We start from the raw sequence: 41,612 nt of genomic DNA, 5'->3' as shown, positions 1-41,612 counted from the left end.
CACCGCCAGCGCCCTGGCGGTCGGTCTGCTCGAATCACCTGACCAGCAACCAGCACCGCAGTGCCGCCGCCCCCGCGACGGCCGCGGCGCCGAGCAGCAGGCCGCTCGCCCGCAGGGCCGCCCCGGTGCCGGTCGCGGTGGCGGACAGGGCGCCGGCGAGCAGCAGTCCGCACAGACCGAGGGCGGTGCCGGACACGGCGGCCGTCAGGCGCGGCCCGGGCCGCCGCAGGCTCGGGATGGCCACCGTGTCGAGCGCGGCCGTCGCGAGCAGCGCGGTCGCCGTCGCGTACGCCGACCCGCTCGCCCACGCCCAGAGGCACAGGGGGAGTTGGGCCAGGACGAGTGCGAGGGGCAGGGGCAGTGCCAGGCGCGGCAGCAGCCGGGCGTAGCCGGTCCAGGCGGCGCTCACCACGGCCAGGGCGACGGCGGCGTAGCGCAGGCCGTCCGGTCCGGGGAAGGCCACCCGCCGCAGGGCGTAGGCGTCGAGGAGCAGCAGGACGAGGGCGAGGCAGGCCACGACCTCCGCCGTCGCCGTCAGCGAGCGGCGCAGCAGCAGGAAGGGGACGGCCGCGGCGGCCAGGGTGAGGGCGCCCAGGACCGCGGAGCGGCCGGCGATGCCGAGGTGGCCCCAGCTGAGGACGGTGAACGCGATCGCGGCGACCGCGAGCAGCAGTCCGCCGAGGGCGAGCAACAGGTGCTGCACCGTGCGCGGTGCGGCGTCGGGCGCGGCAACGGGCCTGCCCCATGCGGGAGTCGGAGCCGCCGGGACAGCGGGCCGCAGGTGCGCGAGCAACTGTGCGCGCCGCATGAGCAGCCGGCCGCGTTCGGCGTCCAGGCGCAGGATCGCGCGGTCGGTGTCGCGCAGTTCGTCGGCGGCCGGTCCCACCAGCGTCGTCCCGCACCGGGGGCAGGCGGGCGCCGGCGCCATGGGCGGTACGGGTGCGGGCAGGTACCAGCCGCAGCCGGGGCAGCGGTCGGTGTGCGGGCGCGTCGGGTCCATGTCCCGGAGTGTGGCGGCGGGCCGCGGCGCCCCGCCATGCGCGCGGCTACTCAGATGCGGTCTGAGTACGCACACTGGCTCCATGGACTGGAGCCGCTACCGCTTCCGCGCCCTGTGGGAGTTGCCCGCGCCGCCCGAGACCGTCTACGGCCTGCTGGAGCGGCCCGACCAGTACCCGTCCTGGTGGCCGCAGATCCGCGAGGTGCGGCAGACCGGCGAGACGGTGGGCGTGCTGCGCTTCCGCTCCGTCCTGCCGTACGACCTGCTGGTGACCGCGCGGCAGGCCCGGCGGGACCCGGCGGCCCGGGTGCTGGAGGCGGCGATGAGCGGCGACCTGGAGGGCTGGGTGCGCTGGACGGTCGGCGCGGACCGGACGGGCGGCGGGACGCGGCTGCTGTTCGAGGAGGACGTGGTCGTCAACAAGCCGCTGATGCGGCGGCTCGCCGTGCTGTGCCGCCCGTTGTTCCGGGCCAACCACGCGCTGATGATGCGGAGCGGCAGGCGCGGTCTGGCGGCCCGGCTGGCCGCCGACGCGGGGGTCGGCGGCCAAGTGGTTTGAACGCAGTGCCCCGGGCCCTGTATGGTTCAGGACGTTCCCGGGCGATTAGCTCAGCGGGAGAGCACTTCGTTCACACCGAAGGGGTCACTGGTTCGATCCCAGTATCGCCCACGCACCACGGAAGGCCGGTCCTGAGGGACCGGCCTTCCGCCGTTCTACGCCGCGGGTTCCTCCGGCGCCGGTGCTGGGACCGGGGCCGAGGGGCGCAGCGGCCAGGCCGGGTCGACCCGCTCGTCGGTGCCGCTGCGGTTGAACCACGCCTGGAGCCCGCGTGCCTGGCCGGCGTGCCACAGGGCCTGACGGGCGTGCAGCTCGGCCGCCGGCATGCCGCCTATGCGGTCGGCGAAGCGCCGGCCGAGTTCGCGGACGAGGGCCAGTGCGGCGAGCGCGTCCGCGGAGGCGTCGTGCGCGTCGGTCAGGGCCACCCCGTAGTGCGCGCACAGGTCGGTGAGCGTGCGGCGGCCCTTGCGGTAACGGTCGAGGTACTTGTCCAGCACCCGGGGATCGAGCACCCGCAGCGGCCCCCGCACCAGGTAGCCGTCCAGGGCCGTGCCGCGGTGCCGCCGCAACTCGCGGTCCAGCAGAGTGAGATCGAAGGGCGCGTTCATCACCACCAGGGGCACGCCCAGGGCGGCCTGGTCGGCGAGCGCCCGGGCCATCTCCTCCATGACGGGCCCCGGCCGGCGGCCGTTGGCCTGCAAGTAGGCGTCGTCCAGCCCGTGCACCGCGCGGGCGCCGTCCGGCACCGGGACGCCGGGATCGATCAGCCAGCCGGTCGTGCGCGGCGGCGCGTGCGGTGTGTCCTGCACCACCAGCGCGGCGGAGACCACACGGTCCCGCTCCACGTCCACGCCGGTGGTCTCGGTGTCGAAGGCGGCCAATGGGCCGTCGTACCAGTGCGGCATGGCGCACCCCCCGTACAAAGGTGACGAATTGACGGATCGCTCATTCATTGATTACCCGTGACCGGATGTCACCGAACCCGGCTCGTTTGCGACTTGACGCGCAGGGGGATGGAAAGGGTACGGGGAATCACCAGGAGTCCCGCGGCCCGGAGAGGCACGGAGAGCGATGGCGCTCGAGCAGCCCATACCGGGCGGGCTGCTGCCGGAGCGGGTCGCGCCGCTGCGGGGCGGGCTCGCCACCACCAGTTGCATGGAAACCCTGCAGGTGGGATACCTGCACGCGGTCGCCGCGGCCGCGGGATGTTCGCTCGCCCAGCCCTTTCCGGACAACGGGATCGACTGGCACATAAGTCACAGCTCACGTGGCCACGGCATCGACGACGAGGTCACGATCAAGGTGCAGCTCAAGTGCACCTACCAGGTGGCACCGCGCCCGCCCGGGCCCACCTTCGCCTTCACGCTCGAGAACGAGCACCTGGTGAAGCTGGCCCGGTCCCCGGTCTCGGTGCACAAGATCCTGGTGGTGATGCTCGTGCCGCGCACCCAGGAGGAATGGCTGCGGGCCAGCCACGACCGGCTGGAACTGCGACACTGCTGTTACTGGACGAACCTCGCCGGGCACGCCGTGACCGGCAAGCGCAAGACCACCGTGCGGATACCCACCGCGCGGATCTTCGACGACCGCGCCCTGTGCGAGATCATGACCCGGGTCGGGGCGGGAGGGAGGCCCTGATGAGCCGGCCGGCCGACGACGTACTCGTGCCGCCCGACCCCGAGCGGGTCGACCCCGGTGTGCTCACCGCGCTGCTGGCCCGCCACGGCTGGCAGTTGCGCGGGGGGACACCCGGCCGCTACACGCGCTGGACGCCGCCCGGCGACGCCGGGACCTCCGCCCGTATGAGCCTCCTGGTGCCCGACCGGAGGGGCGAGGCACGCTACGCGGACCACGAGGAACTGCTCGGGGAGGCGCTGGACGCCCTCGCCCGCTGCGGTGTGCCCTCGGCGCGCGAGGTGCTGACCGCGCTCGCCGTGCCGGGCGACGAGGTCCGCTGGCAGCGTGCGGTGCCGCTGATCGACGGTGCCGCCGTGACATGGACGACCGCCGAACAGCTGCGCTCCGCGGCACGGATCATGCTGATGGCCGCGGCCCGCGCCGAGCGGGACCGCTTCGGCTACTTCGGCCAGCGGCACACCGGCCACGCCACCGCCTTCCTGGAGCAGGTGCTGGTCGGCCCCGCCCCGGCGGGGCACCAGCTGACCGCCTACTGCCCGGTCCCGGAGGGGCGGTCGGTCACCGCCACGCTGCTGCGCGCGCTGCAGGCCGCCCGGGACGCGGTGGACTACCAGCGCACGACCGGCGGCATGGAGGCCTTCGACGCCGCCGTCGGCCTGGGCGTCTGCCATGAGCTCGCCGACTCCCTGATCCGCCTGATACGCGGGACCGAGGGCGTGGCCGTCACGCTCTCCTGGGCCCCGGGGGCCGGGCCACCCGCCGGATTCGCGGCCGTGCCCGAACCGGTCGAGTTCTCCCCTGGCGACCTCCCGGCCCTGGAGGCCGCCAGCGAGCGTTATGTGCGCGAGGAACCCTCGGTGGACGTGCGCGTCACCGGGACGGTCACCCGGCTGCGCCGCCCGCGCCCTTCCGGCAGCGGCACCGTGCGGCTGCGGGTCCTGGCGGGGGCGGACGTCCGGCACATCCGCGTGCGCCTGGCGGAGGACGCCTACCGGATCGCCGCCCAGGCGCATCTGGTGGGGCTGCCCGTCCGGCTGTCGGGCCGGCTGGAGACCCGTACCGGCTTCCGGCACCTGACGCATCCGACCGCCCTCACCCCGGTCCACGTCGACGAGGCCGACCGCGACCGGCTGCTGAAGGCGCTGCACGGCGGGGTCGACACCTTCGAGGACTCCTTCGGCGGGTGACGCGCGTCCCGGCAGCGATCACTTCGCGGCGGACCCGCGGGGCTCGGTAGGATTCAGCGGTGCAGCTTCCGCTGCCGGGCCCCAGTGGGACATACGTCAGGAGAGACCGGTGTCAGACGTCCGTGTGACCATCAAACGCGATTCCGATGAGCGGGAAGAGCGCGTGGTGACCACGGGCACGACGGCCGCCGGCCTCTTCGAGGGCGATCGCACCGTTGTCGCCGCGCGCGTCGCGGGGCAGCTGAAGGACCTCGCGTACGAGATCGCCGACGGCGACGAGGTCGAGCCCGTGGGGATCGGCAGCGAGGACGGCCTCAACATCCTGCGCCACTCCACCGCGCACGTGATGGCGCAGGCCGTGCAGGAGCTCTTCCCGGAGGCGAAGCTCGGGATCGGCCCGCCCATCAAGGACGGCTTCTACTACGACTTCGACGTCGAGACGCCCTTCCACCCCGACGACCTCAAGCGCATCGAGAAGAAGATGCAGGAGATCGTCAAGCGCGGTCAGCGCTTCTCCCGCCGTGCCGTCAGCGACGACGCCGCCCGCGAGGAGCTGGCGGCCGAGCCGTACAAGCTGGAGCTGATCGGCCTCAAGGGCTCCGCCGCCGACGCGGCCGAGGGCGCCTCCGCCGAGGTCGGCGCCGGCGAGCTGACCATCTACGACAACCTGGACCCCAAGACCGGCGAGCTGTGCTGGAAGGACCTCTGCCGCGGTCCCCACCTGCCCACCACGCGGATCATCCCGGCGTTCAAGCTGATGCGCTCCGCCGCCGCCTACTGGCGCGGCAGCGAGAAGAACAAGCAGCTCCAGCGCATCTACGGCACCGCCTGGCCGTCCAGGGACGAGCTGAAGGAGTACCTGGACTTCCTCGTCGAGGCCGAGAAGCGCGACCACCGCAAGCTCGGCGCGGAGCTCGACCTGTTCTCCGTCCCGGAGCAGATCGGTTCGGGCCTCGCGGTCTTCCACCCCCGGGGCGGCATCATCCGCCGGGTCATGGAGGACTACTCGCGCCGGCGGCACGAGGAGGAGGGGTACGAGTTCGTCTACACCCCGCACGCCACCAAGGGGAAGCTGTTCGAGACCTCGGGCCACCTGGACTGGTACGCCGACGGCATGTACCCGCCCATGCAGCTGGACGAGGGCGTCGACTACTACCTCAAGCCGATGAACTGCCCGATGCACAACCTGATTTTCGACGCCCGCGGCCGGTCCTACCGTGAACTGCCGCTGCGGCTCTTCGAGTTCGGCACCGTGTACCGGTACGAGAAGTCGGGCGTCGTGCACGGCCTCACCCGCGCCCGCGGCTTCACGCAGGACGACGCGCACATCTACTGCACCCGCGAGCAGATGGCCGACGAGCTCGACAAGACGCTCACCTTCGTCCTCAACCTGCTGCGCGACTACGGCCTGACCGACTTCTACCTGGAGCTGTCCACCAAGGACCCGGTGAAGTACGTCGGTTCGGACGAGACCTGGGAGGAGGCCACCGAGGTCCTGCGCCAGGTGGCCGAGAAGCAGGGCCTCCCGCTCGTCCCGGACCCGGGCGGCGCCGCCTTCTACGGCCCGAAGATCTCCGTCCAGGCCAAGGACGCCATCGGCCGCACCTGGCAGATGTCGACTGTGCAGCTGGACTTCAACCTGCCCGAGCGCTTCGACCTCCAGTACACGGCCGCCGACGGCACCAAGCAGCGGCCGGTCATGATCCACCGCGCGCTCTTCGGTTCCATCGAGCGCTTCTTCGCGGTGCTGCTGGAGCACTACGCGGGCGCCTTCCCGGCCTGGCTGGCCCCCGTGCAGGCGGTTGGCATCCCGATCGGCGACGCCCACGTGTCGTACCTGGAGGACTTCGCCGCCGCGGCGAAGAAGAAGGGCCTGCGGGTCGAGGTGGACGGCTCCGCGGACCGCATGCAGAAGAAGATCCGCAACGCGCAGAAGAACAAGGTGCCCTTCATGGTCATCGTGGGCGACGAGGACATGGCGGCCGGCACGGTCTCCTTCCGCTACCGCGACGGCTCGCAGAAGAACGGCATCCCGCGCGACGAGGCCCTCGCCGAGATCGCCCAGGCCGTCGAGGACCGCGTCCAGGTCTGACGGCCGCCCGCCCGCAGGGTGTGACCGGGCCCCCGGAGGACTATCCGTCCCCCGGGGGCCTTCGTCCGTCCCGGCGCTCCTCGGGACGGCGGAAGCTCTGGGTCAGCCAGGACGCGAAGGAGGCGACGACCGCCCCGATCAGGACGACGCCCAGGAACATCACACCCGCGCCGATCAGCCGCCCCTTGGCGGTGACGGGCACGACGTCGCCGTAGCCGGTCGTGGTCACCGCCGAGCAGGCCCACCACACCGCGTCGCCGTAGGTGCGGATGGAGGCACCGGGCGCCTGCCGCTCGATCGCGTACACCTGGAGGCTGGCCGCGAAGCCCAGCAGCAGGGTGGTGAGCCCGGCGTAGGACATCACGCGGGCCTCCAGGGTGAGCCGGGGGCGCTCCCGGCGGCTCTGCACCGTCGAGTAGTTCTGCAGGATGCGCAAGGGGCGCAGCAGGGGCATGATCACGACCACCAGGTCCAGCCAGCGGCGCCGCACATAGGACCAGCGGTGGGGGGCCACCGCCACTCGCAGCAGATAGTCGGCGACGAAGAAGGCCCAGGTCACACAGGTGAGCAGCAGCAGGGCGCGCATGTCGCGTGGCAGCTCGTGGGCCAGCACGCGCACGGCGTACGTGACGAGGAACACCAGGGACGCGAGGGAGAGCGGCACGCTCCCACGGCGCTCCCACTCCCGCAGCCGCCGCTCGTCTTGCAAGGGCATGGGGCCAGCATCCAGCGCCGCCCGGGGGAGCGCCCCCGGCGACACGCTGAGCGGGGCGGACGCCATATGCTGCAAGGCATGACGAGTGAGCCGGAACTGCAGAACGGAGTGGGGACGCAGGACGCGTTCCAGCGCCTGTGGACGCCGCACCGCATGGCGTACATCCAGGGCGAGAACAAGCCGACCGGCCCCGGGGCCGCGGACGGCTGCCCCTTCTGCGCGATTCCGGAGATGAGCGACGAGGACGGGCTGGTCATCGCCCGTGGCGGCGCCGTGTACGCGGTCCTCAACCTCTACCCGTACAACGGCGGCCACCTGATGGTGGTCCCGTACCGCCACGTCGCCGACTACACCGACCTCGACCTGGCGGAGACCGCGGAGCTGGCGGACTTCACCAAGCGGGCCATGGTCGCCCTGCGGTCGGCCTCGGGCGCCCACGGCTTCAACATCGGCATGAACCAGGGCGCCGTGGCCGGTGCCGGGATCGCCGCGCACCTGCACCAGCACGTGGTGCCGCGCTGGGGCGGCGACACCAACTTCATGCCGGTGGTCGGGCACACCAAGGTGCTGCCGCAGCTCCTCGCGGACACCCGCAAGATGCTCGCGGACGCCTGGCCCCCCGGCTGAACCGGCGACTGGCTGAGCGCTGAACGCTGAACCGCCCGCCGGCGCCCGCCGGGGGCGGCGTCAGTAGACGTCCGCCTCGGACGGGCTGGCGTTCTGCACCGAGGTGCTCAGGAACAGCGAGCGGGCGGTGAACTTCTCCGTGTCCACGCCGTTCTCCCGCATGACCTCGATCGCCGCCGAGTGGACCGCGCGCAGCACCGGGGTCGCCGCACGCAGGGCGTCGTCCGCCATGAAGCGGTGCGTCCAGGGCGCCGAGGCCCAGGTGTGCCGCAGCCCGAAGGGCTCGGGAAGGACGATCTTGCCGCCCAGGTACTCCAGCACCTGGGGGAAACGGGACAGCGGCGCGCGGGCGGCGAGCCGCACCACCTCGTCGCTCTCGACCAGCGGCATGGAGACGGTCCTGGTCTCCCAGAACTTCACCGGGTGGCTGACCTTCTTCTCCTTGGCGTCGGGTGCCGAGGTGAAGAGCGAGTGCACGGGACCGAGGGCGTGACCGGTGACCTCGACGCGCAGGGTGCTGGCCAGGACGGTCACGGTGACGAGCAGGGTTATCACCAACTGCCCGTCCCACAGGACGAACTGGACCCCGAGGTAGTGGCGGTTGCCCTTGCCGAACTGCTGCTCGTTGCAGATCCGCTGTATCTCGAAGTCCCGGACGGTGTAGCCCTCGACGTCCGATCCGGTGGGCCGGCTGACCTTCTTGGCTCCCTCACCGACCGGCGCGACGACCCAGTGGCGTATGACGGGCTTGGGGAAGCCGCCCGTGTGCAGCGGGCCGCGCTCCAGCTCGCGCAGCCGGCCGTGCACCGCCTTGATGACGTCCCAGCTGCGGAACGGGTGGATCTCGGCGAGGCCTTCCCGCGGGGTCAGCTCCTCGGCCATCTGCCAGTCGCCCCAGCGGGTGCCCATCCCGAGTATGCCCTTGGGGCCGGCGTAGAAGACCACGTTGCTCTGCTGCTCGGCGGAGAGCTTCGCCAGGCTCTGGCGGAGCTTCTCGGCCCGGGTCTCGTTGGGGTTGCGGGGCACCGCCTCGGGGATCTTGGCCCCCACACCGCTGCCGGAGACCAGCCCCGCCCAGCGGTCCCGCAGGTCCTTGGCGGTGCGCTCGCAGATCCGCTTGGCCCAGAACCAGCCGAGGACCGGCGCGATCATCATCACGCGCAGGTACTGCGACCAGAAACCGGTCAACGGCGGGTTGACGACGAAGAGGACGGCGAAGAGGCCGACCACCAGCAGCACGACCGAGCCGAGCAGCCCGGCGCGCGAACCCTCGGCCTTCTTGACCGTGCTGCGCAGCTGGAACGCGCCCAGCCAGAGCAGCACGCCGGGCAGGAAGAGCAGCCCGAAGACGACCATGATGCCCGTGAGCCGGTTGTCCCGCTCCTGCCGGATGCGATTGGCGGCCAGGCAGTGCTCGACGACGGTCTGCGGTTCGGCGCCGAAGGACTGCACCAGTTCGTTGCGCGCCGCGCCGAGCATCCGGTTCTGCACCGCGCGGGCGAAGGCCTCGCCCAAGTTGGCCTGGAGCAGGGAGAGTTTGGGCGGGGTGACGACGGTCATGCCGGAGTCCGCGTCGGACAGGGTCTTCAGCGGGCTGTCCCGGTAGGCGGCCGAGGCCAGCGCCTGGGTGGCCGCGGTCTGCCCGTCGGCACCGCTCAACGGGATCTGCGCGCCCGGGCTCAGGAAGTCGTAACTGTTGCTCACTTGCGCCCCCTCCTCGTGCCCGTCCGCGCAGGCGAAAGCCCGTCCGGCCCACTCCCCGGACCGTTCCCCGCTCGCAGCCGCGGCATTCCTCCCGCGCTGCCCACACAGCGTATACGGGGGGTGTGACATGCGTCATGGGCCCGACGGAACTTGATCGTTCCGCCGGGCCCACGACCGGGTGCCGCCCGAGCGCTACTTGGCGCCCACCTCTTGGGCGTGCTGCTCTCTCAGCTTGCCGGCCAGCTGCGGAGGCATCGGTTCGTGCCGGGCGTGAGTGCGCGCGTAGCGACCCATTCCGTGCGAGAGCGAACGCAGATCGACCGCGTAGCGACCGATCTCGATCTCCGGCACTTCGGCCCGCACCAGGGTGCGGCCCTGCCCGACCGGTTCGGTGCCCAGCACCCGGCCCCGGCGGCCGGACAGGTCGCTCATGACCGGGCCGACGTACTCGTCGGGCACCATCACCCGTACCTCGCTGACCGGTTCCAGCAGATGGATCCGGCACTGCGCCGCCGCCTCGCGCAACGCGAGCGCGCCCGCGGTCTGGAAGGCGGCGTCGGAGGAGTCCACCGAGTGCGCCTTGCCGTCGACGAGCGTGATCCGGATGTCCTCCACCGGGAAGCCGAGCGCGACGCCCCGCGCGGCCTGCGCCCGCACCCCCTTCTCCACCGACGGGATGAACTGCCGCGGCACCGCGCCCCCGACGACCTTGTCGACGAACTCGATGCCCGAACCCACCGGCAGCGGCTCGACCTCGATGTCGCAGATCGCGAACTGGCCGTGCCCGCCGGACTGCTTGACGTGCCGTCCGCGCGCCGTGGCCTTCTCGCCGAAGGTCTCGCGGAGCGCCACCTTGTGCGGGACCGAGTCCACCTGGACCCCGTAACGGGTGCGCAGCCGCTCCAGCGCGACGTCGACATGGGCCTCGCCCAGGCACCACAGCACCACCTGGTTGGTGTCCGGGTTCTGCTCCAGCCGCATCGTCGGGTCCTCGGCGACCAGCCGGGACAGGCCCATGGACAGCTTGTCCTCGTCCGCCTTGCTGTGCGCCTGGATGGCCACCGGCAGCAGCGGGTCGGGCATCAGCCACGGCTCCATCAGCAGCGGGTCGTCCTTGGCGGAGAGCGTGTCGCCGGTCTCCGCCCGGGTCAGCTTCGCCACGCACGCCAGGTCGCCCGCGACGCAGTGCGGCACCGGCCGCTGCTGCTTGCCGAAGGGCGAGGACAGCGCGCCGATCCGCTCGTCCACGTCGTGGTCCTCGTGGCCCCGGTCCTCCAGCCCGTGCCCGGAGACATGGACCGTCTCGTCGGGGCGCAGGGTGCCGGAGAAGACCCGCACCAGACTGATCCGCCCCACGTACGGGTCGGAGTACGTCTTGACCACCTCGGCGGCCAGCGGCCCGTCCGGGTCGCAGGTCAGCTGCTCGTGCGGGGTGCCCTGCGGGGTGCTGACCCGCGGGACCTCGCGCTCCAGCGGGGTCGGGAAGCCGCCGGTGATCAGTTCCAGCAGCTCCACGGTGCCGATGCCCCGTTTGCAGCCCTCCGCCGCGGGGGCGGCGGCGAGCACGGGGTGGAACGAGCCGCGGGCGACGGCCCGTTCGAGATCCTGGACCAGGGTCTTCATGTCCAGTTCCTCGCCGCCGAGGTAGCGGTCCATGAGGGTCTCGTCCTCGCTCTCGGCGATGATCCCCTCGATGAGCCGGCCGCGTGCCTCGTCGATCACCGGGACGTCGTCGGGCGCGGGGGTGCCCTCCTCGCGCTCGCCCGAGCAGTAGTCGTAGATCCGCTGCGACAGCAGCCCGATCAGCCCCGTCACGGGCCGGTGCCCGTCGCTGCCGGGACTCTCCTCGCCGTGCAGCGGCAGGTACAGCGGCAGCACCGACTCGGGGGAGTCGCCGCCGAAGACCGCGCGGCAGGTCTCGGTCATCTCCTCGAAGGAGGCGCGAGCCGCCTCCAGGTGCGTGATGACCACCGCGCGCGGCATGCCGACCGCCGCGCACTCGTCCCAGACCATGCGGGTCGCGCCGTCCACGCCGTCGGCGGCCGAGACGACGAACAGGGCCGCGTCCGCAGCGCGCAGACCGGCCCTGAGCTCACCCACGAAGTCGGCATAGCCGGGGGTGTCGAGCAGATTGATCTTGATTCCGTCCCATTCGACCGGGACGAGCGACAACTGCACCGAGCGCTGCTGGCGGTGCTCGATCTCGTCGTGGTCGGAGACCGTGCCGCCGTCGGCGACGTGCCCGGCGCGGTTCACCGCCCCTGTGGCCAGGGCCAGCGCCTCGACCAGTGTCGTCTTCCCGGAGCCACTGTGGCCGACCAGCACCACGTTGCGTACATCGGCGGGCCGGTCGGCCGTCGATGCCCTTCCGGCGGCTCCTGGGCCTGCGTCTCTCCTGTCACCCATGTGCCTCGCCTCCCGGTCCGTCACGGCATGGGGACTGCGGGCCACGGGAGACCACCCGACCAGGGCGGCCTCTGTGGCGCCCGCGGTAATTCGACCTTCCCACGCGCTTCACGGTGCGTCCATACGTCGTACGTGTGCCCGTGGGGCGGGAGCCCGGCGCATCCGGAACATCCCACCTGGCTACGATGGGCCAGCCGGGGCGGCCGCCGGAGCCGCGCCGGGCACCACCGACCTCCGGGAAGGCCATGCTGAACAAGTACGCGCGTGCATTCTTCACGCGTGTCCTCACACCGTTCGCCGCGTTTCTGCTGCGCCTGGGCGTCAGCCCGGACACGGTCACGCTGATCGGCACCGGAGGCGTGGTCGCGGGCGCGCTGGTCTTCTACCCCAGGGGCGAGTTCTTCTGGGGCACGGTCGTGATCACGCTCTTCGTCTTCTCCGACCTGGTGGACGGCAACATGGCCCGCCAGGCCGGCGTCTCCAGCCGGTGGGGCGCGTTCCTCGACTCCACGCTCGACCGGGTCGCCGACGCGGCCATCTTCGGCGGACTCGCCCTGTGGTACGCCGGGGGCGGGAACGACCTCGTGCTGTGCGCCGTGACGATCTTCTGCCTCGCCAGCGGCCAGGTGGTGTCGTACACCAAGGCGCGCGGCGAGAGCATCGGCCTCCCGGTCGCCGTCAACGGGCTCGTGGAGCGCGCCGAGCGCCTGGTGATCTCGCTGGTGGCCTGCGGCTTCGCCGGACTGCACAAGTTCGGGGTGCCGGGCATCCAGTGGCTGCTGCCGATCGCGCTGTGGATCGTGGCCGTCGGCAGTCTGGTCACGCTGGTGCAGCGGGTGATCACCGTGCGCCGGGAGGCCTTCGAGGCCGACGCCGCGGCACGCGAGGGAAGCGGGGCGGCGTGAAGGACCGGCTTACCGACGCGCTGTACGGACTGGGCTGGGGCGCCGTCAAGCGGCTCCCCGAGCCGGTGGCGGACCGCCTGGGGCGCGCGGTGGCCGACTTCGCGTGGAGCCGGCGCGGCAAGGGCGTGACCCGGCTGGAGGGCAACCTGGCACGCGTCGTGCCGGAGGCCGACGCGGCCCGCCTGCGTGAGCTGTCCAAGGCGGGCATGCGCTCCTACCTGCGCTACTGGATGGAGTCCTTCCGGCTGCCCGCGTGGAGCACCGAACGCGTCCGCGAGGGCTTCGCCCCCGAGGGCCTGCACCACCTGGTGGACGGCCTGGCCTCCGGCCGCGGCGTCGTCCTCGCCCTGCCCCACATGGCCAACTGGGACCTGGCCGGCGCGTGGGTCACCACCCGGCTCGGGGTGCCCTTCACCACCGTCGCCGAGCGCCTCAAGCCGGAGACCCTGTACGACCGCTTCGTCGCCTACCGCGAGGGACTGGGCATGGAGGTGCTGCCGCACACCGGCGGCGCCGCCTTCGGCACCCTGGCGCGGCGGCTGCGCGACGGCGGCCTGGTCTGCCTGGTCGCCGACCGCGACCTGTCCGCCTCCGGCGTCCCAGTGGACTTCTTCGGCGCGAGCGCCCGGATGCCGGCCGGGCCCGCGCTGCTCTCCGTGCAGACCGGCGCGCTCCTGCTGCCCGTCACCCTCTGGTACGACGCGTCCCGGATCCTCCAGGGCCGCGTCCACCCGCCCTTGGAGGTCCCGGAGAGCGGCACGCGCGCGGAGAAGGCCTCCGCCATGACGCAGCGGCTCGCCGACGTCTTCGCCGCCGGCATCGCCGAGCACCCCGAGGACTGGCACATGCTGCAGCGGCTGTGGCTGGAAGACCTCGAAACCCGTCCGGAGCCGGCCGGAACCGCCGTCCCGGGGCAACCCGGGGGCTCCGACACGGCGTCCCCTCCGGTGTCCGGCACCGCCTCCGACCGCTTCGGAACGGAGAAATCTTGAGGATCGGGATCGTCAGCCCGTACTCCTGGGACGTCCCCGGCGGCGTCCAGTTCCACATCCGCGACCTGGCCGAGCACCTGATCGCGCTGGGCCACCAGGTCTCCGTCCTGGCGCCCGCGGACGACGAGACCCCGCTGCCGCCGTACGTCGTCTCCTCCGGCCGGGCCGTCCCCGTCCCGTACAACGGCTCCGTGGCCCGGCTCAACTTCGGCTTCCTGTCGGCCGCCCGGGTGCGGCGCTGGCTGCACGAGGGCGCCTTCGACGTCATCCACGTCCACGAGCCCTCCTCGCCCTCGCTGGGCCTGCTCACCTGCTGGGCGGCGCAGGGGCCGATCGTCGCCACCTTCCACACCTCCAACCCGCGCTCGCGGGCGATGATCGCCGCGTACCCGATCCTCCAGGCCGCCCTGGAGAAGATCAGCGCGCGCATCGCGGTGAGCGAGTACGCCCGGCGCACGCTGGTCGAGCACCTGGGCGGGGACGCCGTGGTCATCCCCAACGGCGTCGACGTCGGCTTCTTCGCCGGCGCCGAGCCCAAGGCCGAGTGGCAGGGCGCGTCCGGATCCGGCGAAGGCCGCACCATCGGCTTCATCGGCCGCATCGACGAGCCCCGCAAGGGGCTGCCCGTGCTCATGAAGGCGCTGCCCCGGATCCTCGCGGAGCGTCCGGACACCCGGCTGCTGGTGGCCGGGCGCGGCGACGAGAAGGAGGCGGTGGAGGACCTGCCCGCGGACCTGCGTTCGCACGTGGAGTTCCTCGGCATGGTCAGCGACGAGGACAAGGCGCGCCTGCTGCGCAGCGTCGACCTGTACATCGCGCCCAACACCGGCGGCGAGAGCTTCGGGATCATCCTGGTCGAGGCGATGTCGGCGGGCGCCCCGGTGCTCGCCAGCGACCTGGACGCCTTCCGGCAGGTGCTCGACGGGGGAGCGGCTGGCGAGGTCTTCCCCAACGAGGACCCGCAGGCCCTCGCGGCGGCGGCGGTACGGCTGCTGGGCGACCCCGAGCGCCGGGCGCAACTGCGCGACCTGGGTTCGCGGCACGTGCGGCGCTTCGACTGGTCCCGGGTGGCCGCGGACATCCTGGCGGTCTACGAGACGGTCACCGCGGGCGCCGCGGCGGTGGCCGCCGACGAGCGCGTCGGGCTGCGCGCCCGGTTCGGCTTCGCCCGCGACTGAGCGCCCGCACCGGTGAGGGTCCGCCGCCCGGCGGGCCGCCCCCGGCACACCGGTAGCCTTGCCGCCCGTGACCACCATCATCTGGGTGGCCGTGGCGGTCGTCGCCATCGGCCTCTATCTGAGCTGGACCGCGGGCCGGCTGGACCGGCTGCACGCGCGCATCGACGCCGCCCGCGCCGCGCTGGACGCGCAGCTGCTGCGCAGGGCCTCGGTCGCCCAGGAGCTCGCGACGGCGGGCGTGCTGGACCCGGCGGCAAGCATCGTGCTCTACGAGGCCGCGCATTCGGCCCGGCAGGCGGAGGACGACCAGCGCGAGGTGGCCGAGAGCGAGCTGAGCCAGGCACTGCGCGCGGTGTTCTCCGAGGCCGACGCGGTCGACGCCGTACGGCAGGCCCCCGGCGGCGAGGACGCCGCCCGTGAGCTGACCCAGGCCGTGCGCCGGGTGCCGATGGCCCGGCGCTTCCACAACGACGCCGTGCGCGCCGCCCGGGCACTGCGGGCGCACCGCAAGGTGCGCTGGTTCCGGCTGGCCGGGCACGCCCCGCGGCCTGCGACGTTCGAAATGGACGACGAGCCTCCGGCCGTGCTCACCGCGGACGGCGCGGCAGGCCACTGAGGCGCGATTGGCCCTTTTCCGGTCCACTTCGTGCGGTCCACCATGGGAGACAGGGCAAATGCCGCTCCCCCCAGAAGTTCCGTCGCCGAGTGAGGTCACCGTGTCCAGCACGCTTCCCAGCACCCCCCAGTCCCCTGAGACCGGCACCGCGCGCGTCAAGCGCGGCATGGCCGAGCAGCTCAAGGGCGGCGTGATCATGGATGTCGTCACCCCGGAGCAGGCGAAGATCGCGGAGGACGCCGGGGCGGTGGCCGTCATGGCCCTGGAGCGGGTCCCGGCCGACATCCGCAAGGACGGCGGCGTGGCGCGCATGTCCGACCCGGACATGATCGAGGGCATCATCGGGGCCGTGTCGATCCCGGTCATGGCCAAGTCCCGTATCGGGCACTTCGTCGAGGCCCAGGTCCTGCAGGCGCTCGGTGTCGACTACATCGACGAGTCCGAGGTCCTGACCCCGGCCGACGAGGTCAACCACTCCGACAAGTGGGAGTTCACCACCCCCTTCGTCTGCGGCGCCACCAACCTGGGCGAGGCCCTGCGCCGTATCGCCGAGGGCGCGGCCATGATCCGCTCCAAGGGCGAGGCCGGCACCGGCAACGTCGTGGAGGCCGTCCGCCACCTGCGCCAGATCAAGAACGAGATCGCCCGCCTGCGCGGCTACGACAACCACGAGCTGTACGCCGCCGCCAAGGAGCTGCGCGCCCCGTACGAGCTCGTCAAGGAGGTCGCCGAGCTCGGCAAGCTGCCGGTCGTGCTGTTCTCCGCCGGCGGTGTCGCCACCCCGGCCGACGCCGCGCTGATGCGGCAGCTCGGCGCGGAGGGCGTCTTCGTCGGCTCCGGCATCTTCAAGTCCGGCGACCCGGCCAAGCGCGCCGCCGCCATCGTGAAGGCCACCACGTTCTACGACGACCCGAAGATCATCGCGGACGCCTCCCGCAACCTGGGCGAGGCCATGGTCGGCATCAACTGCGACACCCTCCCCGAGACCGAGCGTTACGCCAACCGCGGCTGGTAAACGCCGTGTGACGGGCGGGCCGGCGACGGCCTGCCCGTCCGCCGTGCCCGACCCAGCCGCCCGGAAGGTTCCCCCTGTGTCACCCGTGTCCCCCGCGTCCCCCATGTCACCGCGGGCCAGCAGTACGCCCACCGTCGGCGTCCTCGCCCTCCAGGGCGACGTCCGCGAGCACCTTGTCGCGCTCGCGGAGGCCGACGCCCTCGCCCGCCCGGTGCGGCGGCCCGAGGAAATCGCCGGGATCGACGGCCTGGTGATCCCCGGCGGCGAGTCGACCACCATGTCCAAGCTGGCCGTGCTCTTCGACGTCATGCAGCCGCTGCGCGAGCGCATCCGCGAGGGCCTGCCCGTCTACGGCACCTGCGCCGGAATGATCATGCTCGCCGACAAGATCCTGGACGGCAGGGACGACCAGGAGACCTTCGGCGGTATCGACATGACCGTGCGGCGCAACGCCTTCGGGCGGCAGAACGAGTCCTTCGAGACCGCGGTCGCGGTCGAGGGGATCGACGGCGGCCCGGTCGAGGGCGTCTTCATCCGCGCGCCCTGGGTCGAGTCGACCGGCAGCGCGGTCGCCACGCTGGCCCGGCTCGACGACGGCACCACGGTCGCCGTGCGCCAGGGAAACCTGCTGGCCACCGCGTTCCACCCCGAACTGACCGGGGACCACCGCATGCACCGCTACTTCGTCGACATGGTGCGCGCCGCCGCGTGACACGATCCCGGTAGGATCGCAGTGTTCGTGAAGCAATCGGTGACGTGAAGGAGACAGGCTGATGTCCGGCCACTCTAAATGGGCTACGACGAAGCACAAGAAGGCCGTGGTTGACGCCAAGCGCGGCAAGCTCTTCGCGAAGCTGATCAAGAACATCGAAGTCGCGGCACGCGCCGGCGGTGCCGACATCTCCGGCAACCCGACCCTCTTCGACGCCATCCAGAAGGCGAAGAAGAGCTCGGTGCCCAACAAGAACATCGACAGCGCGGTCAAGCGCGGTGCCGGTCTCGAGGCGGGCGGTGCCGACTACGAGACGATCATGTACGAGGGCTACGGCCCGAACGGTGTCGCGGTGCTCATCGAGTGCCTCACCGACAACCGCAACCGTGCCGCCTCCGACGTCCGCGTCGCGATGACCCGCAACGGCGGCTCCATGGCCGACCCGGGCTCGGTGTCCTACCTGTTCAACCGCAAGGGCGTCGTGATCGTCCCCAAGGCCGGGCTCTCCGAGGACGACGTGCTCGCGGCGGTCCTGGAGGCCGGCGCCGAGGAGGTCAACGACCTCGGCGAGTCCTTCGAGGTGCTGAGCGAGGCCACCGACTTCGTCGCGGTCCGCACCGCGCTCCAGGAGGCGGGCATCGACTACGACTCCGCGGAGGCCAACTTCGTCCCCACCATGCAGGTGGAACTGGACGAGGAGGGCGCCCGGAAGATCTTCAAGCTCATCGACGCGCTCGAGGACAGCGACGACGTGCAGAACGTCTTCGCCAACTTCGACGTCTCCGACGAGGTCATGGAGAAGGTCGACGTCTGAGCCCGCGCAGCGCACACGGCTCGGGCGGCGGCCCGGTGGGGACACACCCCCACCGGGCCGCCGTCGTTGTCGGTGCCACCCGATAACCTCCAGGAACGGCTGAACGGCTGACCCAAGGAGGGAGGGGCGCGGTGCGTGTGCTCGGCGTGGACCCGGGACTGACCCGGTGCGGTATCGGCGTGGTGGACGGCGCCCCCGGAACACCCCTGCGGATGGCCGGAGTCGGGGTCGTCCGCACCCCCGCCGACGCGGACATCGGCGAACGCCTCGTCCTCGTCGAACGCGGCATCGAGGCCTGGCTGGACGAGCACCGGCCCCAAGCGGTCGCCGTGGAGCGGGTGTTCAGCCAGCACAATGTCCGCACCGTGATGGGCACGGCGCAGGCGAGCGCGGTCGCCATCCTGTGCGCCGCGCGCCGCGGCCTGCCGGTGCACCTGCACACCCCGAGCGAGGTCAAGGCCGCCGTCACCGGCAGCGGCCGGGCCGACAAGGCCCAGGTCGGGGCCATGGTCACCAGGCTGCTGCGGCTGGACGCCCCGCCGAAGCCGGCGGACGCCGCCGACGCGCTGGCCCTGGCCATCTGTCACATCTGGCGCGGTACCGCGACCAACCGCCTCCAGCAGGCGCACGCGGCCGCCCGAGCACGAATCCAGGAGCGCACGTCATGATCGCCTTCGTCAGCGGGCCCGTCGCGGCCCTCGCCCCCGACACCGCGGTGATCGAGGTCGGCGGGATCGGCATGTCCGTGCAGTGCGCCCCGGGCACCCTGGCCGCGCTCCGGCTGGGCGAGCCGGCCCGGCTGGCCACCTCGCTCGTCGTCCGCGAGGACTCCCTCACCCTCTACGGCTTCGCCGACGACGACGAGCGCCAGGTCTTCGAACTGCTGCAGACCGCCAGCGGCGTCGGCCCCCGGCTGGCCCAGGCCATGCTGGCCGTGCACACCCCCGACGCGCTGCGCGCCGCCGTCGCCACGGGCGACGAGAAGGCCCTGACCGCGGTGCCCGGCATCGGGAAGAAGGGCGCGCAGCGCCTGCTGCTCGAACTCAAGGACCGCCTCGGCGCCCCCGTGGGGAGCCCGGCCGGCCGCCCCGCCGTCGCGGCCGGGCCCGCCTCCTGGCGCGAGCAGCTGCACACCGCGCTCATCGGCCTGGGCTACCAGCCCCGGGAGGCCGAGGAGGCCGTCGCCGCCGTCGCCCCGCAGGCCGAGGCGAGCGCCGAGCCGCACGTCGGCGCGCTGCTGCGGGCCGCCCTGCAGACCCTGAACCGGACCCGCTGACCTCCCCGCCCGCCGACCGCGGGCCGCTGACCTTAAGGCGCACCGAAGTGAACTGGGACGACGAGTCCGTACCGACCACCGCCGACCGTCTGGTCGGCGCCGACGCCGACGGCGAGGACCAGGCTGTCGAGGCGGCGTTGCGGCCCAAGGCGCTGGAGGAGTTCGTCGGGCAGGAACGGGTCCGCGAGCAGCTCGACCTGGTCCTCAAGGCCGCCCGCCAGCGCGGCGGCACCGCCGACCACGTGCTGCTCTCCGGCGCCCCCGGGCTCGGCAAGACCACACTATCGATGATCATCGCGGCCGAGATGGGCGCCCCCATCCGCATCACCTCGGGCCCCGCGATCCAGCACGCGGGCGACCTGGCCGCGATCCTGTCCTCCCTCGCGGAGGGCGAGGTGCTCTTCCTCGACGAGATCCACCGGATGTCGCGGCCCGCCGAGGAGATGCTCTACATGGCGATGGAGGACTTCCGTGTCGACGTGATCGTCGGCAAGGGCCCCGGCGCCACCGCGATTCCCCTGGAACTGCCCCCGTTCACGCTCGTCGGCGCCACCACCCGGGCCGGACTGCTGCCCCCGCCGCTGCGCGACCGCTTCGGCTTCACCGGCCACATGGAGTTCTACGCCCCGGCCGAACTGGAGCGCGTCATCCACCGTTCCGCCCGGCTCCTCGACGTCGGCATCGATGCCGAGGGCGCCGCCGAGATCGCCGGCCGCTCCCGCGGCACCCCGCGCATCGCCAACCGACTCCTGCGCCGCGTCCGTGACTTCGCCCAGGTCAAGGCGGACGGCCGGATCACCCGGGAGATCGCCGCCCGCGCCCTGGACGTCTACGAGGTCGACGGCCGCGGCCTGGACCGCCTGGACCGGGCCGTGCTGCAGGCCCTGCTGAAGCTCTTCGGCGGGGGCCCCGTGGGGCTGTCGACACTGGCGGTGGCCGTGGGGGAGGAGCGCGAGACGGTGGAGGAGGTGGCCGAGCCGTTCCTGGTGCGCGAGGGGTTGTTGGCACGTACGCCGCGCGGCCGCGTGGCCACCCGTGCCGCGTGGGCACACCTTGGACTCGTGCCCCCGCAGGGCGCCGGACCCGGGCAAGACGGGCTGTTCGGCCCTTGACGGCGGGGAGACTCGCCGCCGCAGGAACCACGGTGTAATGCTTGGCGTTGTTCCAGCGGCGAACGAACGCTTAGACTCCGCCGACGTCGTCCCTCGGAACGACGACTCAACCCCGTAGATCCTGTAGATCCCGTAGATCCCGTAGACGAGGCCACCGCGGCCGTGCGAAGGACCGTCCTGACACCATGAACCTCATTCAGCTTCTGCCTTTCGTTCTGATCATCGGTGTCATGCTGCTGATGACCCGCTCCGCCAAGAACAAGCAGCGCCAGGCCGTGAACATGCGCGACCAGATGGCGCCGGGTGCGGGCATCCGCACCATCGGCGGTATGTACGCGGTCGTCAAGGAGGTCAACGACGACACGGTGCTGCTCGAGCTGGCCGACGGCGTGCACGCGCACTTCGCGAAGAACGCCATCGCCGCCGTGCTGGACCAGGCCGAGTACGACCGCATCGTCCACGGCATCGAGCCGGAGCCCGAGCCGGAGTTCGAGGCCACCGACGCCGAGCACGGCGACGACTCCGCCGAGGACGAGGACCGCGTCGACCTCGCCAAGTCCACGGACGAGGCCAAGGCACAGGACGCCCCCAAGACGGACGGCACCGACTCCAAGTAACGCCACCGCCCCGGGACGACACCCGGGGCAGGTACGTTTCACGCGTCGGCACGTCCGTACAACACATCGTGCCGCCCTGCTGCGAGCGCAGGTCCGCAGGGCGGTTGGACAGGGAGAATCGAGAAGGTGGCAGCACCGAAGAGGGGCCGCAAGCCCTCGGGGAGCCAGGGATACCCCGGGCGGGCGCTGGCAGTGATCCTGCTGGCCATCGTGGCGCTCACGGGAGGGATGTTCCTCTCCGGCCACACGACGCCGCGGCTGGGCATCGACCTCGCCGGCGGCACGAGCATTACGTTGACGGCCAAGAGCGATCAGACCAACGCGATCAACAAGACCAACATGGACACCGCTGTCGGCATCATCGAGCGGCGTGTCAACGGTCTCGGTGTGTCCGAGGCCGAGGTCCAGACGCAGGGCGATCGCAACATCATCGTCAACATCCCCAAGGGCACGAACGCGGACCAGGCCGAGAAGCAGGTGGGCACCACCGCCCAGCTGTTCTTCCGCCCCGTGCTCGCCGAGGTGGCCGGCACCCCGGCTGCCACGCCCTCCCCCTCGTCCAGCCCCACGGGCAAGGCGTCGTCGCCGGCCTCGCCTTCGTCGACGGCCAAGGCCGGGACGACGAGCTCCCCGAGCTCGAGCGCCACGACGCAGGGCCGTGCCGTCACCGACGCGCTGAAGTCCGGCTCGTCCTCCACGCCGTCCGCCCCGGCCTCGCAGGCCCCGACGGCGCCGGCGAGTGAGCCGGCCGCCCCGCCCGCCCCGGGCAGCACGCTGGACACCTCGATCCCGGCCGACCTCCAGGCGAAGCTCGCGGCGCTGGACTGCTCCGACAAGGAAGCCCGCGCCAACCTCAACCTGAAGGCCAAGCCGACCGACAAGATCGTCGCGTGCAGCCAGGACGGCACCGCCAAGTACGCGCTGGGCCCGTCCGCGGTCGACGGCAAGAACGTCAAGAAGGCCGCCGCCCAGTACGACACCCAGACCGGCAACGGCTGGGTCGTCACCCTGTCCTTCGACGGCGCCGGCTCCAAGGACTTCTCGAAGATCACCTCGGTTCTGTCCCAGCAGCAGCGGCCGAACAACCAGTTCGCGATCGTGCTGGACAACGAGGTCGTCTCCGCCCCCTCGGTGAACCAGACCCTCAGCGGCAGCGCCGAGATCTACGGCAGCTTCACCCAGGAGAGCGCGCAGGACCTGGCCAACGTCCTGTCCTACGGCTCCCTGCCGCTGACCTTCGACAAGTCCGACGTCACCAAGGTCTCCGCGGCGGTCGGCGGCGAGCAGCTGCACGGCGGCATCATCGCCGGCGCGGTCGGCCTCGCACTGGTCATGCTCTACCTGATCGCGTACTACCGGGGCCTGAGCTTCGTCGCGATCCTCAGCCTCGTGGTCTCGGCGATCCTGACCTACGAGATCATGACGCTGCTCGGCCCGGCCATCGGCTTCGCGCTGAACCTGCCGGCGGTCTGCGGTGCGATCGTCGCCATCGGTATCACCGCCGACTCGTTCATCGTGTTCTTCGAACGCATCCGTGACGAGCTGCGCGAGGGCCGCTCCCTGCAGCCCGCCGTGGCCCGCGGATGGCCGCGCGCCCGGCGCACGATCCTCGTCTCGGACTTCGTGTCGTTCCTGTCCGCCGCCGTCCTGTTCATCGTCTCGGTCGGCAAGGTGCAGGGCTTCGCCTTCACCCTCGGCCTGACGACGCTGCTCGACGTCGCGGTGGTCTTCCTGTTCACCAAGCCCCTCATGACGATCCTCGCGCGCAAGAAGTTCTACGCAGGCGGACACCCCTGGTCCGGACTCGACCCGCGCGCCCTGGGCGTCACACCCCCGCTGCGCCGCACCCGCCGCCCCGCGGGCCGTACCGACGTCAAGGAGGCCTGATGTCCCGGCTCGGAAACCTCGGGCACCGCCTGCACCGGGGCGAGATCGCCTACGACTTCGTGGGCAAGCGCAAGCTCTGGTACGGCGTCTCGATCCTGATCACGGTCGCCGCGATCCTGGGTCTGGCCGTCAACGGCCTGAAGCTCGGCATCGAGTTCTCCGGCGGCGCGGTCTTCACCACGCCCAAGACCTCGATGTCGGTGTCCCAGGTCCAGGACCGGATCGGCGGCGACACCGGCGACCACCAGGCCCTGGTGCAGAAGCTCGGTACGGGCAGCGTCCGTATCCAGATCAGCGACATCACGCTCGACGAGGCCAAGCAGTACCAGGGCGAGATCGCCAAGGACCTGGACATCAAGCCGGCCGACATCGACCCGCAGATCATCGGTCCGAGCTGGGGCGAGGAGATCTCCAAGAAGGCCTTCGAAGGCCTGGTGATCTTCATGGTCCTTGTGACGATCTACATGGCGATCGCCTTCGAGTGGCGCAAGGCCGTGGCCGCCCTGATCGCGCTGCTGCACGACCTCACGATCACCATCGGCGTGTACGCGATCGTCGGCTTCGAGGTCACGCCCGGCACGGTGATCGGTCTGCTCACCGTCCTCGGTTACTCCCTCTACGACACCGTCGTCGTCTTCGACGGTCTGAAGGAGACGACCAAGGACATCACCAAGCAGAACCGCTACACCTACAGCGAGCTCGCCAACCGCAGCCTCAACCAGACCCTGGTGCGGTCGATCAACACCACGGTCGTGGCGCTGCTGCCGGTCGCCGGCCTGCTGTTCGTCGGTGGCGGTCTGCTCGGCGCGGGCACGCTCAACGACATCGCGCTGTCGCTCTTCGTCGGCCTCACCGCCGGTGCGTACTCCTCGATCTTCATCGCGACCCCGCTGGTCGCGGACCTCAAGGAGCGCGACCCGGAGATCAAGGCCCTGCGCAAGCGGGTGCTCGCCAAGCGCGCCGCCGACGCCCGCCGTGGCGAGCAGGGCGGGGACGACCCGCAGGACTCGCACGGCCCGGCCGACGGTGACCACGGCGACGGCGATCACGGTGATCACGGCGACGACGACCCGCACGCCGCCACCGCCGGGGCCTCCGGCAGCCGGCGCGAGTCGCCGTCCCGCAACCGGGGCCGCAACCGCCCGTCCGGCAAGCGCCGCTGAAGCAGAAGCACCGAGGAACACCACTGATGACGACGACGGACGCCGCCCGGGGCGAGCTGCGCAGCCTGCTGCTCAGCCGCATCCGGGACGTGCCCGACTACCCCAGGGCGGGCGTGATGTTCAAGGACATCACCCCGCTGCTCGCCGACCCCGTCGCCTTCGGCGCCCTGGTCGACGCCCTCGCCGAGCTCTGCATCCGGCACGGCGCCGACAAGGTCGTCGGACTGGAGGCGCGCGGGTTCATCCTTGCCGCCCCCGCCGCGGCCCGCGCCGGACTGGGCTTCGTCCCCGTCCGCAAGGCGGGGAAGCTGCCCGCGGCCACCCACGGGCAGAGGTACGAGCTGGAGTACGGCACGGCCGAGATCGAGGTCCACCAGGACGCGTTCGGAGCCGGCGACCGGGTCCTCGTCATCGATGACGTCCTCGCCACCGGCGGGACGGCCGAGGCCTCCCTCGACCTCGTCCGCCGTACCGGCGCCGAGGTCGCCGGAGTCGCCGTCCTGCTGGAGCTCGGCTTCCTGGGCGGCCGTGAGCGTCTTGCGCCGTCCCTGGCCGGGGCCCCGCTGGAGGTCCTGATCGCCGTCTGAGCGCGGCTCTCGCTCCGTCCCTGTGGTGCCCGGCCGGCCGTCCGGCCGGGCACCACAGGCGTTTCCGGCCGGGTGCCGCCCGGAGGGGCCCCGGGCCTCCTCCTCGCCCCCGCGGGGGCCCGTTTTGCCGTGCTGAGGGACGGGAGGGACAGGACAGGACGCGGTTCCCCCGGTCACATCGCTACCATGGTGTACCGGACTCTCCCTCCTTGCCCGTTCTCGGACAGGAGGGGCCCAGAAGGAGTGCCCTTGCAAGACGAGGCCAGGTCGACCCAGCCGATGACCGCCGCGGAGGGACGCGAGGCGTCCTCCGTCTCCGCGGCTCCTTCCGGCGCGCCCGGCGCCCCCGCGGAGAGCCCCGCTCCCAAGGCCCCGCCGGCGACACCGGGGGCCCGCCCCGTGCGGACGCCCGGCAGCGTGGCGCCGAACCGGCCCGCGACCTCCTCGAACCGCGTCCGCGCCCGTCTCGCCCGGCTGGGCGTGCAGCGTTCCAGCCCGTACAACCCGGTGCTGGAACCCCTGCTGCGCATAGTGCGCAGCAACGACCCCAAGGGCGACACGTCGCAGCTGCGCCAGATCGAGCGCGCCTACCAGGTCGCCGAGCGCTGGCACCGCGGCCAGAAGCGCAAGAGCGGCGACCCGTACATCACGCACCCGCTCGCGGTGACGACCATCCTCGCCGAGCTCGGCATGGACCCGGCCACGCTGATGGCCGGGCTGCTGCACGACACGGTGGAGGACACCGAGTACGGCCTGGACGCGCTGCGCCGCGACTTCGGCGACTCCGTCGCCCTGCTGGTGGACGGCGTCACCAAGCTCGACAAGGTGAAGTTCGGCGAGGCCGCGCAGGCCGAGACCGTGCGCAAGATGGTCGTGGCGATGGCCAAGGACCCGCGCGTCCTGGTGATCAAACTCGCCGACCGCCTGCACAACATGCGCACCATGCGGTACCTCAAGCGGGAGAAGCAGGAGAAGAAGGCCCGCGAGACGCTGGAGATCTACGCCCCGCTGGCGCACCGGCTGGGCATGAACACCATCAAGTGGGAGCTGGAGGACCTCGCGTTCGCGATCCTCTACCCCAAGATGTACGACGAGATCGTGCGCCTGGTCGCGGAGCGCGCCCCCAAGCGGGACGAGTACCTGGCGGTCGTCACCGACCAGGTGCAGCAGGACCTGCGCGCGGCCCGCATCAAGGCGACCGTCACCGGCCGCCCGAAGCACTACTACAGCGTGTACCAGAAGATGATCGTGCGGGGCCGCGACTTCGCCGAGATCTACGACCTGGTGGGCATCCGGGTCCTGGTCGACACCGTCCGCGACTGCTACGCGGCGCTGGGCACCATCCACGCGCGGTGGAACCCGGTGCCGGGGCGGTTCAAGGACTACATCGCGATGCCCAAGTTCAACATGTACCAGTCGCTGCACACGACGGTCATCGGGCCCAGCGGCAAGCCGGTCGAGATCCAGATCCGCACCTTCGACATGCACCGCCGCGCCGAGTACGGCATCGCGGCGCACTGGAAGTACAAGCAGGAGGCCGTCGCCGGCGCCTCCAAGGTGCGTACCGACAGCCCGAAGTCCGCGAAGAAGGACGACGCGGTCAACGACATGGCGTGGCTGCGGCAGTTGCTGGACTGGCAGAAGGAGACGGAGGACCCGGGCGAGTTCCTGGAGTCGCTGCGCTTCGACCTGTCCCGCAACGAGGTCTTCGTCTTCACGCCCAAGGGCGACGTCATCGCGCTGCCCGCGGGCGCCACCCCGGTCGACTTCGCGTACGCGGTGCACACCGAGGTCGGTCACCGGACCATCGGCGCGCGCGTCAACGGCCGCCTGGTGCCGCTGGAGTCGACCCTCGACAACGGCGACACCGTGGAGGTCTTCACCTCCAAGGCCGCCGGGGCGGGCCCGTCCCGCGACTGGCTCGGCTTCGTCAAGTCCCCGCGGGCGCGCAACAAGATCCGCGCCTGGTTCTCCAAGGAGCGCCGCGAGGAGGCCGTCGAGCAGGGCAAGGACGCCATCGCCCGGGCCATGCGCAAGCAGGGCCTGCCCATTCAGCGTGTGCTCACCGGCGACTCGCTCGTCACCCTGGCCCACGAGATGCGCTACCCCGACATCTCCGCGCTGTACGCGGCGATCGGCGAGGGGCACATCACCGCGCAGTCGGTGGTGCAGAAGCTCGTCGAGGCGCTGGGCGGCGAAGAGGGCGCGACCGAGGACATCGCCGAGATCACGATGCCCTCGCGCAGCCGCACCAAGCGGCGGTCGGCCGCCGACCCGGGTGTGATCGTCAAGGGCGAGCGGGACGTGTGGGTCAAGCTGTCGCGCTGCTGCACCCCGGTGCCCGGCGACCCGATCATCGGCTTCGTCACCCGCGGCAACGGCGTCTCGGTGCACCGCGCGGACTGCGTCAACGTCGAGGCGCTGTCGCAGCAGCCCGAGCGGATCATCGATGTCGAGTGGGCGCCGACGCAGTCGTCGGTCTTCCTGGTCGCCATCCAGGTCGAGGCACTGGACCGGGCGCGCCTGCTGTCGGACGTCACGCGCGTGCTGTCCGACCAGCACGTCAACATCCTGTCCGCGGCCGTCCAGACCTCCCGCGACCGGGTCGCCACCTCCCGCTTCACCTTCGAGATGGGCGATCCCAAGCACCTCGGCCACGTCCTGAAGGCGGTCCGCGGCGTGGAGGGCGTCTACGACGTCTACCGCGTCACCTCGGCACGGCAGCGCTGACGGCCTCCCCGGGGCTCCGGAAGTCCAGGGGGCCCGGGAGGGCCCGCAACAGCCCGCAGGGCCCGTACGCGACCGCGTACGGGCCCTGCGGGCCTGCCGGCCGGGACGGCCGGTCCGGCTCTCAGCCGCTGAACTCGTCGAGGGACTTCAGCGCCTGGTCGAGCAGCGCCTGCCGGCCGTCCAGCTCGCGCTGGAGCTTCTCGGCCTTGGCGGTGTTCCCCGCGGCGGCCGCCTTCTCGATCTGATCACGCAGCTTGTCGACGGCGGCCTGGAGCTGGCCGGTGAGACCGGCCGCCCGGGCCCGTGCCTCGGGGTTGGTGCGCCGCCACTCCGACTCCTCGGTGTCGTGGATGGCGCGCTCGACCGCGTGCATGCGGGCCTCGATCCGGGGCCGGGCGTCGCGCGGCACGTGACCGATCGCCTCCCAGCGCTCGTTGAGGGCGCGGAACGCCGCTCGGGCCGACTTGAGGTCGGTCACCGGGAGCAGCTTCTCGGCCTCGATGGCCAGCTCCTCCTTGAGCGTGAGGTTCTCGCGCTGCTCGGTGTCCCGCTCCGCGAAGACCTCGGAGCGGGCCGCGAAGAAGACGTCCTGGGCACCGCGGAAACGGTTCCACAGGTCGTCCTCGGCCTCGCGCTGCGCGCGGCCGGCGGCCTTCCACTCGGTCATCAGCTCGCGGTAGCGCGCCGCGGTCGGACCCCAGTCGGTGGAGCCGGACAGCGCCTGCGCCTCCCCCACCAGCTTCTCCTTGTGCTGCCGGGCCTCTTCGCGCTGCGCGTCGAGCTGCGCGAAGTGCCCCTTGCGGCGCTTGGAGAAGACCGAACGGGCGTGGCTGAAGCGATGCCACAGCTCGTCGTCGGTCTTGCGGTCCAGCCGGGGCAGGCCCTTCCAGGTGTCGACCAGCGCGCGCAGGCGCTCGCCGGCGGAACGCCACTGCTCGCTCTCGGCGAGCTGCTCCGCCTCGACGACCAGGGACTCCTTGGCCGTCTTCGCCTCCTCGGAGGCCTTGGCCTTGGCCACCTTGCGCTCTTCACGGCGCGAGTCGACCACCGCGGTCAGTGCGTCCAGCCGCTCGCCCAGCGCCGCCAGGTCGCCGACGGCATGGGCCTCGGTCACCGCGGTGCGCAGGTGCTCGATGGCCGTCAGCGCGTCCTTGGCGGACAGGTCGGTGGTCTTCACCCGGCGTTCGAGGAGGCCGATCTCGACGACGAGACCCTCGTACTTCCGCTCGAAGTAGGCCAGCGCCTCCTCGGGGGAGCCCGCCTGCCACGAGCCGACTTCACGCTCGCCCTCGGCCGTACGCACGTACACGGTCCCCGTCTCGTCGACGCGGCCCCACGGGTCGCTGCTCACAGCGCCTCCTCCACGTGATGCCCGGCCTCTTCACGGCACACGGCATCGTCCACAGTTCCATCCGGCCGGGCCGTGCCCTGGCCGGTCCCGACGGGCCCGCTCGCGCGGTGCGGCCGTCGGCGCAGGCACCCTACACAACGCCAACATAGGCGACCGGTGGGCCGGCTGTCCGCATCCCGCACCCGCGAATTCACCGAGCGGGTGCGGGGACGCGGTTCAGGACGCGCTGACCGTCGCCTTGTTGATCACCACGGTCGCGTTCGGGGGGCCGTCACCGGCGCCCGTGGAGTCCCCGGCGGCGGCGATCTTCTTGAGCACCGCCATGCCGTCGGCCGTGATCGTTCCGAACGGCGCGTAGTTCGGCGGCAGCGGGCTGTCCTGGTAGACCAGGAAGAACTGGCTGCCACCGGTGTGCGGCTGGCCGGTGTTCGCCATCGCGACGGTGCCCGCCGGATAGGTGCCCTTGGCGATCGACTTCGCCTTCAGGTTCTCGTCCGGGATCGTGTAGCCCGGACCGCCGGAGCCGGAGCCCGTCGGGTCGCCGCACTGGAGCACGTAGATGCCGGAGGTGGTGAGCCGGTGGCACTTGGTGTGGTCGAAGTAGCCCTTGCCGGCCAGGAAGGCGAAGGAGTTCACCGTGTGCGGCGCGTTCTTCGCGTCGAGGTCCAGAGCGATGTCGCCGCAGGTGGTCTGCAGGTCGAAGGTGTACTTCTTGGCCGCGTCGACGGTGACCGCGGGCTCCTTCTTCCACTGCTCGGTGCCGGGGGCGCCCTCGGCGGGCTTGGCGCACGGGTCGGGCGCCTTGCTGGGCGCGCTGCTGGCCGCCGCGCTGGGGGACGCCTTGGCGGCCGCCTCGTCCTGCTTGCTGTCGCCGCTGAACGCGCCGGCGGCCCAGGCCGTGGCCCCGGCCGCCAGGACGACCGCCACGACGACGGCGATCACCGTGTTGCGCTGCCGTGCGCGGTTGCGCGCGCCGACCCGGCGCTCCTGCTGCCGCTCGAACTTCTCCCGGGCGAGCTGGCGCCGCCGCTGATCCTTGGTGACCACTGAGCCGTCTCCCGATGCCGTCTGCTCGAACTGTCGAGTGTGCGTGTACGTCTGTCTCTGCTTGGTATGCCGTGGCCGATCTTCGCTTCCGCCACGCCCACAGTCCAGCGACGTTACTGGTTCGCGATGGCCGCGTTCACGCCGGTAGGCTCAGGACGTCGCCCTCGGGCGGCACGACCTGCCGCGAACGACAGCCGACAGAAGGACGAACGTGCTCATTGCCGGGTTCCCCGCCGGGGCCTGGGGCACCAATTGCTACGTGGTGGCCCCCGCCGCCGGTGAGGAGTGCGTGATCATCGACCCGGGTCACGAAGCGACCCAGGGCGTCGAGGACACGCTCGCCAAACACCGTCTCAAGCCCGTCGCCGTCATCCTCACCCACGGCCACATCGACCACGTGGCCTCGGTCGTTCCGGTCTGCGGGGCGCACGACGTCCCGGCCTGGATCCACCCCCGCGACCGCTACATGCTGGACGACCCGGAGAAGGCCCTCGGACGTTCCATCGGGGCCCAACTGCTCGGTGAACTCACCATCGGGGAGCCCGACGACGTCAGGGAGCTCTCCGACGGCAGCACCCTGGAGCTGGCCGGTCTGGAGCTGACCGTGGCGCATGCGCCCGGCCATACCAAGGGGTCGGTGGCCTTCAGGCTCCCCGAGACCGCCGAGATCCCCTCGGTGTTCTTCTCGGGCGACCTGCTGTTCGCCGGCTCCGTCGGACGCACCGACCTGCCCGGCGGTGACATGGACGAGCTGTTCGCGTCGCTGGCACGTGTGTGCCTGCCGCTCGACGACTCGACCGTGGTGCTGTCCGGTCACGGTCCCCAGACGACCATCGGCCGTGAGCGAGCCTCCAATCCGTATCTCGCGGAGTTGGCCCGCGGCCTCGGGGACGCCGGACGGACGGCGACCCCGCGACGAGGAATGTGACGAGAGACTTCCTGTGAGCACTTTCAAGGCCCCCAAGGGCACGTACGACCTCCTGCCGCCCGATTCCGCCGTGTTCCTGGCGGTACGCGAGGCGATCGCCGCGCCGCTGCGGCGGGCCGGCTACGGCTATGTGGAGACCCCCGGCTTCGAGACGGTGGAGCTGTTCTCGCGCGGTGTCGGCGAGTCCACCGACATCGTGACCAAGGAGATGTACACCCTCACCACCAAGGGCGGCACGCACCTCGCGCTGCGCCCCGAGGGCACCGCCTCGGTGCTGCGCGCCGCGCTGGAGGCCAATCTGCACAAGACCGGCAACCTGCCGGTCAAGCTCTGGTACTCCGGCTCCTACTACCGCTACGAGCGTCCGCAGGCCGGGCGTTACCGCCACTTCTCCCAGGTGGGCGCGGAGGCGATCGGCGCCGAGGACCCGGTGCTGGACGCCGAGCTGATCATCCTGGCCGTGGACGCGTACCGGTCGCTCGGACTGCGCAGCTTCCGCCTGCTGCTCAACTCGCTGGGCGACAAGGAGTGCCGTCCGGTCTACCGGGCCGCGCTCCAGGAGTTCCTGCGCGCCCTCGACCTCGACGAGGACACCCGCCGCCGCATCGAGATCAACCCGCTGCGCGTGCTGGACGACAAGCGCGAGAGCGTGCAGAAGCAGCTCGTCGGCGCCCCGATGATGCGCGACCACCTGTGCGAGGCCTGCAAGGCCTACCACGAGCAGGTGCGCGACCTGCTGACGGCGGCGGGCGTGGAGTACGAGGACGACCCCAAGCTGGTGCGCGGCCTGGACTACTACACCCGCACCACCTTCGAGTTCGTCCACGACGGTCTGGGCTCGCAGTCCGCGGTCGGCGGCGGCGGCCGCTACGACGGCCTGTCCGAGATGATCGGCGGCCCCGCGCTGCCGTCGGTCGGCTGGGCGCTCGGCGTGGACCGTACGGTTCTGGCGCTGAAGGCCGAGGGCGTGGAGCTCGAACTGCCCGCGCCCACGCAGGTGTTCGCGGTGCCGATGGGCGAGGAGGCGCGCCGGGTGCTGTTCGGCGCGGTCACCGGGCTGCGCCGGGCCGGTGTCGCCACGGACTTCGCCTTCGGCGGCAAGGGCCTGAAGAACGCCATGAAGTCCGCCAACCGTTCGGGCGCCCGGTTCGCGATCGTCGCCGGTGAGCGCGATCTCGCCGAAGGTGTCGTGCAGCTGAAGGACCTGGAGAGCGGCGAGCAGACCGCCGTGCCGGTCGACGGGATCGTCGGCGCCCTGCGCGAGCGGCTGGCCTGACCCGCTTGCCACGCGGTCCGGCCGGTACGCCCGGGGCCGGACCGCGGGCCGTCAGCGCACGCGAGCCGCACATGGGGGTTCTTCGCGACGGGCGGCGTCGGCCGGCGCGCGGTACGGTCCGGCGGGACCGCCGGGCGTACCGTGGGAAGTGGCCGTCCCGAGCGGGTGTCCATGCAGTCGCTCCCACGCCAACACGCGTCTGTCCGTGTCGGCGGCACCGAACAGACCCGTACCACCCGGCGAGTGGGGTTCGCCGGTGACGGTCGGATCCGGTTCGACGACGCGGGCAGAGGTGTAGAGCGAGTCGCGGGCGACGGGGCAGGGGCAGGCCGCGCGGGCGCGCCGGTCGGCGCCGCTCATCGCTTCCCCGCCGCGGGCAGTGCCCAGGAGGTGCCTGGGTGTCCGCCCGGGTAGGGAAGTACCTGGTTCGGTATCCCGGTGGGGGCCGGGAACCGTCGTTCACGAGGCCCGGGCCGGCCGGCGGAGGATGCCGTGAGGCGGGCGGTCCGCACGGTGGTGCCGGTGACGAGTTCTGCTGCCATGAGGGCGGTCCATGACGGTGTGGGACGGCGTGGGACGGTGTGCTCGATCCAGGACGCCGAGGCGTCGACCATGAGGCGGGAACCGTCACCGGCCGCGTAATGCCGCGGAACCGGATGATCCGGACCAATCGCCTCCGGACCTTCATCTAACTCGCGGCCCTCACGCAGAGTCAAGATTTCGGCCTTTACTTTGCCTCGCTTTTGCCCATGGGGTACGCAGAGTGACCTTCGGTGATCCTCCGGGCGATCTCCTGCGGCGCCACGGGCCGGCCGAAGTGCCACCCCTGCCCCCAGTCGCAGCCCAGCGAGCGCAGCCACCGTGCGTGCTGCGGGGTCTCCACGCCCTCCGCGGTGACGGTCAGGTCCAGCGCGTGCGCCAGCGACACCAGCCCGCCGACGATCCGCCAGCCCACCGGCTCCTCCGACCCGTGCTGGTGGGTGTCCGACACGAAGGCGCCCGCGATCTTCAGCCCCGACACCGGGAGGTTTCGCAGATAGGCGAGGTTCGACCAGCCGGTGCCGAAGTCGTCCACCGCCAGCGAGACACCGGCGTCGGCGAGTGCCTGGAGGGCGCGCAGCGACTCGTCCTCGGGGCCGATGACCGCGCTCTCGGTGATCTCCAGCTGGAGCCGGCGGGGGTCGAGGCCGCTGTTGTCCAGGATGCGCGTGATGTCGTTCACCAGCCCCGGGTTGCGCGCCTGACGCACCGCCAGGTTCACATTGATCTGCGGTGCCGCGTCCCCGAACCGGCGTACCCACTCCGCGGCCTGCCCGATCGCCCGCTCCAGGATCCACCGCCCGAGCGGCATGATCAGCCCGGTCTCCTCCGCCGTCGCCACGAACTCGTCCGGGCCCAGCACCCCGAACTGCGGATGGCGCCAGCGCACCAGTGCCTCGACCGCGGCCAGGCTGCCGTCGGACAGCGCGCACAACGGCTGGTAGTCCACGAAGAACTCGCCGCGGTCCAGCGCCACCGGCAGCCGGACGGAGATGGCGTACCGGCTCACCGCGCGCGCGTTCTGCGTCGGGTCGAACAGCGTCCACCGGCCGCGTCCGGACTCCTTCGACCGGTACAGCGTCAGATCGGCCGCCCGCACCGCGGCGCCCGGCGTGGTCGCCGCCACGGTGCGCGCCAGGACGCCCACGCTGGCGCCGATGGCCAGTTTGTGACCGGCGATCAGGAAGGGCCGGGCGAGGGTCGTCAGGACGAGTTTGGCGACGGCCACCGCCTCCTCCTCGCCCCGGCAGTCCTCCAGCAGCACCACGAACTCGTCGCCGCCGAGCCGGGCCACCAGGTGCCCGAGCGGGGTGAGCGCGGTGTCCAGGCGCTCGGCCACCGCCGCCAGCAGCAGGTCGCCGGTCTCGTGGCCCAGGCTGTCGTTGACGACCTTGAAGCCGTCCAGGTCGACGTAGCACAGGCCGAAGCGGGCGTCCGGCTGCGGCTCCTCGAACAGGGCCTCCAGCCGCTCGAAGAAGGCCGCCCGGTTCGGCAGCCCGGTGAGCGGGTCGTGCGTCGCCTGGTGGCGCAGCCGCTCCTGGAGGCGGTACCGGTCGGTGATGTCCTCGACCATCGCCACCTGGTAGCGGGGCTCGCCGTTCTCGCCGCGGATCAGCGAGACCGTCAGATGCGTCCAGACCACCTCCCCGTCGTGCCGGTAGTACGGCTTGTCGCAGGTGAAGCGGTCCCGCCGCCCCTGCACCAGGTCCTCGTACGCCTCCCACACCCCCGGCGCGTCCTCCGGGTGCACCAGGTCGGTGACCCGCCGGCCCCGCAGGTCCTCCGACCGGGTCCCGAACAACTCCCGCAGCGCCCGGTTGACCTGGAGGATCGTGCCGTTCACATCGGCCATGCCGATGCCGATGGCAGCGTGCTCGAACAGGGCGCGGAACCGCGCCTCGGAGGCGCGCCAGGCCCGCTCGGCCTCCTCGCGGGCGTCGAAGGCGGCGCGCTGGATCGCCTCCTGCTCGCGCAGCGTCCGCTCGCGCAGGGCCGCCGCCCAGCCGGCGGCGAAGACGCCGGAGACGGCCGCCAGACGGCCCGGGGCGGCCCGCTGGGTGTGCAGCAGGGCGACGGCGTGCGCGAGGATCTCGGGATCGGTGAAGTGGGCGTCCACCAGCAGGGCCGCGGCCTCCTCGGCCAGCGGGGTGTCCGCGTCGGTCCCGGCCAGCGAGCGGCGCAGCAGCTCCGCCGTACGGCCGGCGACCTGGGCCAGCGTCGGCGGCGGCAGGGCCAGCCCCTGGCCGGAGCGCAGCAGCCGGTACCAGGCCTCGGTGAAGTCGCGGGTGCCCACGGGGGTCAGCGGCTCCGTCACGGCCGAATCCCCACCCCGGTCAGGCCCGACAGCAGCTCCGGGTGCGGGCCGACCGACTCCGGGTCGTCCGGGTGCCACTCGTTGAGCCACACGATGCCGGGCTCGACCATCTCGAAGCCGTCGAAGAACGTCGCCACCTGCTGCCGGGTGCGCATGGTCAGCGGGGTCGCGGTCCGGGCGTAGAGCGCCTCCAAGGGGGCGGCCTTCTCCGGGCGCGACTCCTGGGAGGCGTGCGAGAGCACCAGGTAACTGCCGGGGGGCATCGCCTCCCGCAGTGTGGCCACGATCTTCGCCGGCGCGGCCGAGTCCGGGACGAAGTGCAGGACGGCGACGAGCAGCACGGCGACCGGTTCCCCCGGCCGCAGCAGATCCTCGATCTCGGGCCGGGACAGCAGGTCGACGGGGTCGGTCATGTCGGCCGCCACCATCGCGCAGCGCGGGTCGTCCTTGAGCATCAGCCGGCTGTGCGCCACGGCGATCGGGTCGTCGTCGACGTACACCACCCGGGCGTCGGGGCGTACCGGGCGCGCCACCTCGTGGACGGCGCCGTACGTCGGGATGCCCGACCCGATGTCGATGAAGCGGCTCACGCCCTGGGTCGCGACGTAACTCACCGACCGGCGCAGGAACGCGCGGTTGGCGCGCATGATCTCCGGGAGGTCGGGCCAGAGCGCCAGGGCCTCGCGGGCCATGTCGCGGTCGGCCGCGAAATTGTGCGACCCGCCCAGGTAGTAGTCGTAGACCCGGGCGGCGTTGGGGGTCTCCACGTCGGTCCCGGCCGGCACCCATTCCGGACGTTGCATCGTGCACCTCTCCCGAGCCGGTCGGACGTCCCGGCTCCCCGGATCAGCCTAAAGTCCCTAGTGTCTTATATGTACGTATTCTCGCAGTGATCGGTTCACCATGAGCAGGCTCATCGAGGACTACGGCCTCATCGGGGACCTCCAGACGGCCGCGCTCGTCGGCCGGGACGGCTCCGTGGACTGGCTCTGCCTGCCCCGCTTCGACTCCCCGAGCTGCTTCGCCGCGCTCCTGGGCGACGACCGCCACGGCAGCTGGCGGCTGGCCCCGGTGGGCGGCGGACAGTGCGAGAGCCGCGCCTACCGCGCCGGCACCCTGGTGCTGGAGACCTACTGGCGCACGGCCGGCGGCGCCGTCAAGGTGATCGACTTCATGCCCCAGCGCGAGCGCGCACCGCACCTCATCCGCATCGTGGAGGGGCTGAGCGGCACCGTGGACATGCGCAGCGAACTGCGCCTGCGCTTCAACTACGGCCGCACCGCCCCCTGGGTGCGGCGCACCGGGCACCACCGCGTCGCGGTCGCGGGCCCCGACTCGGCCTGGCTGCGGGCGACCCCCGGCGTGCACACCTACGGCTCCGACGGCTGCACCCGCTCCGACGCCACCGTTGAGGCGGGGCAGCGGGTGCCCTTCGTCCTCACCTGGCAGCCCTCGCACCTGAGCGCGTCGCACCGCACCGACCCCGAGGCCGCGCTGCGCGCCACCGTCGCCCGCTGGCAGGACTGGGCCGCCGGCTTCCGCTACGCGGGCGACTACCCGGACGCCGTGCTGCGCTCGCTGATCACCCTCAAGGCCCTGGCCTACCAGCCCACCGGGGGCATCGTCGCCGCCCCGACCACCTCGCTGCCCGAGCTCATCGGCGGGGTCCGCAACTGGGACTACCGCTTCTGCTGGCTGCGCGACTCCAGCATGACCCTGTCCGCCCTGCTGCGCGGCGGCTTCCGCGAGGAGGCCGCGGCCTGGCGCCAGTGGCTGCTGCGGGCGATCGCCGGCGACCCCGGCGACCTGCGCAGCCTGTACGGCGTGGCGGGGGAGCGCCATTTGCCCGAGACCCACGCCGACTGGTTCCCCGGCTACGAGGGGTCCGGTCCGGTCCGGCTCGGCAATGCCGCGGTCGGGCAGTTCCAGCTCGACGTGTACGGCGAGGTCGTCGACACCCTGCACCTGGCACTGCGGGCCGGCATCCCCATGGAGCGCCAGGTGTGGGCCTTCCTGCGCAGGATGCTGACGCACCTGGAGGGCCACTGGCGCGAGCCCGACGAGGGCCTGTGGGAGGTGCGCGGCGGCCGCCGGCACTTCGTGCACTCCAAGGTGATGTCCTGGGTCGCCGCCGACCGGGCCGTGCGCATGGCCGAGGCCACGGGGCTGCCCGCCCCCGTGGAGCGCTGGCGGGAGCTGCGCGACGCCATCCATGCCGACGTCTGCGCCCACGGCTACGACGCGCGGCGCGGGGTCTTCGTCCAGCACTACGGCGGCCGGGCCCTCGACGCGGCGACGCTGTTCATCGTCAAGACCGGCTTCCTGCCGCCCGGCGACCCGCGGGTGGCCCGCACCGTCGACGCCGTCCGCGACGAGCTGGACCTGCACGGATTCGTCCGCCGCTACACGGGCCCCGACGGCGTCCCGGGAACGGAGGGGGCCTTCCTGGCGTGCTCCTTCTGGCTGGCCGACGCCCTCGCCGCGCTGGGCCGGGAGGACGAGGCCCGGGTGCTGTTCGCCCGCGTCCTGGACAGCGCCAACGACCTCGGGCTGCTCCCGGAGGAGTGGGACCCGGTCGCCGCGCGGCACCTCGGTAACACTCCGCAGGCGTTCACGCACGTAGCGCTCGTCAACACTGCGTTCACTTTGTCTCGTTGTCCCTCGTACGGGGGACACGGCACCATGGAACCCGGCACTTCCCGCGCATGACACGCGTTGGGCAGTGCGGCAGATTCCCGACCAACGGAACGGCGACATGGTGACTTCGGCGGTAGACACGGCCCGCACCGACGGCGAGGACCTGGAGCAGCCCGCCCAGGACCGCATCGGCGCAGGCAGGGCGTACACCTGGCTGCTCGTGGTCTGCGGTGCCCTGGGCCTGCTCGCCTCGTGGGTCATCACGATCGACAAGTTCAAGCTGCTGGAGGACCCGAACTTCGTCCCCGGCTGCAGCCTGAACCCGATCATCTCCTGCGGCAACATCATGAAGAGCGAGCAGGCGCACGCCTTCGGCTTCCCCAACCCGATGATCGGCATGGTGGCCTACCCGGTGGTCATCGCCATCGGCATGGGCATCTTCGCCGGGGCCCGCTACCGCAGCTGGTACTGGCTGGGCCTGCAGGCCGGCACGCTCTTCGGCGTCGGCTTCGTCACGTGGCTGCAGTACCAGTCGCTCTACAACATCGGTTCGCTGTGCCTGTGGTGCTCGCTGGCCTGGGTCGTCACGATCGCGCTGTTCTGGTACACCCTCGTGCACAACGTGAAGCACCGGATCATCCCGGCGCCGGCGGCCCTGCGCAACGTCGTGCTGGAGTTCCACTGGGTCGTCCCCGTGCTCTGGTACGGCGTGCTCGTCCTGCTGATCCTGACCCGCTGGTGGTCGTACTGGAGCACCCTGATCTGACCGGGCTGTCGGTGCGGTGACATAGGCTTTCCTGCCGTGGAGCCCGACCTGTTCACCGCCGCCGCAGAGGAACGTCAGTCGAGGGAGCCGGGAGGCAGTCCCCTCGCCGTGCGGATGCGTCCGCGCACGCTGGACGAGGTCGTGGGGCAGGGGCATCTGCTCCGCCCCGGCTCGCCGCTGCGCCGGCTGGTCGGCGAGAGCGGCGGCGGTCCCGCCGGTCCCTCCTCGGTGATCCTGTGGGGGCCGCCCGGCATCGGCAAGACGACGCTGGCGTACGTGGTCAGCCATGCCACCAACAAGCGCTTCGTCGAGCTCTCGGCGATCACCGCGGGCGTCAAGGAGGTCCGCGCGGTCATCGAGAGCGCCAAGCGCGAGTCCGGCGGCTACGGCAGGGACACCGTCCTCTTCCTCGATGAGATCCACCGCTTCAGCAAGGCGCAGCAGGACTCGCTGCTGCCCGCGGTCGAGAACCGCTGGGTCACCCTGATCGCGGCGACCACGGAGAACCCGTATTTCTCGATCATCTCCCCGCTGCTGTCGCGGTCGCTGCTGCTCACCCTGGAGTCGCTGACCGACGACGACCTGCGCGGCCTCGTGCGGCGCGCCCTCGACGACGAGCGCGGCCTGAAGGGCGCCGTCACGCTGTCCGAGGAGGCCGAGGCCCATCTGCTGCGCATCGCCGGCGGCGACGCGCGGCGGGCGCTGACCGCGCTGGAGGCCGGCGCGGGCGCGGCCCTCGCCAAGGGCGAGGGGGAGATCTCGCTGGCCACGCTGGAGGAGTCCGTCGACCGTGCCGCGGTGCGGTACGACCGGGACGGCGACCAGCACTACGACGTGGCCAGCGCCCTGATCAAGTCCATCCGCGGCTCCGACGTGGACGCCGCCCTGCACTACCTGGCGCGCATGATCGAGGCGGGGGAGGACCCGCGGTTCATCGCGCGCCGGCTGATGATCTCGGCGAGCGAGGACATCGGCCTCGCCGACCCGACCGCCCTGCAGACGGCGGTCGCCGCCGCCCAGGCGGTGGCGATGATCGGCTTCCCCGAGGCGGCCCTGACCCTCAGCCACGCCACCATCGCGCTGGCCCTGGCGCCCAAGTCGAACTCCGCGACCACGGCCATAGGCGCGGCGCTCGCGGACGTCCGGGCGGGGAAGACCGGGCCGATCCCGGCGCATCTGCGCGACAGCCACTACAAGGGCGCGGCCAAACTCGGCCACGGAAAGGGCTATCTGTACCCGCACGACCTGCCCGGCGGCATCGCGGCCCAGCAGTACGCCCCGGACGACATCCACGGCACGCACTACTACGAGCCCACGCGCCACGGCGCGGAGGCGCGCTACGCCGACGTCCTGGACCGGGTCCGGGAGCGGCTCGCGGGGGAGTAGCGGCGTGGACGGCGTGCCCGCCGACGGCCGGTCAGCGGTCCTGCCGACCGGCGGCCGCCTCCTCGGCGGCGTCGAACAGCGCGTGCATCGCCCGGTGCAGCTCCTGGTGGCCGCGGACCGGCTCGGGGAACTCGAAGCGGGCGTCGAAGGTCCCCTCCGCCCCGGTGAAGCGCACCCGCAGCCCGAACCGGTCGAGTGCCAGCGGCACCGCCCCGGTGGGCGCCCGCCGGCAGCCGGACGCGTCCGCGGCGAGCGCGCACAGCCAGGCCACCTGGTCGGCATGGGACGCCGCCAGGTGCTGGAGCAGTTCCGCCTCGTGGGCGATCAGGGGGTCGGCCTCGGCCGCGGCGAAGTCGTCGGGCTCGACCCGGCCCGCGCCCCACAGGTCGTCCAGAAAGGCCTCGCCGACCTCCAGGCGCAGCCGGACCCGTCCGGCGGGGGCCGGCAGCTCGCGGGCCGCGGTGAGCCAGCCCGCGATCCTGGCCCGTCCGCGGATGCGTTCGCGCACCGCCACGGGAGCCACATCGGTGATCTCCAGCACAGCGGTCAGCTCGTCGGCCTCGGCGTGCGTGGCGGCCCGTACGGCCGGGGAATCCGCGGGGAACAGCAGGAAGAGATCGCCGTCGGTGCCCACGATGCGTTCCAGGGGGATCATCGACTCCGGGCGGTCCGCGGGGAGGCCTGGAACGACCAGCACCGCGGAGGCGGTACCCTGTACGAGAGTTCGTGTGCGTTCGGCTGCTGACGGCAACCGGACGATTTCATGCCCGCTGGGACGCGGCTGACCATGAGCTGATCGGACCTCCGTCAAGTCGGCGCCTGATGAGGCGTCGACGGCGCCCTGTGCGGCGTTGGCTTTGTCTGTGATGCGCGTGGTGTTCCCAGGGCGAGACATACGATCTCCTTCGCTAAGGTAAGGCTAACCTAACTTACATGGAGGTCCGGGAAACGTGAACCAGTCGCGTCCCAAGGTCAAGAAGTCGCGTGCGCTCGGCATCGCCCTGACGCCGAAGGCCGTCAAGTACTTCGAGGCCCGTCCCTACCCGCCGGGCGAGCACGGCCGCGGCCGCAAGCAGAACAGTGACTACAAGGTCCGTCTGCTCGAGAAGCAGCGCCTGCGCGCCCAGTACGACATCTCCGAGCGCCAGATGGCCCGCGCCTACGACCGCGCCCGCAAGGTCAGCGGCAAGACCGGTGAGGCCCTGATCGTCGAGCTCGAGCGCCGCCTGGACGCCCTCGTCCTGCGCGCCGGTCTGGCCCGCACCATCTACCAGGCCCGCCAGATGGTCGTCCACGGCCACATCGAGGTCAACGGCCACAAGGTCGACAAGCCGTCCTTCCGCGTGACCCCGGACGACGTCGTCATGGTCCGCGAGCGCTCCCGCGCCAAGACCCCGTTCCAGGTCGCCCGCGAGGGCGGCTGGGCCGGCGAGGGCGAGACCCCGAAGTACCTGCAGGTCAACCTGCAGGCCCTGGCGTTCCGCCTCGACCGTCTGCCGAACCGTCGTGAGGTCCCCGTGATCTGCGACGAGCAGCTCGTCGTCGAGTACTACGCCCGCTGACGCGAAGCCCTCGCGGCACGTCGTACGAAGGCCCGCCGCGCACTGCCCCTCCGGGGGCGTGCGCGGCGGGCCTTCGCCGTTCCCCGCGGACCGCCGTCAGTCCGGCGGCGCCGTGCGCGGCCGGGCGGGGCGCCGGTGACACCTGGCGGCGTCCCCCACCGGGTCCGGACCCCGGGGCCCCCGCCCCCCGCCGGGTGCCCCCCCGGCCCGCCGCGCCCCCCCCCAGGGGCCGGGCCCACCCGCAGGCCCCCCGCACGACCGGCGCCCCCCCCA

Annotated in this window: 36 protein-coding genes and 1 tRNA gene; 27 read left to right on the top strand and 10 right to left on the bottom strand. The window is 72.0% G+C overall.

From position 1 onward, the window contains the following. Positions 1-34: 34 nt before the first annotated feature. Positions 35-1,000, bottom strand: a complete 966-nt coding sequence (locus ABZ883_RS40255) for a hypothetical protein (RefSeq protein ID WP_360916279.1) — start codon at positions 998-1,000, stop codon at positions 35-37. 82 nt (positions 1,001-1,082) lie between these two features. On the opposite strand from ABZ883_RS40255, the gene ABZ883_RS40250 reads away from it, so the two are divergent. After that, positions 1,083-1,559, top strand: a complete 477-nt coding sequence (locus tag ABZ883_RS40250) for an SRPBCC family protein (protein ID WP_360916276.1) — start codon at positions 1,083-1,085, stop codon at positions 1,557-1,559. 39 nt (positions 1,560-1,598) lie between these two features. After that, a tRNA-Val gene (locus ABZ883_RS40245) sits at positions 1,599-1,670 on the top strand. 44 nt (positions 1,671-1,714) lie between these two features. Here ABZ883_RS40245 and ABZ883_RS40240 read toward each other — a convergent pair. Further along, on the bottom strand, positions 1,715-2,464 hold the full coding sequence (locus ABZ883_RS40240) for an exonuclease domain-containing protein (protein ID WP_360916273.1): 750 nt from the start codon (positions 2,462-2,464) through the stop codon (positions 1,715-1,717). 166 nt (positions 2,465-2,630) lie between these two features. Here ABZ883_RS40240 and ABZ883_RS40235 point away from each other — a divergent pair, with 166 nt between their 5' ends. From ABZ883_RS40235 to thrS, 3 genes are all read left to right on the top strand, one after another. Next, positions 2,631-3,197, top strand: coding sequence for a DUF4365 domain-containing protein (locus ABZ883_RS40235; RefSeq protein ID WP_360916270.1), 567 nt, complete (start codon positions 2,631-2,633; stop codon positions 3,195-3,197). After that, positions 3,197-4,384, top strand: coding sequence for a hypothetical protein (locus tag ABZ883_RS40230; protein WP_360916267.1), 1,188 nt, complete (start codon positions 3,197-3,199; stop codon positions 4,382-4,384). The genes ABZ883_RS40235 and ABZ883_RS40230 overlap by 1 nt, the downstream gene beginning before the upstream one ends. Positions 4,385-4,493: 109 nt before the next feature. After that, positions 4,494-6,476 (top strand): threonine--tRNA ligase, encoded by a 1,983-nt coding sequence (thrS, locus tag ABZ883_RS40225; protein ID WP_360916264.1) that lies wholly within the window; start codon positions 4,494-4,496, stop codon positions 6,474-6,476. A gap of 40 nt (positions 6,477-6,516) precedes the next feature. Here thrS and ABZ883_RS40220 read toward each other — a convergent pair whose 3' ends face one another. Further along, positions 6,517-7,191, bottom strand: a complete 675-nt coding sequence (locus tag ABZ883_RS40220) for an ion channel (RefSeq protein WP_360916261.1) — start codon at positions 7,189-7,191, stop codon at positions 6,517-6,519. A 66-nt stretch (positions 7,192-7,257) separates the two neighbouring features. Here ABZ883_RS40220 and ABZ883_RS40215 point away from each other — a divergent pair, with 66 nt between their 5' ends. Beyond that, positions 7,258-7,818, top strand: coding sequence for an HIT domain-containing protein (locus ABZ883_RS40215; RefSeq protein ID WP_360916258.1), 561 nt, complete (start codon positions 7,258-7,260; stop codon positions 7,816-7,818). A 60-nt stretch (positions 7,819-7,878) separates the two neighbouring features. On the opposite strand, the gene ABZ883_RS40210 is transcribed toward ABZ883_RS40215, so the two are convergent. Continuing rightward, entirely contained in the window at positions 7,879-9,522 is a 1,644-nt protein-coding gene (locus ABZ883_RS40210; RefSeq protein ID WP_360916256.1) for a hypothetical protein, read from the bottom strand. A gap of 192 nt (positions 9,523-9,714) precedes the next feature. Then, a complete protein-coding gene (locus ABZ883_RS40205; protein WP_360916253.1) occupies positions 9,715-11,928 on the bottom strand; it encodes an elongation factor G-like protein EF-G2 in 2,214 nt (737 codons plus the stop codon). Between the two features lie 245 nt (positions 11,929-12,173). Here ABZ883_RS40205 and pgsA point away from each other — a divergent pair, with 245 nt between their 5' ends. From pgsA to ABZ883_RS40130, 15 genes are all read left to right on the top strand, one after another. Continuing rightward, positions 12,174-12,833, top strand: coding sequence for a phosphatidylinositol phosphate synthase (gene pgsA, locus ABZ883_RS40200; protein ID WP_360916250.1), 660 nt, complete (start codon positions 12,174-12,176; stop codon positions 12,831-12,833). After that, on the top strand, positions 12,830-13,825 hold the full coding sequence (locus ABZ883_RS40195; protein WP_360916247.1) for a phosphatidylinositol mannoside acyltransferase: 996 nt from the start codon (positions 12,830-12,832) through the stop codon (positions 13,823-13,825). The genes pgsA and ABZ883_RS40195 overlap by 4 nt, the downstream gene beginning before the upstream one ends. Further along, entirely contained in the window at positions 13,822-15,003 is a 1,182-nt protein-coding gene (locus ABZ883_RS40190) for a glycosyltransferase family 4 protein (protein ID WP_360916243.1), read from the top strand. The genes ABZ883_RS40195 and ABZ883_RS40190 overlap by 4 nt, the downstream gene beginning before the upstream one ends. Positions 15,004-15,061: 58 nt before the next feature. Beyond that, positions 15,062-15,619 (top strand): hypothetical protein, encoded by a 558-nt coding sequence (locus ABZ883_RS40185; RefSeq protein ID WP_360916240.1) that lies wholly within the window; start codon positions 15,062-15,064, stop codon positions 15,617-15,619. Positions 15,620-15,677: 58 nt separating this feature from the next. Then, positions 15,678-16,634, top strand: coding sequence for a pyridoxal 5'-phosphate synthase lyase subunit PdxS (gene pdxS / locus ABZ883_RS40180; protein ID WP_360916237.1), 957 nt, complete (start codon positions 15,678-15,680; stop codon positions 16,632-16,634). Positions 16,635-16,737: 103 nt separating this feature from the next. Further along, positions 16,738-17,346, top strand: a complete 609-nt coding sequence (gene pdxT, locus ABZ883_RS40175) for a pyridoxal 5'-phosphate synthase glutaminase subunit PdxT (RefSeq protein ID WP_360916281.1) — start codon at positions 16,738-16,740, stop codon at positions 17,344-17,346. 61 nt (positions 17,347-17,407) lie between these two features. Beyond that, the gene (locus ABZ883_RS40170; protein WP_360916234.1) at positions 17,408-18,160 is read left to right on the top strand and encodes a YebC/PmpR family DNA-binding transcriptional regulator; all 753 of its coding nucleotides are present in this window, start codon (positions 17,408-17,410) and stop codon (positions 18,158-18,160) included. 131 nt (positions 18,161-18,291) lie between these two features. Continuing rightward, a complete protein-coding gene (gene ruvC / locus ABZ883_RS40165; protein WP_360916231.1) occupies positions 18,292-18,828 on the top strand; it encodes a crossover junction endodeoxyribonuclease RuvC in 537 nt (178 codons plus the stop codon). Beyond that, entirely contained in the window at positions 18,825-19,436 is a 612-nt protein-coding gene (gene ruvA, locus ABZ883_RS40160; RefSeq protein WP_360916228.1) for a Holliday junction branch migration protein RuvA, read from the top strand. Before ruvC ends, ruvA begins: the two co-directional genes overlap by 4 nt. A gap of 47 nt (positions 19,437-19,483) precedes the next feature. Beyond that, positions 19,484-20,548 carry a Holliday junction branch migration DNA helicase RuvB gene (gene ruvB, locus ABZ883_RS40155; RefSeq protein WP_360916225.1) on the top strand — a complete coding sequence of 355 codons (1,065 nt, stop codon included), beginning with the start codon at positions 19,484-19,486 and terminating at the stop codon, positions 20,546-20,548. Between the two features lie 185 nt (positions 20,549-20,733). Further along, positions 20,734-21,165, top strand: a complete 432-nt coding sequence (gene yajC / locus ABZ883_RS40150) for a preprotein translocase subunit YajC (protein ID WP_360916222.1) — start codon at positions 20,734-20,736, stop codon at positions 21,163-21,165. Positions 21,166-21,291: 126 nt separating this feature from the next. After that, the gene (gene secD, locus ABZ883_RS40145) at positions 21,292-23,052 is read left to right on the top strand and encodes a protein translocase subunit SecD (RefSeq protein WP_360916219.1); all 1,761 of its coding nucleotides are present in this window, start codon (positions 21,292-21,294) and stop codon (positions 23,050-23,052) included. Beyond that, on the top strand, positions 23,052-24,215 hold the full coding sequence (gene secF, locus ABZ883_RS40140) for a protein translocase subunit SecF (RefSeq protein WP_360916216.1): 1,164 nt from the start codon (positions 23,052-23,054) through the stop codon (positions 24,213-24,215). Before secD ends, secF begins: the two co-directional genes overlap by 1 nt. Positions 24,216-24,241: 26 nt before the next feature. Then, entirely contained in the window at positions 24,242-24,802 is a 561-nt protein-coding gene (locus ABZ883_RS40135; protein ID WP_360916213.1) for an adenine phosphoribosyltransferase, read from the top strand. 249 nt (positions 24,803-25,051) lie between these two features. Beyond that, positions 25,052-27,532: a bifunctional (p)ppGpp synthetase/guanosine-3',5'-bis(diphosphate) 3'-pyrophosphohydrolase gene (locus ABZ883_RS40130; RefSeq protein ID WP_360916210.1), complete on the top strand. Its 2,481-nt coding sequence runs from the start codon at positions 25,052-25,054 to the stop codon at positions 27,530-27,532. Between the two features lie 121 nt (positions 27,533-27,653). Here ABZ883_RS40130 and ABZ883_RS40125 read toward each other — a convergent pair whose 3' ends face one another. Both ABZ883_RS40125 and ABZ883_RS40120 read right to left on the bottom strand, forming a co-directional pair. Further along, positions 27,654-28,883, bottom strand: a complete 1,230-nt coding sequence (locus ABZ883_RS40125; RefSeq protein ID WP_360916208.1) for a DUF349 domain-containing protein — start codon at positions 28,881-28,883, stop codon at positions 27,654-27,656. Between the two features lie 216 nt (positions 28,884-29,099). Further along, positions 29,100-29,930, bottom strand: coding sequence for a peptidylprolyl isomerase (locus ABZ883_RS40120; RefSeq protein WP_360916205.1), 831 nt, complete (start codon positions 29,928-29,930; stop codon positions 29,100-29,102). A 211-nt stretch (positions 29,931-30,141) separates the two neighbouring features. Between ABZ883_RS40120 and ABZ883_RS40115 the strand changes: the two genes are divergently transcribed. Together ABZ883_RS40115 and hisS are read left to right on the top strand one after the other, a co-directional pair. Further along, positions 30,142-30,858, top strand: coding sequence for an MBL fold metallo-hydrolase (locus tag ABZ883_RS40115; RefSeq protein WP_360916202.1), 717 nt, complete (start codon positions 30,142-30,144; stop codon positions 30,856-30,858). A 13-nt stretch (positions 30,859-30,871) separates the two neighbouring features. Next, positions 30,872-32,134, top strand: coding sequence for a histidine--tRNA ligase (gene hisS, locus ABZ883_RS40110; RefSeq protein ID WP_360916199.1), 1,263 nt, complete (start codon positions 30,872-30,874; stop codon positions 32,132-32,134). Between the two features lie 727 nt (positions 32,135-32,861). Here hisS and ABZ883_RS40105 read toward each other — a convergent pair. Both ABZ883_RS40105 and ABZ883_RS40100 read right to left on the bottom strand, forming a co-directional pair. Next, positions 32,862-34,988, bottom strand: a complete 2,127-nt coding sequence (locus ABZ883_RS40105; RefSeq protein ID WP_360916196.1) for an EAL domain-containing protein — start codon at positions 34,986-34,988, stop codon at positions 32,862-32,864. Further along, a complete protein-coding gene (locus ABZ883_RS40100) occupies positions 34,985-35,791 on the bottom strand; it encodes an SAM-dependent methyltransferase (protein WP_360916193.1) in 807 nt (268 codons plus the stop codon). The genes ABZ883_RS40105 and ABZ883_RS40100 overlap by 4 nt, the downstream gene beginning before the upstream one ends. Before the next feature lie 100 nt (positions 35,792-35,891). Here ABZ883_RS40100 and ABZ883_RS40095 point away from each other — a divergent pair, with 100 nt between their 5' ends. Genes ABZ883_RS40095 through ABZ883_RS40085 form a run of 3 tightly spaced genes read left to right on the top strand, consistent with a single transcriptional unit; the run spans position 35,892 to position 39,777 of the window. Next, the gene (locus tag ABZ883_RS40095) at positions 35,892-37,697 is read left to right on the top strand and encodes a glycoside hydrolase family 15 protein (RefSeq protein ID WP_360916190.1); all 1,806 of its coding nucleotides are present in this window, start codon (positions 35,892-35,894) and stop codon (positions 37,695-37,697) included. A gap of 46 nt (positions 37,698-37,743) precedes the next feature. Next, on the top strand, positions 37,744-38,391 hold the full coding sequence (locus tag ABZ883_RS40090) for a vitamin K epoxide reductase family protein (protein ID WP_360916187.1): 648 nt from the start codon (positions 37,744-37,746) through the stop codon (positions 38,389-38,391). Positions 38,392-38,427: 36 nt separating this feature from the next. Next, the gene (locus tag ABZ883_RS40085; RefSeq protein ID WP_360916184.1) at positions 38,428-39,777 is read left to right on the top strand and encodes a replication-associated recombination protein A; all 1,350 of its coding nucleotides are present in this window, start codon (positions 38,428-38,430) and stop codon (positions 39,775-39,777) included. A gap of 31 nt (positions 39,778-39,808) precedes the next feature. Here the strand turns inward: ABZ883_RS40085 and ABZ883_RS40080 are convergent, their stop codons facing one another. Continuing rightward, positions 39,809-40,528, bottom strand: a complete 720-nt coding sequence (locus tag ABZ883_RS40080; protein WP_360916181.1) for a DUF2470 domain-containing protein — start codon at positions 40,526-40,528, stop codon at positions 39,809-39,811. Between the two features lie 199 nt (positions 40,529-40,727). Between ABZ883_RS40080 and rpsD the strand changes: the two genes are divergently transcribed. Further along, positions 40,728-41,339 carry a 30S ribosomal protein S4 gene (gene rpsD, locus ABZ883_RS40075; RefSeq protein ID WP_018564200.1) on the top strand — a complete coding sequence of 204 codons (612 nt, stop codon included), beginning with the start codon at positions 40,728-40,730 and terminating at the stop codon, positions 41,337-41,339. Positions 41,340-41,612: the final 273 nt, after the last annotated feature.

Origin of the sequence: Streptomyces sp. NPDC046977 (assembly GCF_040644455.1) — a bacterium.
Taxonomy (GTDB): domain Bacteria; phylum Actinomycetota; class Actinomycetes; order Streptomycetales; family Streptomycetaceae; genus Actinacidiphila.
Note: the sequence above shows the minus strand (reverse complement) of the source record. Positions and strands in the feature narration are given on the sequence as shown.

Excerpts from the sequence above, each read along its gene's own strand:
- ABZ883_RS40205 (WP_360916253.1), bottom strand. The coding sequence starts at position 11,928 with ATGGGTGACAGGAGAGACGCAGGCCCAGGAGCCGCCGGAAGGGCATCG.
- ABZ883_RS40240 (WP_360916273.1), bottom strand. The coding sequence starts at position 2,464 with ATGCCGCACTGGTACGACGGCCCATTGGCCGCCTTCGACACCGAGACC.
- ABZ883_RS40215 (WP_360916258.1), top strand. The coding sequence starts at position 7,258 with ATGCTGCAAGGCATGACGAGTGAGCCGGAACTGCAGAACGGAGTGGGG.
- pdxS (WP_360916237.1), top strand. The coding sequence starts at position 15,678 with ATGCCGCTCCCCCCAGAAGTTCCGTCGCCGAGTGAGGTCACCGTGTCC.
- secF (WP_360916216.1), top strand. The coding sequence starts at position 23,052 with ATGTCCCGGCTCGGAAACCTCGGGCACCGCCTGCACCGGGGCGAGATC.
- ABZ883_RS40135 (WP_360916213.1), top strand. The coding sequence starts at position 24,242 with ATGACGACGACGGACGCCGCCCGGGGCGAGCTGCGCAGCCTGCTGCTC.
- ABZ883_RS40170 (WP_360916234.1), top strand. The coding sequence starts at position 17,408 with ATGTCCGGCCACTCTAAATGGGCTACGACGAAGCACAAGAAGGCCGTG.
- ABZ883_RS40095 (WP_360916190.1), top strand. The coding sequence starts at position 35,892 with ATGAGCAGGCTCATCGAGGACTACGGCCTCATCGGGGACCTCCAGACG.
- pgsA (WP_360916250.1), top strand. The coding sequence starts at position 12,174 with ATGCTGAACAAGTACGCGCGTGCATTCTTCACGCGTGTCCTCACACCG.
- pdxT (WP_360916281.1), top strand. The coding sequence starts at position 16,738 with ATGTCACCGCGGGCCAGCAGTACGCCCACCGTCGGCGTCCTCGCCCTC.
- ABZ883_RS40090 (WP_360916187.1), top strand. The coding sequence starts at position 37,744 with ATGGTGACTTCGGCGGTAGACACGGCCCGCACCGACGGCGAGGACCTG.
- ABZ883_RS40100 (WP_360916193.1), bottom strand. The coding sequence starts at position 35,791 with ATGCAACGTCCGGAATGGGTGCCGGCCGGGACCGACGTGGAGACCCCC.
- ABZ883_RS40235 (WP_360916270.1), top strand. The coding sequence starts at position 2,631 with ATGGCGCTCGAGCAGCCCATACCGGGCGGGCTGCTGCCGGAGCGGGTC.
- ABZ883_RS40220 (WP_360916261.1), bottom strand. The coding sequence starts at position 7,191 with ATGCCCTTGCAAGACGAGCGGCGGCTGCGGGAGTGGGAGCGCCGTGGG.
- yajC (WP_360916222.1), top strand. The coding sequence starts at position 20,734 with ATGAACCTCATTCAGCTTCTGCCTTTCGTTCTGATCATCGGTGTCATG.
- ABZ883_RS40250 (WP_360916276.1), top strand. The coding sequence starts at position 1,083 with ATGGACTGGAGCCGCTACCGCTTCCGCGCCCTGTGGGAGTTGCCCGCG.
- ABZ883_RS40255 (WP_360916279.1), bottom strand. The coding sequence starts at position 1,000 with ATGGACCCGACGCGCCCGCACACCGACCGCTGCCCCGGCTGCGGCTGG.
- ruvA (WP_360916228.1), top strand. The coding sequence starts at position 18,825 with ATGATCGCCTTCGTCAGCGGGCCCGTCGCGGCCCTCGCCCCCGACACC.
- ABZ883_RS40230 (WP_360916267.1), top strand. The coding sequence starts at position 3,197 with ATGAGCCGGCCGGCCGACGACGTACTCGTGCCGCCCGACCCCGAGCGG.